The sequence below is a fragment of the Paracoccus mutanolyticus genome, from assembly GCF_003285265.1.
GTDB lineage: Bacteria > Pseudomonadota > Alphaproteobacteria > Rhodobacterales > Rhodobacteraceae > Paracoccus > Paracoccus yeei.
Window position 1 is genome coordinate 1295431 of record NZ_CP030239.1, and the last position, 55888, is coordinate 1351318.

Annotated in this window: 46 protein-coding genes and 15 pseudogenes (2 of these 61 running past the window's edge); 29 read left to right on the plus strand and 32 right to left on the minus strand. The window is 69.3% G+C overall.

Going from position 1 to position 55888, the window contains the following annotated elements; translation table 11 throughout:
• From DPM13_RS06950 to DPM13_RS06995, 9 genes and pseudogenes are all read right to left on the minus strand, one after another.
• A protein-coding gene (locus DPM13_RS06950) for an SDR family oxidoreductase (protein WP_080621170.1) crosses the window boundary here: on the minus strand, positions 1-128 show its 5' end (the start). It extends 655 nt beyond the left edge of the window; only the first 128 of its 783 coding nucleotides appear in the window; its start codon is at positions 126-128; its stop codon lies beyond the left edge, outside the window.
• Positions 129-213: 85 nt separating this feature from the next.
• A complete protein-coding gene (locus tag DPM13_RS25870) occupies positions 214-2784 on the minus strand; it encodes an FIST N-terminal domain-containing protein (protein WP_317616401.1) in 2571 nt (856 codons plus the stop codon).
• On the minus strand, positions 2720-3430 hold the full coding sequence (locus tag DPM13_RS06965) for a response regulator transcription factor (RefSeq protein WP_112888721.1): 711 nt from the start codon (positions 3428-3430) through the stop codon (positions 2720-2722). The genes DPM13_RS25870 and DPM13_RS06965 overlap by 65 nt, the downstream gene beginning before the upstream one ends.
• Before the next feature lie 122 nt (positions 3431-3552).
• Positions 3553-4689 carry a pyrroloquinoline quinone biosynthesis protein PqqE gene (gene pqqE, locus DPM13_RS06970; RefSeq protein WP_051578305.1) on the minus strand — a complete coding sequence of 379 codons (1137 nt, stop codon included), beginning with the start codon at positions 4687-4689 and terminating at the stop codon, positions 3553-3555.
• Positions 4682-5011, minus strand: coding sequence for a pyrroloquinoline quinone biosynthesis peptide chaperone PqqD (gene pqqD, locus DPM13_RS06975; protein WP_112887700.1), 330 nt, complete (start codon positions 5009-5011; stop codon positions 4682-4684). Before pqqD ends, pqqE begins: the two co-directional genes overlap by 8 nt.
• A complete protein-coding gene (gene pqqC, locus DPM13_RS06980) occupies positions 5012-5791 on the minus strand; it encodes a pyrroloquinoline-quinone synthase PqqC (RefSeq protein WP_028720680.1) in 780 nt (259 codons plus the stop codon).
• A pseudogene (pqqB, locus tag DPM13_RS06985) lies at positions 5788-6677 on the minus strand (pyrroloquinoline quinone biosynthesis protein PqqB). The gene pqqC and the pseudogene pqqB overlap by 4 nt, the downstream one beginning before the upstream one ends.
• A gap of 67 nt (positions 6678-6744) precedes the next feature.
• On the minus strand, positions 6745-6837 hold the full coding sequence (gene pqqA, locus DPM13_RS06990; protein ID WP_028720682.1) for a pyrroloquinoline quinone precursor peptide PqqA: 93 nt from the start codon (positions 6835-6837) through the stop codon (positions 6745-6747).
• A gap of 183 nt (positions 6838-7020) precedes the next feature.
• Positions 7021-7785: pseudogene (locus tag DPM13_RS06995) on the minus strand (IS5 family transposase); the annotation flags it as partial.
• 177 nt (positions 7786-7962) lie between these two features.
• On the opposite strand from DPM13_RS06995, the pseudogene DPM13_RS27630 reads away from it, so the two are divergent.
• Positions 7963-13472: pseudogene (locus DPM13_RS27630) on the plus strand (alpha-2-macroglobulin family protein).
• 88 nt (positions 13473-13560) lie between these two features.
• A pseudogene (locus tag DPM13_RS26745) lies at positions 13561-14530 on the plus strand (GAF domain-containing protein).
• A gap of 234 nt (positions 14531-14764) precedes the next feature.
• Here DPM13_RS26745 and DPM13_RS27635 read toward each other — a convergent pair.
• Positions 14765-14914 (minus strand): annotated as a pseudogene (locus DPM13_RS27635) (IS21 family transposase); the annotation flags it as partial.
• On the opposite strand from DPM13_RS27635, the pseudogene adh reads away from it, so the two are divergent.
• The 5 genes and pseudogenes from adh to argC all read left to right on the plus strand — a co-directional run.
• Positions 14893-16151: pseudogene (adh, locus tag DPM13_RS07010) on the plus strand (aldehyde dehydrogenase); the annotation flags it as partial. The pseudogenes DPM13_RS27635 and adh overlap by 22 nt on opposite strands.
• Positions 16152-16229: 78 nt before the next feature.
• Complete coding sequence (locus DPM13_RS07015; RefSeq protein WP_223252419.1) at positions 16230-17075, plus strand: zinc-dependent alcohol dehydrogenase; 846 nt, start codon at positions 16230-16232, stop codon at positions 17073-17075.
• A 5-nt stretch (positions 17076-17080) separates the two neighbouring features.
• Positions 17081-17263 (plus strand): hypothetical protein, encoded by a 183-nt coding sequence (locus DPM13_RS22470; protein ID WP_223252420.1) that lies wholly within the window; start codon positions 17081-17083, stop codon positions 17261-17263.
• Positions 17264-17273: 10 nt separating this feature from the next.
• Positions 17274-17615 (plus strand): DUF779 domain-containing protein, encoded by a 342-nt coding sequence (locus DPM13_RS07020; RefSeq protein WP_112887701.1) that lies wholly within the window; start codon positions 17274-17276, stop codon positions 17613-17615.
• A gap of 78 nt (positions 17616-17693) precedes the next feature.
• Complete coding sequence (gene argC, locus DPM13_RS07025) at positions 17694-18602, plus strand: N-acetyl-gamma-glutamyl-phosphate reductase (protein ID WP_112887702.1); 909 nt, start codon at positions 17694-17696, stop codon at positions 18600-18602.
• 27 nt (positions 18603-18629) lie between these two features.
• Here argC and DPM13_RS07030 read toward each other — a convergent pair whose 3' ends face one another.
• The 5 genes and pseudogenes from DPM13_RS07030 to DPM13_RS07050 all read right to left on the minus strand — a co-directional run bounded on the left by DPM13_RS07030 (position 18630) and on the right by DPM13_RS07050 (position 22253).
• Positions 18630-18824, minus strand: a complete 195-nt coding sequence (locus DPM13_RS07030; RefSeq protein WP_028720689.1) for a Trm112 family protein — start codon at positions 18822-18824, stop codon at positions 18630-18632.
• Positions 18821-19462, minus strand: a complete 642-nt coding sequence (locus DPM13_RS07035; RefSeq protein ID WP_112887703.1) for an LON peptidase substrate-binding domain-containing protein — start codon at positions 19460-19462, stop codon at positions 18821-18823. Before DPM13_RS07035 ends, DPM13_RS07030 begins: the two co-directional genes overlap by 4 nt.
• 2 nt (positions 19463-19464) lie before the next feature.
• Positions 19465-20375, minus strand: a pseudogene (locus tag DPM13_RS07040) (tetratricopeptide repeat protein).
• 68 nt (positions 20376-20443) lie between these two features.
• Positions 20444-21229, minus strand: a complete 786-nt coding sequence (locus DPM13_RS07045) for an exodeoxyribonuclease III (protein ID WP_028720692.1) — start codon at positions 21227-21229, stop codon at positions 20444-20446.
• A 336-nt stretch (positions 21230-21565) separates the two neighbouring features.
• Positions 21566-22253 (minus strand): annotated as a pseudogene (locus DPM13_RS07050) (response regulator transcription factor).
• 132 nt (positions 22254-22385) lie between these two features.
• Between DPM13_RS07050 and ribA the strand changes: the two are divergent.
• Positions 22386-23459, plus strand: a pseudogene (gene ribA, locus DPM13_RS07055) (GTP cyclohydrolase II RibA).
• Positions 23460-23473: 14 nt separating this feature from the next.
• Positions 23474-23989, plus strand: a complete 516-nt coding sequence (locus tag DPM13_RS07060) for a L,D-transpeptidase family protein (RefSeq protein ID WP_174714418.1) — start codon at positions 23474-23476, stop codon at positions 23987-23989.
• Positions 23990-24166: 177 nt separating this feature from the next.
• On the opposite strand, the pseudogene DPM13_RS07065 reads toward DPM13_RS07060, so the two are convergent.
• Positions 24167-24790 (minus strand): annotated as a pseudogene (locus tag DPM13_RS07065) (LamB/YcsF family protein); the annotation flags it as partial.
• A gap of 176 nt (positions 24791-24966) precedes the next feature.
• Between DPM13_RS07065 and DPM13_RS07070 the strand changes: the two are divergent.
• Positions 24967-25173, plus strand: a complete 207-nt coding sequence (locus DPM13_RS07070) for a hypothetical protein (RefSeq protein ID WP_028720696.1) — start codon at positions 24967-24969, stop codon at positions 25171-25173.
• Positions 25174-25204: 31 nt separating this feature from the next.
• On the opposite strand, the gene DPM13_RS07075 is transcribed toward DPM13_RS07070, so the two are convergent.
• The 12 genes and pseudogenes from DPM13_RS07075 to DPM13_RS07130 all read right to left on the minus strand — a co-directional run bounded on the left by DPM13_RS07075 (position 25205) and on the right by DPM13_RS07130 (position 33660).
• Positions 25205-25498: an I78 family peptidase inhibitor gene (locus DPM13_RS07075; protein WP_189654863.1), complete on the minus strand. Its 294-nt coding sequence runs from the start codon at positions 25496-25498 to the stop codon at positions 25205-25207.
• Positions 25499-25502: 4 nt separating this feature from the next.
• The gene (locus DPM13_RS07080; RefSeq protein WP_112887705.1) at positions 25503-25841 is read right to left on the minus strand and encodes a hypothetical protein; all 339 of its coding nucleotides are present in this window, start codon (positions 25839-25841) and stop codon (positions 25503-25505) included.
• A 116-nt stretch (positions 25842-25957) separates the two neighbouring features.
• Positions 25958-26601 (minus strand): annotated as a pseudogene (locus DPM13_RS07085) (TetR/AcrR family transcriptional regulator).
• A gap of 240 nt (positions 26602-26841) precedes the next feature.
• Positions 26842-27228 carry a hypothetical protein gene (locus DPM13_RS07090; protein ID WP_080621182.1) on the minus strand — a complete coding sequence of 129 codons (387 nt, stop codon included), beginning with the start codon at positions 27226-27228 and terminating at the stop codon, positions 26842-26844.
• Positions 27225-28328 (minus strand): flagellar type III secretion system protein FlhB, encoded by a 1104-nt coding sequence (gene flhB, locus DPM13_RS07095; protein ID WP_112887706.1) that lies wholly within the window; start codon positions 28326-28328, stop codon positions 27225-27227. The genes DPM13_RS07090 and flhB overlap by 4 nt, the downstream gene beginning before the upstream one ends.
• Positions 28325-29083: a flagellar biosynthetic protein FliR gene (locus DPM13_RS07100; RefSeq protein WP_112887707.1), complete on the minus strand. Its 759-nt coding sequence runs from the start codon at positions 29081-29083 to the stop codon at positions 28325-28327. Before DPM13_RS07100 ends, flhB begins: the two co-directional genes overlap by 4 nt.
• Positions 29080-31214, minus strand: a pseudogene (locus DPM13_RS26750) (FHIPEP family type III secretion protein). Before DPM13_RS26750 ends, DPM13_RS07100 begins: the two are co-directional and overlap by 4 nt.
• Complete coding sequence (locus DPM13_RS07110) at positions 31163-31420, minus strand: hypothetical protein (protein WP_112887708.1); 258 nt, start codon at positions 31418-31420, stop codon at positions 31163-31165. Before DPM13_RS07110 ends, DPM13_RS26750 begins: the two are co-directional and overlap by 52 nt.
• Complete coding sequence (gene motA, locus DPM13_RS07115; RefSeq protein WP_028720705.1) at positions 31417-32283, minus strand: flagellar motor stator protein MotA; 867 nt, start codon at positions 32281-32283, stop codon at positions 31417-31419. Before motA ends, DPM13_RS07110 begins: the two co-directional genes overlap by 4 nt.
• 9 nt (positions 32284-32292) lie before the next feature.
• Positions 32293-32835: a MotE family protein gene (locus DPM13_RS07120; RefSeq protein ID WP_028720706.1), complete on the minus strand. Its 543-nt coding sequence runs from the start codon at positions 32833-32835 to the stop codon at positions 32293-32295.
• Entirely contained in the window at positions 32828-33178 is a 351-nt protein-coding gene (locus DPM13_RS07125) for a hypothetical protein (protein ID WP_028720707.1), read from the minus strand. The genes DPM13_RS07120 and DPM13_RS07125 overlap by 8 nt, the downstream gene beginning before the upstream one ends.
• The gene (locus tag DPM13_RS07130) at positions 33175-33660 is read right to left on the minus strand and encodes a flagellar basal body-associated FliL family protein (protein WP_112887709.1); all 486 of its coding nucleotides are present in this window, start codon (positions 33658-33660) and stop codon (positions 33175-33177) included. The genes DPM13_RS07125 and DPM13_RS07130 overlap by 4 nt, the downstream gene beginning before the upstream one ends.
• Before the next feature lie 116 nt (positions 33661-33776).
• Here DPM13_RS07130 and fliF point away from each other — a divergent pair, with 116 nt between their 5' ends.
• The 8 genes from fliF (at position 33777) to DPM13_RS07170 (ending at position 42270) form a co-directional block, all read left to right on the plus strand.
• Positions 33777-35342, plus strand: coding sequence for a flagellar basal-body MS-ring/collar protein FliF (gene fliF, locus DPM13_RS07135; RefSeq protein WP_112887710.1), 1566 nt, complete (start codon positions 33777-33779; stop codon positions 35340-35342).
• The gene (locus DPM13_RS07140) at positions 35339-35893 is read left to right on the plus strand and encodes a FliH/SctL family protein (RefSeq protein WP_112887711.1); all 555 of its coding nucleotides are present in this window, start codon (positions 35339-35341) and stop codon (positions 35891-35893) included. The genes fliF and DPM13_RS07140 overlap by 4 nt, the downstream gene beginning before the upstream one ends.
• Positions 35894-35896: 3 nt before the next feature.
• The gene (locus DPM13_RS07145; RefSeq protein WP_223252421.1) at positions 35897-36088 is read left to right on the plus strand and encodes a FliM/FliN family flagellar motor C-terminal domain-containing protein; all 192 of its coding nucleotides are present in this window, start codon (positions 35897-35899) and stop codon (positions 36086-36088) included.
• 64 nt (positions 36089-36152) lie between these two features.
• Positions 36153-36872, plus strand: a complete 720-nt coding sequence (gene fliP / locus DPM13_RS07150) for a flagellar type III secretion system pore protein FliP (protein WP_080622821.1) — start codon at positions 36153-36155, stop codon at positions 36870-36872.
• 190 nt (positions 36873-37062) lie between these two features.
• Positions 37063-38133, plus strand: coding sequence for an efflux RND transporter periplasmic adaptor subunit (locus DPM13_RS07155; protein ID WP_397245955.1), 1071 nt, complete (start codon positions 37063-37065; stop codon positions 38131-38133).
• Positions 38130-38864: an efflux RND transporter periplasmic adaptor subunit gene (locus DPM13_RS07160; protein ID WP_112887713.1), complete on the plus strand. Its 735-nt coding sequence runs from the start codon at positions 38130-38132 to the stop codon at positions 38862-38864. Before DPM13_RS07155 ends, DPM13_RS07160 begins: the two co-directional genes overlap by 4 nt.
• Positions 38831-39196 (plus strand): efflux RND transporter periplasmic adaptor subunit, encoded by a 366-nt coding sequence (locus DPM13_RS07165; protein ID WP_112887714.1) that lies wholly within the window; start codon positions 38831-38833, stop codon positions 39194-39196. Before DPM13_RS07160 ends, DPM13_RS07165 begins: the two co-directional genes overlap by 34 nt.
• Positions 39193-42270, plus strand: a complete 3078-nt coding sequence (locus DPM13_RS07170) for an efflux RND transporter permease subunit (RefSeq protein WP_223252423.1) — start codon at positions 39193-39195, stop codon at positions 42268-42270. The genes DPM13_RS07165 and DPM13_RS07170 overlap by 4 nt, the downstream gene beginning before the upstream one ends.
• A 267-nt stretch (positions 42271-42537) precedes the next feature.
• Here DPM13_RS07170 and recQ read toward each other — a convergent pair.
• Positions 42538-44561, minus strand: a pseudogene (recQ, locus tag DPM13_RS07175) (DNA helicase RecQ).
• Positions 44561-44854 (minus strand): YggT family protein, encoded by a 294-nt coding sequence (locus DPM13_RS07180; protein WP_028720716.1) that lies wholly within the window; start codon positions 44852-44854, stop codon positions 44561-44563. The pseudogene recQ and the gene DPM13_RS07180 overlap by 1 nt, the downstream one beginning before the upstream one ends.
• A gap of 132 nt (positions 44855-44986) precedes the next feature.
• Here DPM13_RS07180 and DPM13_RS07185 point away from each other — a divergent pair, with 132 nt between their 5' ends.
• The 3 genes and pseudogenes from DPM13_RS07185 (at position 44987) to mepA (ending at position 47857) form a co-directional block, all read left to right on the plus strand.
• Entirely contained in the window at positions 44987-45559 is a 573-nt protein-coding gene (locus DPM13_RS07185) for an acyl-CoA thioesterase (protein ID WP_112887715.1), read from the plus strand.
• Between the two features lie 80 nt (positions 45560-45639).
• Positions 45640-46997 (plus strand): annotated as a pseudogene (locus DPM13_RS07190) (MFS transporter).
• The gene (gene mepA, locus DPM13_RS07195) at positions 46994-47857 is read left to right on the plus strand and encodes a penicillin-insensitive murein endopeptidase (protein ID WP_080621197.1); all 864 of its coding nucleotides are present in this window, start codon (positions 46994-46996) and stop codon (positions 47855-47857) included. The pseudogene DPM13_RS07190 and the gene mepA overlap by 4 nt, the downstream one beginning before the upstream one ends.
• Here the strand turns inward: mepA and DPM13_RS22475 are convergent.
• Positions 47854-48009 (minus strand): hypothetical protein, encoded by a 156-nt coding sequence (locus tag DPM13_RS22475; RefSeq protein ID WP_223252673.1) that lies wholly within the window; start codon positions 48007-48009, stop codon positions 47854-47856. The two genes, mepA and DPM13_RS22475, sit on opposite strands and share 4 nt — an antisense overlap.
• A 90-nt stretch (positions 48010-48099) precedes the next feature.
• On the opposite strand from DPM13_RS22475, the pseudogene DPM13_RS07200 reads away from it, so the two are divergent.
• The 3 genes and pseudogenes from DPM13_RS07200 to DPM13_RS07210 all read left to right on the plus strand — a co-directional run bounded on the left by DPM13_RS07200 (position 48100) and on the right by DPM13_RS07210 (position 50666).
• Positions 48100-48811, plus strand: a pseudogene (locus DPM13_RS07200) (esterase-like activity of phytase family protein).
• Positions 48812-48825: 14 nt separating this feature from the next.
• On the plus strand, positions 48826-49956 hold the full coding sequence (locus DPM13_RS07205) for a serine hydrolase domain-containing protein (protein WP_112887716.1): 1131 nt from the start codon (positions 48826-48828) through the stop codon (positions 49954-49956).
• A gap of 89 nt (positions 49957-50045) precedes the next feature.
• Positions 50046-50666, plus strand: coding sequence for a VUT family protein (locus tag DPM13_RS07210; protein WP_112887717.1), 621 nt, complete (start codon positions 50046-50048; stop codon positions 50664-50666).
• A 353-nt stretch (positions 50667-51019) separates the two neighbouring features.
• On the opposite strand, the gene DPM13_RS07215 is transcribed toward DPM13_RS07210, so the two are convergent.
• Positions 51020-51202: a DUF3606 domain-containing protein gene (locus DPM13_RS07215; RefSeq protein WP_112887718.1), complete on the minus strand. Its 183-nt coding sequence runs from the start codon at positions 51200-51202 to the stop codon at positions 51020-51022.
• A gap of 142 nt (positions 51203-51344) precedes the next feature.
• Here DPM13_RS07215 and DPM13_RS19650 point away from each other — a divergent pair, with 142 nt between their 5' ends.
• From DPM13_RS19650 to DPM13_RS07240, 5 genes are all read left to right on the plus strand, one after another.
• The gene (locus DPM13_RS19650; RefSeq protein WP_145963320.1) at positions 51345-51899 is read left to right on the plus strand and encodes an SRPBCC family protein; all 555 of its coding nucleotides are present in this window, start codon (positions 51345-51347) and stop codon (positions 51897-51899) included.
• A gap of 64 nt (positions 51900-51963) precedes the next feature.
• Positions 51964-53169 carry a zinc-dependent alcohol dehydrogenase gene (locus DPM13_RS07225; RefSeq protein ID WP_112887720.1) on the plus strand — a complete coding sequence of 402 codons (1206 nt, stop codon included), beginning with the start codon at positions 51964-51966 and terminating at the stop codon, positions 53167-53169.
• A complete protein-coding gene (nadE, locus tag DPM13_RS07230) occupies positions 53162-54691 on the plus strand; it encodes an NAD(+) synthase (RefSeq protein ID WP_112887721.1) in 1530 nt (509 codons plus the stop codon). Before DPM13_RS07225 ends, nadE begins: the two co-directional genes overlap by 8 nt.
• 66 nt (positions 54692-54757) lie before the next feature.
• Positions 54758-55165 (plus strand): CopG family transcriptional regulator, encoded by a 408-nt coding sequence (locus tag DPM13_RS07235; protein ID WP_088239160.1) that lies wholly within the window; start codon positions 54758-54760, stop codon positions 55163-55165.
• A 23-nt stretch (positions 55166-55188) separates the two neighbouring features.
• On the plus strand, positions 55189-55888 hold the 5' portion of the coding sequence (locus DPM13_RS07240; protein WP_112888722.1) for an extracellular catalytic domain type 1 short-chain-length polyhydroxyalkanoate depolymerase. It continues 317 nt past the right edge of the window; 700 of the gene's 1017 nt are visible here — the first part of the coding sequence; its start codon is at positions 55189-55191; its stop codon lies off the right edge, out of view.

Below are 55888 nucleotides of genomic sequence, written 5' to 3' on the forward strand. Positions count from 1 at the left end.
GCCTCGGCGCCGCGGGCGTTGATGACCAGATCCACCCCGGCCTCGGCCAGGGCCTCGGCGCAGCCGCGCCCCAGCCCCTTCGACGCGGCGCAGACCAGCCCGCGCTTGCCCCTGATGCCCAGATCCATGTGCTTCCCCCTTGGTTTCGGTCCGGGCCCAAGGGAACCCCGCCCCGGCCGGATTGTCCAGCCGCGTCGCCCCGCGCGCCTTGCCTCAGGCCACAGGCTCCATCGCCAGCGTGTGCCGGATCGCCGCCTGAAGGTCCTCGGCCCGCAGCGGCTTTTCCAGCACCGGCACGCCCATGTCCAGGCTGGCGCGGCTGATGTCCGGGTCGCGCCGGGCCGAGACGATGATCGCCGGCACCGGCTGGCCCGCGCGGGCGCGCAATTCCCCGATCGCCTGCAGGCCGGTATCGCCATTGTCCAGGTTGTAGTCGGCGATGATGACATCGGGCGGGTCGTCGCCCATCTGGGCCAGCGCCTCGGCGGTGCCGCCGGTGACGCGCGCCACCATGCCCAGCCGGTCGCGCAGGATCAGCTCATAGGCGCGGCGCATGGCGTGGTCGTTTTCCACCACCAGCGCGACCCGGCCCCGCAGCGAGGGATCGCTCCAGGCGGGCAGGACACCCCGCGCCTCGGTCTCGGGCTGGACCAGGGGCAGGCTGATGCGGAACACCGTGCCGCGGCCCGGCTCGCTGTCCATGGCGATGGGATGGCCCAGCTTGGCGCAGGCCCGGCGCACGATCGACAGGCCCAGGCCCATGCCGGGCGCCCCCCCCTCGCGGCCGATGCGCTGGAACTCGTCGAAGATTCGCGAGCGGTCGGTCGCGGCGATGCCGATGCCGGTGTCCATGATCTCCAGCCAGGCGCGACCGCCCCGCTTGCGGACGCCGACCAGCACGCCGCCGCGGTCGGTGTACTTGATCGCGTTCGACACCAGGTTCTGGGCGATGCGCCGCAGGAAGGTCGGGTCGCTTTCCACCACGGCCGAGGTCGGCGCAAAGGCCAGCTTCAGCCCCTTGGCCTCGGCCATGGGGGCATATTCGACGGCCAGGCGGCGGAACAGGTCGTTCAGCACCACCGGCTTGCGCTGGAACTCGATCCGCTGGCTGTCGAGGCGCGAGATGTCCAGGACCGCGTGCATCAGCTCCTCGACCGATTCGAAGGCGCCGGACAGGCGGTTCGCCAGTTCCGCCTGCAAGTCGTCCAGCGGGATTCCTTCAGCGCTGTCAGGAACAGCTTGGCAGCCGAGCGGTTGAGCAGGTCGTGGCTGGCCGCGCGCAGGAAGCGTGTCTTTGGAACGGTCGCCTCCTCGGCCAGGGCGCGGGCGACGGCCAGTTCGCGGTTCCGTTCCGACAGATCGGCCAGCGCCTGTTCCAGCTCGCGGGTGCGGACCTGGACCTCCTGCTCCAGCGCGACGGCGGCCTGGAACATCGACCACGCCGACCCGCGCGAGGCTTCCAGCCGGTCGATCCGCTCGGCCAGCACGGTCGAGATGCGGGTCAGCTTCTCGACCTGGCGGGCCTCGGTGTCGTCGTCGCGCAGGAACATGGCCTAGCCCCCTCGGCGGCATCAGGGCCATGCCGACGAAGGTCTGGTTCACATGCATCCCGCTGAGCTGTTCGCCATAGGTGTTGAAGCCCGCCACCCGATAGCGCGCCAGCAGGTCCGACATCTGCTCGGTCATGCCCGCGCGTTCCAGGGCCAGCCGGCGCAGGATGCAGTCGAAGCCCAGGACCATCAGCGGCGGGCGCGGCAGCGCGTCCATCGCCTCGGCAAAGCCGCGTGTCATGTCGACGGCCCGGCCGACGGTCAGGATGTTGCCGGGCTCGACCCCCGACAGCAGTTGCAGCCCGCCGTCCGGCGTCACGGCGCGGATGGCGCGGACATGATGGCGCCGTCCGGTGCGCAGCAGCAGCGGATGACGGGCGAATTCGGTCGCGGTCAGCGCGCCGCCGGGAATGCGCGCCAGACGGGCGTATTCCTGGGCGGCGGGCTCGGCGTTCAACTCCCAGATGATGCGGTCATGGGGGTCGGCCGCCGTCACCACCGCGCGGCTTTCCGTCGGACGGAAATGCGCGAACGAGACCTCGGCCACGGCCAGGTCGGTCTCGACCAGCAGAAAGACGGCGGCGCCGGGCTGCTCCTCTCCGTCGACCATCTGGCAGGTGGGCAGGAACCGCAGCCCCCCCGCGGCCGAGCCGCCGATCACCGGCAGGTCGGGCATCGCGGCATCCAGCGTCGCGACCAGCACGTCCTCTTGCCGGGCATGGGCGTCGGCCAGCAGGATGCCAAAGCGCGAACGCGCCGGGCTGCGCGGGAAATCCGCCTGGAACCGGCGCAGGCTTGCCATCCATTCCGATACCGGGATCTGGGCCTGGTGGCGCAGCAGGCAGACCCCCACCCGGAAGCTGACCGAAGGAAACCCCAGCGCCACGACGCTGTTCTTGCAATAGCCCCCCGGCCCGATTTCCCCGGCCGAGGAACAGCCCACCACCCGGCAGCCCAGCGAGTCGTGCAGCGCGGCGCCGGCGGCGGCCAGCCCGCCCGCCGGGTCGCCGAACATCAGGACCAGCGCCGGCCGCAGCGGCGCCAGGGCGTCGTGCAGTTGCCGCGTCAGGTCCGGCGCGTCGGCAGGGACCGCGATGCAGGACGGGGCGGGCGGCGCGCCGGGCGGCCCGGGCAGATCGCCCGGCCGGGCGCGGCGGGCAGGGCCGGGCTCATGCGGGTTCGAAAAGCCTGACGCTGTTGGCCAGCAGGACCGCCTGGGTCCGGCGGCGGGCATTGATCTTGGACATGATGGCGGTGATGTGGGTCTTGACCGTGGCCTCGGCGATCGACAGTTCGTAGCTGATTTCCTTGTTCGCCTTGCCCTGGCAGATCAGCCGCAGGATCTTCAGCTGCTGGGGCGTCAGGCTGGCGAAGCGGCGCGCCAGGTCCGCGCGCGCGGCATCGCCCTCGCCGGCGTTCTCGGGCTCATAGCCCTCGGGGGTGACGTGCTCGCCCTCCCACATGCGGCGCAGGCTGTCGACCAGCGCCTCGCGGCCCAGCGACTTGCTGATATAGCCCTGCGCCCCCGCCGCCATCGCGGCCGAGATCATCGCATTGTCCAGATCGGCCGAGATCATGGTGATCGGCACCCCGGGGATCTGGCGGCGCAGCGTCACCAGCCCCTCGGCGCCCCGGGCGTCGGGCAGGTTCAGGTCCAGGATGACGGCATCGGGCACGCCCTGGGCGCGGATCTGTTCCTGGGCCGCGGCCAGGCTGCGGGCGGTGCGCACGTTCTTCAGCCCGAAGCTGATCTTCAGCGTCAGCGCCAGCGCGTCGCACATCAGGGGGTGGTCGTCGACGATCAGGATCTCGCGTACACGGTCCGCCGACTGTCGGGACGGGCCGGGTTGTTCCTTTAGCTGCGGAATGGCTGAAGCCATCGTCATCTCCTCCCAAAGACACGAAGGTTCGCCGGTTCGTGGCCGGCCTTTGCAGGCCTCCATCTTAGACCCAAGCCCGCGCCGCGCAAGCCCGTTGGCCGGGACCGAAGGGGCGGCGCCCGTCAGACCCGCCGTTCGCGCGCCATGCGGCGATAGACCAGAGCCGTGTCGTCGCTGGCGGCGTCCGCCTCGGCCTCGGCGCGCAGGCGGGCGTTCAGCGGAGAGCGCGAGCAGACCGGGTCGGTCGCCGTGGGATCGGCCGCCATCGCCATCGCCTGGCAGCGGCAGCCGCCGAAATCCACGTCGCGCCGCGCGCAGGACTGGCAGGGCTCGGGCAGCCAGGCGGTGCCGCGGAAGGCGTTGAAGGACTGGCTGTCGCGCCAGATCCATTCCAGCGGCCTGTCACGGATGTTGTCGAAGCGCAGCGACGGGATGGTCTGGGCGGCGTGGCAGGGCAGCACCACCCCGTCGGGCGCGATGTTCAGCCCGGTCGAGCCCCAGCCCCCCATGCAGCTTTTGGGATAGGCGGCATGATGGTCGGCAGGCACATAGTCGATGACCATGCGGCCGCGCAGCCGCTCGCGCGCGGCATTGACCACCTCGCGCGCGCGCTGAGCCTGGGGCTGCGTCGGCATCAGCGGCCGGCGGTTCAGGTCGGCCCAGCCGTGGAACTGCACGGTCGCGACCTCGATCCGGCGGCACCCCAGGCGCTCGGCCAGGTCGATCATCTCGGGCAGGCGGTCCAGGTTCTGGCGATGGACCACCGCGTTCAGCGTCAGCGGAAAGCCGATCTGGCCGATCCATTCCGCGACCTGCATCTTGCGCGCAAAACTGCCGCCATAGCCGCTGATCCAGTCGGCCATCTCGGCGTCGATACCCTGCAGCGACAGCTGGACGTGATCGACCACGCCGTCCAGTTCGCGCAGCCGCTGTTCCGTCAGCCCGATCCCCGAGGTGATCAGGTTGACATAAAGCCCCGCGTCCCGGGCCGAGCGCGCGATCTCGGCCAGATCCCGGCGCGATGCGGGCTCGCCCCCCGACAGGTGCACCTGCAGGACCCCCAGCGCCGCCGCCTGGCGAAAGGCGTCGGCCCATTCGGCCGCCGTCAGCTCGCTGGTGGCGCGCGCCAGCTCTACCGGGTTCGAGCAATAGGGGCAGGCCAGCGGACAGCGGTGCGTCAGTTCGGCCAGCATCGCCATCGGCAGGCCGACCGTCACGGGATTGCCCCGGATGTCGCGGGGAAGGATACCGTCATCCATGCGCGGCCTCCTGTTCGTGCTGTTTCCTGCCGCAGGCCAGAAAGACCATGCGGCGATCAACGAGGCCGGCGATGAAATCCTGCACGTCGCCCTCGATCTGTTCGGCGGGCGCGGCATAGCGCGTGCACAGCGCCAGGATCACCTCGGCCAGGCTGCGCGTGCCGTCCAGTTCCGACAGGATGGCATCGCCCACCGGATCAAGCTGCATCGCCCGTTCCGGCGCCAGCAGCACCCGGATGCCGCGCACCCGGTCGTCGTGCAGCCGCACGCCCCGGGGCAGATAGGGCACACAGGCGTTGCTGATCCGGTGCCGGGCCTGCATCTAACCCGCCCCGGCCAGTTCGCGCGAGGGCGCCAGCAGCCCCTCGCCCGGGCGCCACGCGCCGGGAGGGATGTTGCCTTCGACATAGCCGTGCCACAGCGCGTCGAGCTGCGCCCACAGCACATCGGTCTTGAAGACCAGCGCCGCCGCCGCCGCGTCCTGCTTTTCCAGCGTGTCGGCGTGGTCCAGCACATAGGTCAGGCCGAATTCCACGTCCTTGCGCGCCTCGGTCAGGCGCTGGCGGAAATAGGACAGGCTCGTCTCGTCAGCGAAGTCATAGTGCTTCAGCAGCCCCTCGATGCGCTCGGCGTGGATCTTGGGCGCGAACATCTCGGTCAGGCTGGCGGCGACGGCATCCAGCAGCGGCATATCACGCACGAAGCGGACATAGGCATCTACCGCAAAGCGCGTGGCGGGCATCACGCCCACGCCGCTGGCGACATAGTCGGGGTCCAACCCCACCGCGCGGGCCAGGGCCAGCCAGCGGCGGATGCCGCCCCCCTCATCCACGCCGCCGTCGTGATCCTCGATCCGGGACCGCCAGACGCGGCGCAGCTGCGGGTCCTCGATCCGGGACATGAAGGCTGCGTCCTTCATCGGGATGCGGGACTGGTACTGCCAGCGGTTGACGACCCAGGCGCGCACCTCGTCCGGCGAACACTCGCCGCCGTGCAGCCGGGCGTGGAACGGGTGGCGGTCGTGATAGCGTTCGGCGCCGATGCGCCTGAGCCGTTCGTGGAACTCGGCGCGGGACAGCGGTCGGTTGTCGGCAAGCTTCATGGCACGATCTCCATGCCGTCATGGCCGATCTGCCAGCCCGCCGCCTCGGCGCGGGCGCGCTCGGGGCTGGCGGGATCGACCAGCGGGTTCGAATTGTTCAGGTGGACATAGATGCGGCGCGACAGGGGCACGGCGTCGAACGCCCCCAGGCTGCCGCCTTCGCCGGACACGGGCACATGCCCCATGCGCCGGCCGGTCTTGGCCCCAAGCCCGGCGCGGACCATTTCGTCGTCCGTCCAGAGCGTGCCGTCAAACAGCAGCGCATCGGCGCCGGACGCCCGCTGCCGCAGCCAATCCGGCACCGTGGCGCAGCCGGGAACGAAAGCACGCGCCGGCCATTGGCAGTCAGTTCGACCCCCACGGTCTGCTCGCCCATCACCTCGGTCTCGACCGCCTCGCCCTCCAGGTAAAGCGGCACCTTGCCCGGCACGGCGAACAGTTCCGCCGACAGTCCCGGCGCCAGGTCGAAGGGCTGGTCCAGCGCCACGTCGCGGCGCGCGACCAGCCGGGGATCCAGCGCACCCAGCATCGGATTGTCGGCCAGCACGCCATGAATGGCAGGGGTCGCGAACAGGTCGAACCGCTGCCCCTCGCGCAGAGTCAGAAGTCCGGCGACATGGTCGATGTCGCCATTCGTGACCAGCACCGAGCGGATCGGCGATCCGCGCAATTCAGCCGGAGCCAAGGCCGGCACCGCCTGCATCTGCACGCGCAGATCGGGCGAGGCGTTCACCAGCGCCCAGTCGGCCCCGTTGGCCGACACGGCGATGCTGCTTTGGGTCATGGACGGAATGCGGCCCGCCCGTGCGGCTTTGCAGTTCGGGCAACCACAGTTCCATTGCGGCAGCCCTCCACCGGCGCCGGTGCCGAGAATCACGATACGCATGGTCAAAGCTTCCCGGCGCGGCCGGCCCCCTTTCGCAGGGGCCGACCGGATTTACGCCCAGGTCAGATCAGAACAGAACCGGCTCGTCTTCGGCCGGGGCATACATGTTGATTTCCATGCCGCAGGAAATTTCCTTCAGCGCTGGTTTGGTCCATGCCATGAATAGTCCTCCTCCTCAGGATGTCGCGGGGTGCGAACACCATAAAGGTAGGACAAGCGCGATCCCAGTCAACCCGCCAAAGGTCTTACAAGACTCTTATATCAAAGGCCCGCTGGCCGATCCCTGTCCGTGCACGGTTGCGCGACCGGGCAGGGCGGCGCATGATCCCGCCTGGCGGGGCGGGGATTTCTCCCAATCCTTGCCGAGGCGACGGCAGCGACCGAGCCAGGCAAAGGTGCGCTCGACGACCCATCTGCGGGGCAGGACCTCAAAGCCATTCGCGGTGTCGGACCGTTTGACGATCTGCAACGTCCAGGTGCCCATTCTGTCGAGCGCGCCGCGCAACTTCGGCCCGGCATATCCTCCGTCTGCGAAGACATGCCGAAGCCAGGGGCAGAGATGACGGATGGATTTCAGAACCGCCGGCGCGCCATCGCGATCCTGAATGTCGGCGGCATGAACCACCAGCCCGAACAGCAGGCCGATGGTGTCAACGACGATGTGGCGCTTGCGTCCCTTGACCTTCTTGCCCGCGTCGAAGCCGCAAACGCCGCCGCTTTCGGTGGTTTTCACGCTCTGGCTGTCGATCACCCCCGCGCTCGGGCTGGCCTCGCGGCCTTCCAGCACTCGCGTCTCCATCGCAAGCTCGAAGCGCATCGACGCGAGCAGGCCGCTGTCGCGCCAGTCGTAGAAATACCTCTGCACGGTGGAACAGGGTGGGAAGTCCTTCGGCAGTTGCCTCCATTGGCAGCCGGTCGTCGCGATGTAGAGGATCGCGTTCATCACCTCCCGCAAATCGGTCCGGCGTGGGCGTCCAAGCCGGCGTGGCGACGGCATGAAGGGCATGACCAACGCCCATTCCCGATCAGTCAGATCGCTTGCATATCGCGGCAGTTCCCGCCGAATAGTCCTCCCCGCGCAGGACTCGTCGCGGGGTGCGAACACCATAAAGGTAGGACAAGCGCGATCACATCCCAGTCAACCCGCCAAAGGTCTTACAAGACTCTTATATCAAAGGCCCGCTGGCCGAACCTGCCCGTCACGGTTGCGCGACCGGGCAGGGCGGCGCATGATCCCGCCTGCGGGGCCTGCCCGCGCGGGCAGGCTGGCCCGAAAGGGGGAATGATGACGAAAGCTCGGCTTCTTCTGGCGCTTGCCCTTGCCACGGCGGTCCTGTCGCCGCCGCCCGCCGCCGCGCAGGACGGGCAGAACGGGCCCCTGCCCCCCGCCCGCATCCAACTGGCGCCCGACACCGACCTGCCGGGCGGCGATCTGGGCCGGATCTTCGACACCACGCTGCAGGCCTGCATCCAGGCCTGCCTGGGCGATGCCCAGTGCCAGGCGCTGACCTACAACCAGAACGCCCGCTCGTGCTTTCCCAAGGGCGAGGCGGCGGGCGATCCGCAGACCTTCGCGGGGGCGCTGTCGGGCCGGGTCGTCGCCCCAGCCCCGGACGCGCTTGCCCGCGCCCGCGCCCGGGCCGAGGCCGCGCCCTCCTGACCGACGCGGACCGCGCCGGGGCGCTGACCCAGGCGCAGGGGCTGGCCGCGATGACCCGCCCGCGCCGGGGCAGGATCCGCGCGAGGCCGCCCGCTGGGCCGAGGTCCAGGGCGACATGGCCGGCGCCGCCCGGCTGATGGCCCAGGCCGTGGCCCAGGACGACCGCGGCGCGGACTGGACCGACCTGGCCCGGCTGACGCTTACACCAGCCAGGCCGAGGACCGCGACGCCGCCAATGCCATCGCCCAGATGGCCACGAACGGCTATCTCCGCGCGGCCGACGACGGGATGGCCGCGCGGGCGCTGTCCTGGCTGGCCATGGCGCTGGAACGGCAGGACCGCGGCCCCGACGCGCTGTCGGCGCTGCGGCTGGCGGCGCGCCTTGCGCCGCAGGACCGCGACATCGCGACGGCCCTGGAGCAGTCGCAGGCCCGCAACGGGCTGCGCGTGACCGACACCCAGGCGGAACCCGAGGGCGCCCTGCCCCGGTTCTGCGCCGTGCTGTCGCGCGATCTGGCGCGCGGCACCGACTATGCCCCCTTCCTGCGCCTGCCCCAGGGCGACCTGACCGTCGAGGCCGAGGGCAACCGGCTCTGCGTCGCGGGCCTGACCCATGGGCAAGAGGTGCAGATGACCCTGCGCGCGGGCCTGCCCGCCGCCGACGGCGAAACCCTGATGCGCGACGTGACGCTGAAAGGCTATGTCCGCGACCGCGCGCCCGTCGTCCGCTTTCCGGGCCGGGCCTATGTGCTGCCGGCCTCGGGCGATCAGCGTCTGTCGCTGGCACGGATCAAGCGACGGTTGCCTGACCTTGCTGCGCATTTCCGACAGCAACCTGATCCGCGCCATGGCCGAGGACATGTTGGCGACACCCTGGACAGCTGGCGCAGCGGCTATTTCGACGCCGGCATGGCGCGCGAGGTCTGGAAGGGCTCGGCCCAGGTCTCCAAGCCCGTGGGCCGCGACGTGCTGAACCAGGAACTGACCACCAGCCTGGCGATCCCGGCCGAGGCCGGGCCGCTGGAACCCGGCATCTATATCCTCGAGGCCGGAATTTCGGGGCAGAATGCCTCGGACGCGGGACTGGCGGTGCAATGGTTCGTGATCTCGGATTTCGGCATCTCGACCTTCTCGGGCAGCGACGGGCTGACCGTCGCGGTGCGCAGCCTGCGCGACACCTCGGCCAAGCCGGGGGCCGAGGTGGCGCTGGTCAGCCGCTCGAACGAGGTGCTGGCGCGGACCGTGACCGACGACCAGGGCGTGGCGCGCTTTGCGCCGGGGCTGGCGCTGGGGCAGGACGGCGCGGCACCCGCGCTGGTCACCGTGACCCGCTGGCAGGGCGAGGGGGCCGAGCGCGCCCCGCAGGACATGGCCTTCCTGTCGCTTGGCGATCCCGAATTCGACCTGTCGGACCGGGGGGTCGAGGGGCGCTCGCCCGCGCCGCCCATCGACGTCTTCCTGACCACCGACCGCGGCGCCTATCGCGCGGGCGAGACGGTGAACGCGACGGCGCTGATCCGCGATCCCCGCGCCAGGGCGTTGGACAACCTGCCCCTGACCGCCGTGATCCTGCGCCCCGACGGGGTCGAGGCTGCACGCCTGCCGGCGGCCGATGCGGGCGCGGGCGGCGCGACGGTTTCGTGGCCGATCCCGGGCAATGCGCCGCGCGGCACCTGGCGGCTGGACCTGCGGGCCGAGGCGGACGGGCCGGCCCTGGCCTCGGCCCGGCTGCTGGTCGAGGATTTCCTGCCCGAGCGCATCGACTTCACCCCCGCCCTGCCCGAGGGCGCGGCACGGGCCGGCGGTCAGCTGGACCTGAGCCTGGCCGCGCATTGGCTGTTCGGCGCGCCGGCCGCGAACCTGCCGGTCGAAGGCACGCTGCGGCTGTCGCCCGAACGCGCCCTGGACGGGTTCGAGAATTACCAGTTCGGCCTGGCCGACGACGATACCGCGCCGGTCAGCCAAAGCCTGCCGGCCGGCATGACCGACGCCGAGGGCCGCTTTCAGGCGCAGGTGACGCTGCCCCCCGCCAGCGCGCTTGGCCCCCGCCCCTTCCGGGCCGAGGTCTTCGTGGACATCCGCGAAGGCGCCGGACGCCCGGTCGAGCGCAGCATTGACCGCGTGGTGATGCCCGACCAGCCCATCATCGGCATCCGCCCGCTGTTTCAGGGCGACACCGTGGCCGAGAACGCCGAGGCCCGCTTTTCGCTGGTCGCCGTGGGCCCCGACCTTGCGCCGGTGGCCGAGCCGGTCCGCTGGGTGCTGAACCGGATCGACACCGATTACCAATGGTATTCCTTGGGCGGCCAGTGGAACTGGGAGGCCGTGACCCGCCGCAGCCGCGTGACCGAAGGCACAGCCGAGCCCGGCCAGACCCCCGACACGATCGCCGCCGAAATCGCCGTGCCGGTCGAATGGGGCGAATATGAACTGCTGGCAGAGCCCGCCTCGGGCGCGGGCGGCGCGGCCTCGGTCCGGTTCAACGCGGGCTGGGGGGCGCCGGCCAATGCCTCGACGCCCACGCCGGACCGGCTGCAGGTGGTGCTGGACAAGCCCGCCTATCGCAGCGGCGACACGGCCCATGTCCGGGTCGAGGCCGCGGCCCAGGGCCTGGCCATCGTCTCGGTGCTGTCGGACCGCGTGGTCTCGATGCAGACGGTCGCGCTGGCGCAGGGCGAAAACAGCCTGGACCTACCGGTCACCGACGATTGGGGCGCGGGGGTCTATGTCACCGTCGCCGCGATCCGGCCCTTGGGCGACGCCGCGCCGGGCAACCGTCTGCCGGTCCGCGCGCTGGGGCTGGCCCATGCCGCGGTCGATCCCGGCGCCATGCGCCTGAACGCGCGGATCGAGGCCCCGGCCGAGGCGCGGCCGCGCGGGACGCTTCCGGTGACGCTGGCGGTCGAGGGCGCGGCGGGACAGACGGTTCATGCAACCATCGCCGCCGTGGACCAGGGCATCCTGAACCTGACCGGCTTCGACCCCCCGGACCCGGCCGACCATTACTTTGGCCAGCGCCGGCTGGGGGTGGGCCTGCGCGATCTTTACGGCCGGCTGATCCTGCCCAGCGGCGCGCCCGACGGCGCGCTGCGCGAAGGCGGCGACGCCATGCAGGTCGGGACCGAGGCGCCGCCGCCCACCGAAAAGCTGATGAGCTGGTTTTCCGGGCCCGTGACGCTGGGCCCGGACGGCCGCGCCAGCCTCGAGGTTCCCGTGGGCGACTTCAACGGCGAGATCCGGTTGATGGCCGTGGTCTGGTCCGATGCGGCCCTGGGCCAGGCGGACGCCAGCGTGCTGGTGCGCGACCCGGTGGTGATGACCGTGACCGCCCCCGCCTTCCTGGCGCCCGGCGACAGCGCGCAGGTCGGACTGCGCCTGACCCATGCCTCGGGCCCCGCCGGAGAGATGCGGCTGGCCGTCGCCCAGACCGGCGGCGACGCGGCGCTGAGCGTCAGCCTGCCGCGGACCGCGTGACCCTGGCCGAGCGGGCCGAGGCGCAGGTCCAGATGCCGGTGACGGCGGGCGACGCGCAGGGCCGGGCCGACCTGCGCCTGACCCTGACCACGCCCGACGGACAGGCGCTGACCAAGGACATCGCCATTCCCGTGGCGCTGAACCAGCCCGACATCCAGGCCCGCGACCGGCTGACGGTCCAGCCCGGCGAAAGCGTCACCCTGCCCGCCGCGCTGACGCAAGGCATGATGCCGGGGGCGCTGCTGACCGTCTCGGCCGGCGCCTGGGCGCGGCTCGACGTGGCGGGCGCCATCGCGCGGCTGGCCCGGTATCCCTATGGCTGCACGGAACAGCTCGCCTCGGGCGCGCTGCCGCTGATCTATGTGCCGGGCCTTGCCGCCGAGGCGGGGGTGGCGGCGGGCGACACCGACCCGGCCGTCGAGACGGCCATCGCCCAGATCCTGACCCGGCAGGGGGCGAACGGCGGCTTTGGCCTGTGGTCGGCGGATTCAGGCGACCTGTGGCTGGAAGCCTATGTCACCGATTTCCTGTCGCGGGCCCGCGCCGCCGGCCATGCGGTGCCCGACGTGGCCTTCCGCCAGGCCATCGACAACCTGCGCAATCGCGCCAATTACGCCACCGACCCCGCCGCCGCCTCGGCCGAGGACAACGCGGCGCTGGCCTATGCGCTGGCGGTGCTGGCGCGGGAACGCGCCGCGACCGTGGGCGATCTGCGCTATTACGCCGACACGGCCGCGGCGGCCTTCTCGACGCCGATGGCGGCGGGGAACCTGGGGGCGGCGCTGGCCTCCTACGGCGACCAGGCGCGCGCCGACCGGATGTTCGCCCAGGGGCGCGACCTGCTGAACCCCGCCGGACCGGAGCCGCAGGTGTTCCGCGCCGACTACGGCACCCGGCTGCGCGACGCGGCGGCCCTGCTGGCCCTGTCGGCCGAGGCGGGCAGCCAGGTCGTCGACCGGAGCGACCTTGCCACCCGCCTGGCCCAGCGGATCGCCGAGGCCGAGCAGGCCGGCCAGAGCCTATCGACCCAGGAATCGGTCTGGACGGTGATGGCGGCGCAAGCCCTGTCCGGGGACGTGCCGCCCGCGACGATGAACGGCGTGGCGCTGACCCGGCCGGTCGCGACCCTGCCCGACGACGCGGCCGTGATCGCCAACCCTGGCGATACGCCCCTGGACATCACCCTGACCGCGACCGGCAAGCCCCTGGGCGATGCCCCGGCGGGCGGGCGCGGCTACGCCATCGCCCGCAGCTATTTCAGCATCGAGGGCGAGCCGCTGGACCCCGCCACCCTGCCGCAGGGCACGCGCATGGTGGTGCAGGTCAAGGTTTCGCCCCAGGCCGAAGGCGGCGGCCGGCTGATCGTCACCGACCCGCTGCCGGCAGGGTGGGAAATCGACAATCCCAACCTGCTGCGCGCGGGCGACATCGGCGCGCTCGACTGGCTGGACGGCCAGACCGGCGCCGAGATGACCGAGTTCCGGGCCGACCGCTTTGCCGCGGCGCTGACCTGGACCGGGGCCGAACCCTTCAGCCTGGCCTATATCGTGCGCGCGGTGACGCCGGGACGGTTCCGCCACCCCGCCGCCAGCGTCGAGGACATGTATCGCCCCGAGTTCCGCGCCTGGAGCGACGGCGGCACGGTCGAGGTGACGCCCTGACCAAGCGCCGCGCACGAAAGCTTTGCTTGCCGCAGGCCGCGCAGGCGCGCCATACTCCCCGGTGTCGATAAGGGAGAGGGAGGTGACCTTGCCCGAACGTCACGAGGACCGCGTCGCGCAGGCTTCGCAATCGCCCGCCGCCGTCAGCCGTCTGGCCGCCAGCTGGCGCCGCTCGATGGTCAAGCACGGGCTGGACCCCGCGCGGCCGCCGCAACTGCGCCGGCTGAGCGCGCGCGAACTGGCCGAGCGGCGCGAGCGGCTGGACGGGTTCATCGCCGTCGCGCGGCCGCAGCTGGACCACCTGTTCCAGCTTGTCTGCCCGACCGGCTGCAACGTGCTTCTGACCGACGCCTCCGGGATCGTTCTGGAACAGCGCATGAACGAGAGCGACCTGGCGACCTTTCGCGACTGGGGCCTGTGCGCCGGCGCCGACTGGTCGGAACCGGCCGAAGGCACCAACGGCATCGGCACCTGCCTGGCCGAGGGGCGGCAGGTCACGATCCACCGCGACGAGCATTTTTATGCCCGCAACACCGGCCTGTCGTGCATGGACGCGCCGATCTGGGGACCGGACGGGCGGCTGATCGCGGCGCTGGACGTCAGCTCGGCCCGCGACGACCATACGGACCGCTGGACGCGCTGATCGCGGCCCAGGTCGCGCAAAGCGCCCGCCAGATCGAGCCGCCTATTTCCGCGCCAGCTTTCCTGGCGCCCGGATCGTCACCGCGCAGGGCGCGGGGCCGGAGGACGCGGCGCTGCTGATCGCGGTGGACCGCGACGACCTGGCCATCGGCGCAAACCGCGCCGCCCGCCGCGCCTTCGGCCTGGAAAAGGAAGGCAGGCTGCGCCCCCGCCCCGCATCCGACCTTCTGGGGCGCGAGGACGAGGCGACGGGCTTCGAAAAGGCCGAGCGCGCCGCCGTGATTCGGGCGCTGGCGCGGGCCGAAGGCAATGTCTCGGCCGCGGCCCGCGCGCTGGGGGTCGGGCGGGCGACGCTGTACCGGCGGATGCAGCGGCTGGGCATCGACGAAAATCCGGGCCGACTGTCTCGGCCCTGAAACACATTCCGCGCTGCGGGAAGGCGGCGCGTTGATTTGCGGCCCAGTGCGCCGCAACGTCTTGAAGGAACCGGCAGGAGGAGCCGGATTGACAGGAGGATAAGATGCCGAACGACCAGACGCACGACTTCAAGGGTGTGGGCGTCATGCCCTTTGCCAAGCGTTACGACAACTTCATCGGCGGCGAATGGGTTGCGCCGAAATCGGGCAAGTATTTCACCAACACCACCCCGTCACGGCAGCCCGCAGATCGGCGAGATCGAAAGTCTCCAGAAGCCGCAGAACCTGGACATATTCGCGTCGGCCATGGCGGTTCATCCGCGCCTCCATCAGCCGGCGCAACGTGGCGAACTCCTCTGGTAGGTCCCGACCGGATGGAGGCGAACCTGGAACTGCTCGCCACCGCCGAGACCTGGGACAACGGCAAGCCCATCCGCGAGACGATGGCTGCCGACGTGCCCTTGGCCATCGACCATTTCCGCTATTTCGCGGGCGTGCTGCGCAGCCAGGAAGGCTCGATCTCGGAAATCGATTCGACCACCGTCGCCTATCACTTCCACGAACCGCTGGGCGTCGTAGGCCAGATCATCCCGTGGAACTTTCCGCTGCTGATGGCCTGCTGGAAGCTGGCGCCTGCGCTGGCTGCCGGCAACTGCGTGGTGCTGAAACCGGCCGAGCAGACCCCGGCCAGCATCATGGTCTGGATCAACGTCATCGGCGACCTGCTGCCGCCGGGCGTTCTGAACATCGTGAACGGCTTCGGCCTGGAGGCGGGCAAGCCGCTGGCCTCGAACCCGCGCATCTCGAAGATCGCCTTCACGGGCGAGACCTCGACCGGGCGGCTGATCATGCAATACGCGGCCGAAAACCTGATCCCGGTCACGCTGGAACTGGGCGGCAAGTCCCCGAACGTGTTCTTTGCCGATGTCGCGCGCGAAGACGACGACTTCTTCGACAAGGCGCTGGAAGGCTTTGCGATGTTCGCGCTGAACCAGGGCGAGGTCTGCACCTGCCCGTCGCGCGTGCTGATCCAGGAATCGATCTATGACCGCTTCATGGAACGCGCGGTGAAACGGGTCCAGGCGATCACCCAGGGCGACCCGCGCGACGCCGCCACCATGATCGGCGCGCAGGCATCGTCCGAGCAGAAGGAAAAGATCCTGTCCTATCTGGACATCGGCAAGAAGGAAGGCGCCGAGGTCCTGCCGGCGGCAAGGCGGCCGACCTGGGGGGTGAACGGTCGGGCGGCTTCATCGAGCCGACGATCTTCCGCGGCAACAACAAGATGCGCATCTTCCAGGAGGAAATCTTTGGCCCCGTGGTTTCGGTCACGACCTTCAAGGACGAGGCCGAGGCGCTGGAAATCGCCAACGACACCCTTTACGGCCTGGGCGCCGGGGTCTGGTCGCGCGACGCCAACACCTGCTTCCGCATGGGACGCGGCATCAAGGCGGGCCGGGTCTGGACCAACTGCTATCACGCCTATCCCGCGCATGCGGCCTTCGGCGGCTACAAGCAGTCCGGGATCGGGCGCGAAACCCACAAGATGATGCTGGACCACTATCAGCAGACCAAGAACATGCTGGTCAGCTATTCGCCCAAGAAACTGGGCTTCTTCTGATCGCATGATCCACTCCGGGCGTGGCGACGCGCCCGGAGAGCCTCCCCACCCACGTTCAAGACAAGCAAGGAGACCTTCATGGCCAAAACCATGAAAGCCGCCGTCGTGCGCGAGTTCGGCAAGCCCCTGACCATCGACGAGGTGCCGATCCCCGAACCCGGGCCCGGCATGATCCAGGTCAGGATCCAGGCCTCGGGCGTTTGCCACACCGACCTGCACGCGGCCGAGGGCGACTGGCCGGTCAAGCCGAACCCGCCGTTCATCCCCGGCCATGAAGGCGTGGGCTTCGTGTCCGCCGTGGGCCAGGGCGCCAAGCACGTCAAGGAAGGCGACCGCGTCGGCGTGCCATGGCTTTATACCGCCTGCGGTCATTGCCGGCATTGCCTTGGCGGCTGGGAAACGCTGTGCGAAAGCCAGCAGAACACCGGCTATTCGGTGAACGGCGGCTTTGCCGATTACGTCGTCGCCGATCCGAACTATGTCGGCCACCTGCCCAAGAACATCGACTTTCTGGACATCGCCCCGGTGCTGTGCGCGGGCGTGACGGTCTACAAGGGGCTGAAGGTGACGGACACCAAGCCCGGCGACTGGGTGGTGATCTCGGGCATCGGAGGCTTGGGCCATATGGCCGTGCAATACGCCAAGGCCATGGGCATGAACGTCGCCGCCGTCGACATCGACGACGCCAAGCTGGACCTGGCCCGCAAGCTGGGCGCCACGGTGACGGTGAATGCCGCGACCGAGCCCGACCCCGCCGCCGCGATCAAGCGGCAGACGGATGGCGGCGCGCAGGGCGTGCTGGTGACGGCGGTCGGGCGCAAGGCGTTCGAACAGGCCATCGGCATGGTCGCGCGCGGCGGCACCGTGGCGCTGAACGGCCTGCCGCCGGGCGACTTTCCGCTGGATATCTTCGGCATGGGCTGAACGGCGTGACCGTGCGCGGGTCCATCGTGGGCACCCGGCTCGACCTGCAGGAATCGCTTGATTTCGCGGCCCAGGGCAAGGTCAGGGCGACCGTTCACCAGGGCAAGCTGGAAGACATCAACGACATCTTCGCCAAGATGCACGAGGGCCAGATCGAGGGCCGCATCGTGCTGGACATGGCAAGCTGAGGGAAAGCCCATGGACAAGGAACTGGACCAGGTCGAGGCGACGCCCGCGGCGCTGGAATTGCTGGCCGAGATCGTGGCCGATCACGGCCCGGTCCTGTTCCACCAGTCGGGCGGCTGCTGCGACGGATCATCCCCCATGTGCTATCCCCAGGGCGAATTCCGCGTCGGCCAGCGCGACCTGCAGATGGGCCAGATCGGGGGCATGCCCTTTTATATCTCGGCCAGCCAGTACGAAACCTGGCGCCACACGCGGCTGACCATCGACGTGGTGCCTGGCCGCGGCGGCATGTTCAGCCTGGACAACGGGCGCGAGAAGCGCTTCCTCGTGCGCTCGGATCTTTGCGCGACCTGACGCCGTCGCGATGCGGCCGCCGGTTGCCGGCCGCAGCCCGGCACGCTACATCCGGGAACGCAGCAGAGGGAGTCCGACATGGCGCACAAGGTCTTTATCGACGGCGAGGCAGGCACGACCGGGTTGCAGATCCGCGACCGGCTGCTGGGGCGCGCCGACATCACGCTGATCCAGATCGACCCCGCCCGCCGCAAGGACGCCGAGGCCCGGCGCGAGGCCTTTGCCGAGGCCGACGTCGCGATCCTGTGCCTGCCGGACGGACCCGCGCGCGAGGCGGTGGCGCTGGCCCAGGGGCTGCCCACCCGCTTCATCGACGCCTCGACCGCGCATCGGGTCGATCCCGCCTGGACATTCGGCTTCGCCGAACTGGCCCCCGGCGCGCGCCAAGCCATCGCGAAGGCGCAATATGTCTCGAACCCCGGCTGCTATTCGACCGGCGCCATCGCGATCCTGGCGCCGCTGGTCGCGGCGGGCCTGGTCGCCCCCGACGAGGCTTTGTCGATCAACGCCGTCTCGGGCTATACCGGCGGGGGCAAGGAACTGATCGGCGAATACGAACGCGGCGAGGCGCCGCCGGCCTTCGTCTATGCCCTGGCGCAGGGCCACAAGCACCTGCCCGAGATCGTGAAATACTCCGGCCTGACCCGGCGGCCGATCTTTGCGCCTTCGGTCGGGAATTTCGCGCAGGGCATGGCGGTGCAGGTGCCGCTGCACCTGGGCCAGGGACGCACGCTGGACGGCTTGCGCCAGGCCATCGCCCAGCACTACACCGGCGAACGCTTTATCGCCCTGGTCGAGCCCGAGGCCCGCGTGGTGCCGACCCGGCTGAACGACACGAACCGGCTGGAAATTTCGGTCCACGGCAGCGACGACAACGGCTGCGCGGTCGTGGTCGCGGTGCTCGACAACCTGGGCAAGGGTGCCTCGGGAGCTGCGGTGCAGAACCTGAACCTGATGCTGGGAACAGACGAAGGCGCGGGGCTGTAGGGCCCCGCCACCGGTCCGGCGCGTCCGTCAGTCCGCCTTGATCTGGCGCGCCTCGTCGATCAGCATGATCGGGATGCCGTCATGGATCGGGAAAGCCAGACCCGCGGCATCCGAGACCAGTTCCTGCCGCTCCGCGTCATAGCGCAGCGTGGCATGGGTCACGGGGCAGACCAGCGCCTCGAGCATGTGGCGATCGAAACGGCGTTCGGGCGCATCGGTCATTGGATCGTCTCCTCGTCATCGCCGCCCCGCAGGGCGAATTCCAGCAAGCCGTCCAGCATCTCGCGCCGGTCGGACAGGGTCGGGCTTTCCAGCAGCGCCTGCTTTTCCTCGGGGGAAAAGGGCAGCATCATGGACAGCGAATTGACCAGCATCTCCTCGTCCGAGGCCTTGGCGGCCTCCCAGTCGGCGGACAGGCCGCGCCGCGCGGCATAGCGCGCGAGGCGCGCGATCAGGGCCTGGCGGTCATGCGCGCCCTTCAGCGTCTCGGGGCGCGAGGTCAGGTCGCCTTCGAACCCGGCCCAGTCCAGCCTGCCGCGCAGATAGGGGGCAAATCCCTGCTCGACCTCGACCAGGCGAAACCGCGACACCGCCCGCAGCGCGATCATCAGCCGGTTGTCGTCCAGTTCGGTGAAGGACACGATCCGACCCGCACAGCCGATCTGGGACAGGCGCTGGTGACCCGCGTCCACCGGCTGGATCATGGCGATCATCCGCTGCGGGGTCTTCAGCACGTCCTCGACCATCTGCAGATAGCGGGGTTCGAAGATGTGCAGCGGCAACCGCGTGCGGGGCAGCAGGATCGCGCCCGACAGCGGAAACAGCGGCACGCTGGCCGGCAGGTCGACGGCCCGCGGCATGGTCAGGAAAAGATCAGCGACGACAGCCGTCGGCGACCTTTCTGGGCCAGGGGATCGGTGGGCTTCAGCGCGTCGAAGATGGTCAGAAGCTGCGCCTTGGCCGCGCCGTCGTTCCAGTCGCGGTCGCGGCGGAAGGCCTCCAGCAACTGCTCGATCGCCTGCTCGCATCGCCCCCGGCATGCAGCGCGGTGGCATAGTCGAAGCGCGCCTGCTGGTCGGCCGCATCGGCCTCGACCCGGGCGCGCAGGTCGTCGAGCGGCCCGGCCGAAGCCGCCTGGCGCGCCAGCTGCAACTGCGCGCGCGCCGCCTCGACCGGGGCGGCCTTGGCGATGGCGGGGGCGGCGGCCTCAAGCGCCTGCTCGGCGCCCTCCAGGTCGCCCCCGGCGATCAGCGCGCGCACCAGGCCGCCGCGCGCCTGGGCATTCTCGGGCTCTTCCTCGGCGATGGCGGCAAAGGTCTCGGCCGCATCCTCGAAGGCGCCTTCGGCCAGCATCGCCTCGGCCGCCTCGAGCGCATCGGCCAGCCCGCCGTCGTCACCTCCCAGCGCCGCCAGCTTTTCCACGAACTGCTTGATCTGGCTTTGCGGAATCGCCCCCTGGAAGCCGTCGACCGGCTGGCCCTGGAAGAAGGCATAGACCGTCGGGATCGACTGCACCCGCAGCTGGCCCGCGATCATCTGATTTTCGTCCACGTTGACCTTGGCCATGCGGACGCGGCCCTTGTGGCGCATCACCTCGGCCTCGAGCTGCGGGCCCAGCGTCTTGCAGGGACCGCACCAGGGCGCCCAGAAATCCACGATCACCGGCACCGTCATCGAGGCGTCCACGACCTCGGCCATGAAGGTGGCCTCGGTCACGTCCCGGACCAGGTCGGCGGGGGCGGCTTCTGCGGTCTTGCTGCCAAGTTCGAGCATCGGATTCCTCATGGCGCTTCGGGTTGCTCCTTAGATGGAGCAGGCCGCGCCGGCTTGCAAGGTTTCGCCTAAAGGTCGAATTTCGCCAGCACCGGCACATGGTCGCTGGGCTGTTCCCAGCCGCGGACGGGACGCAGGATGCGGCTGTCGTGGCCGGCGCCGGCAATGTCGGGCGTGGCCCAGATGTGGTCCAGCCGCCGGCCCTTGTCGGCCGCGTCCCAGTCGCGCGCGCGATAGCTCCACCAGCTGTAAAGCAGGCCTTGGGGAATGTCCTGGCGGGTGATGTCGACCCATTTGCCGGCGTCCTGGGCGGCGCCGAAATGCTCGACCTCGACGGGCGTGTGGCTGACGATCTTCAGCAGGGCCTTGTGGTTCCACACGTCATCCTCGCGCGGGGCGATGTTCAGGTCGCCCACCAGGATCGAGCGCGCAGGCCGGTCGGCGTGAAAGGCGTCGCGCATCTCGGTCAGGAAATCCAGCTTCTGGCCGAACTTGATGTTCTGCTCGCGGTCGGGAATGTCGCCGCCGGCCGGGACATAGACATTGTGGATGGTGACGCCGTTCTCCAGCCGCGCCGCGACATGGCGGGCATGGCCAAGACCGGCATAGTCGCGGTCGCCCGCGTCCTCCAGCGGCAGCTTCGACAGGATCGCGACGCCGTTATAGCCCTTTTGCCCGCGCGCCACGATATGGCGATAGCCCAGGCCCCGGAACAGCTCCAGCGGGATCTTCTCGACCGGGCTCTTGGTTTCCTGCAGGCATAAGACGTCGGGCATTTCCTCGGACAGCAGGCGGCAGACCAGGGTCTCGCGCAGGCGGACCGAGTTGATGTTCCAGGTGGCGATGGTGAACATGGCGGCGTCTCCTTGGATCGGCAGCGGACCCTAGGGCGCAAGGCCCCGCTTGTCCACCGGCGCCGCCAGCCGGGGGCGCTTCGCCCCCCGGACCCCCGAGGATATTTGGGCAAGAAAGAACGAACCCGCCCAAGCTTCTTTCTTGCCCAAATATCCCGCAGGGGGAGGCCGTCGCGCAGCGGCGGACGGGGGACGCGAAGTCCCCCCTGCCCCGCCCGCCAAAAGGAAACCCGGCCGCCGGTGGGGACCAGGGGCCGGGTCGTCATGTGGCCGCATCCTCCGGCCACCGGACTTCGCAGGCCAAACCCACGCGGACCGCCGCCAGTTCCCGCGCGCTCAGGCGACCAGCCGGTAGCCTCCGGATTCCGTCACCAGCAGCCGCGCGTTTGACGGATCGGGCTCGATCTTCTGGCGCAGGCGATAGATATGGGTTTCCAGCGTATGGGTGGTGACGCCGGCGTTGTAGCCCCAGACCTCGTGCAGCAGGATGTCGCGCGGCACCACGCCGTCCTGGGCGCGGTACAGGAACTTCAGGATGTTGGTCTCCTTCTCGGTCAGGCGGATCTTGCGGTCCTTCTGATCGACCAGCATCTTCATCGCCGGCTTGAACGTATAGGGGCCAAGCTGGAAGATCGCGTCCTCGGATTGTTCATGCGTGCGCAACTGCGCCCGCAGGCGGGCCAGCAGCACGGGAAACTTGAAGGGCTTCGTGATGTAGTCGTTGGCGCCCGAATCCAGCCCCAGGATGGTGTCGGCATCCGTATCGTGGCCCGTCAGCATGACAATGGGGCATTTCACGCCCTGCTTGCGCAGCTTCTTGCACAGTTCGCGCCCGTCGGTATCGGGCAGGCCCACGTCCAGCACCACCAGGTCGAAGATCGCGCCCTTGGTGCGTTCCACGGCCTCGTGGCCCGAGCCCGGCCTCGAAGACCTCGAAATCCTCGGTGGCGGTCAGTTGCTCGGCCAGGGCCTCGCGCAGGTCTTCCTCGTCGTCGACCAGCAGGATCTTTTTCAGTCCGGCCATTCTTGCCTCCTTTGGCTTTATGGCGGAAAGGTGATGATGCGGGGGGCATGCGTCCAGCGCATTGCGGCGATCCTCACATGGAGTTGTCGGAAATCGCCCCTATGTTTCAGATTGTTTCAATGCGGGCTGCCGATGACCCTGACCCCCACCCTGATCCCGACCCTGGCGGAAAGCGTCTCGCGCGCCCGGACCGATCTGCGCATGGGCCTGCCGGTGGTGCTGGGCGCCCATCTGGCGGCCGCGGTCGAGACCTTGCCGCCCGACCGGATGGCGCAGATGCTGGCCCTGGGCCACGCCGTCCTGGCGGTGACCGAACGCCGCGCCGGCACGCTCAAGGCGATGGTCTATGACGGCGACCTGGCGCGGATCGAGCTGCCCCGGGACGCGGACCCGGCCTGGCTGCGGGCGGTGGCCGATCCCGCGGGCGATCTGATGACGCCGATGAAGGGGCCCTTTCGCCTGGCGCGCGGCGGCGACGTGACCGCCCACCGCGCCGCCATCGCGCTGGCGAAATCGGCGCGGCTTCTGCCGGCTGTGCTGCTGGTCGCCCTGGCCGAGCCGCCGCAGGGGCTGGTGCAGCTGGCACCTGGGCCCGTGCTTGATCAACTGGCGGCCGAATCCCGGCTGGCCCCGGTCGCCGCTGCCCGCCTGCCGCTGCTGGCGGCGGAAAATTCCAAGCTGCACATCTTTCGCCCCGACGACGGCGCCGCCGAACATTACGCGGTCGAGATCGGCGCCCCGTCCCGCGCCCGGCCGGTGCTGGCGCGGCTGCACTCGGCCTGTTTCACCGGCGACGTGCTGGGCAGCCTGAAATGCGACTGCGGCCCGCAACTGCACGCCGCGCTGGCGGCGATGGGCCAGGCCGGGGAAGGCGTGCTGCTGTACCTGAACCAGGAGGGGCGCGGATCTGCACTGGCCAACAAGATGCGCGACTAATCCCTGCAGAACCAGGGGTTCGACACGGTCGAGGCCAACCACCGCCTGGGCTTCGAGGATGACGAGCGCGACTTTCGCGTCGGCGCCGGCATCCTGCGCGAGATGGGGTTCGCCTCGGTCCGGCTGATGACGAACAACCCGCGCAAGGTCGCCATGCTGGAAAGCCACGGCATCGCCGTGACCGAGCGCGTTCCCCTGGTCACGCCGCGCAACCGACACAACACCGGCTATCTGGACGTGAAGGCCGCGAAGTCGGGCCATCTGCTGTGATCCGCCTGACGCCCATGGGCCTGCTGTTCCGCGGCCGGCTGATCCCTTGCGCGGTGGGCCGGGGCGGCATCCGCCCGGACAAGCGCGAAGGCGACGGCGCGACCCCGGTGGGGCGCCACCGGATCGTCGGCCTGCTGTACCGCCCCGACCGGCTGGCCCGGCCGGCCGCCTGGGCGCGGCCGATCCTGCCGGGCGATCTGTGGTGCGACGCCTCGGGCCATCCCGACTACAACCAGCCGGTGCGCGTCCCTTTCGGTCCCAGCCACGAGGCGATGCGTCGGCCCGACCCGCTTTATGACATCGTGCTGGTGACGGACTGGAACCACCCCCATGCGGTCGCGGGCGCGGGCTCGGCCATCTTCCTGCACCAGTGGCGGCGGCCGGGGTTTCCGACCGCGGGCTGCATCGCCATGGCGCGCCGGGACCTGATCTGGCTGGCGGGCGCGATCCGACCGGGCGAGGCGCTGGCGGTGCCAGCCCTGCCCCGCTGGCCCGCACGGCGCCGGCAGGCCCGGCCCGGCAAGGACTAGCCCGCCGCCGAGCCGCCCCCGGCATCCGGTTCGGCGCGGGCCCGGTGAAGGACGCCACGCCGATCCCCGCCGCGACCAGGGCCGCGCGCAGTTCGCGCGCCATCCGGACCGCGCCGGGGCTGTCGCCGGAACGCAGATGCTGTCCGCCGCCAGCCGCAGGGTCGAGCCGTCCACCGCCTGGACCAGGCCTTCGGTCGCCAGCCGCACCATGCGCGCCGCAATCGTCCCGGGGTCGCGCAGGACCGCCCCCGCCTGCCCCCGGGGCACAAGCGTGCCCTGCGCCGTATAGGCCCTGTCGGCAAAGGCCTCGGCCACCGTGGCCAGCCCCGCCTCGCGCGCGCGGGACAGGATCGGCGCGCCCGCCAGGCCCATCAGGATCAGGCTTGGGTCGACGGCGCGGATGGCGGCGATCACGGCATCGCCCTGGCGCAGGTCGCTGGCGATGGTGTTGTAAAGCGCGCCATGCGGCTTGACATAGCCGACGCGGGTGCCGGCGGCCCGCGCCATGCCCTGCAGGGCGCCGATCTGGTAGATCACGTCGGCCGCCAGATCGTCCGGGTCGATCTGCATCGCGCGGCGGCCAAAGCCCACCCGGTCGGGATAGGAGACATGCGCCCCCACGGCCACGCCCCGGCGTGCGGCCTGGCGCAGGGTCGCAAGGATGCCGGCGGGGTCGCCCGCATGAAAGCCGCAGGCGACATTGGCCGAGCTGACGATGTCCAGCATGGCGGCATCGTCGCCCATCGTCCAGGCGCCATACCCTTCGCCAAGGTCGCTGTTGAGGTCGATGGAATGAAGCATCCGGGCGGCTCCGCTTGCCAGTCATCCCGTCAGGCTGCGGCGTCTCGGCCGTAAAGGAAAGAGGCATGGCGTCCGGGCTGGCCAAGGCGCGGACAAATTCGACGCCCCGCCGTTCCGGGCAGGGAACGCGGGCGGCGGCTTGCGGGTTCACCTGAAGTCACGCGCCGGAGTCCCAGATGAACCGTCCCGATCCTCATAACGAAAAGCCGGGCCCGCGCCGGGCAAGCCGCGCCGCCATCTCGGTCGTGGTCATCATCCTGGTGATGGTGGTCGCGATCTTCGTCCTGCGCCAGTTCTTTCATGCCGAAACACAGCAGGAAGACCCGGCCAGCGTTGAGGCACCGGACAACACCGCAGGCGAGGGCAGCGCCCCCGCCCAGTGATCCCGCTCCGCAGACCGCGACCGCCGGCGTCTCAGTAGCAGCCGATGCGCCCGATCCGCCCGTCCTTGCCGATCTCGACGTTCAGGCGGTCGGGGCGGAAATCGGCGGTGATGGCCTGGCCCGGCCGGATCACCCGCGCCGACTGCGGCAGGGTCATCTGCCGGACGACCACTCGGGCTGGCCCATCCAGGCCCTGCAGCTTCTCCGCGCCGCAATCGCCCTGCGGCAGCGACGGGGCCGACGTGCCCTTATCCGACGGCGGCGCGGGCTGGTCGCAACCCGCCACCGCCAGGCCAAGGATCAGCATCCAGGGTGCGGGGCGCATCGGATCAGCCGCAGTCGATGTTGTAGATGTTGCCCGCGGCATCCAGACGGAAGACGATGCGCAGGGGGTTGTATTCCTGCGGCTCGATCCCGCGGTATTCGACGACGCGGTATTCGCGGGTAACGCCCAGACCGGGAATCACCGAGCCCGGTTGACCCAGGGCCGAGATATAGTTCTTGGCGTGGCAGGCGTCGGGTTCGCGCGATTCGAGGCCGGTCACGCCAGCGACCGGGGTCACGGGCACGGGTTGGACCGCGGACACCGGCTCGACCACGGGGGCGGGGGTGGGGGCGCAAGCCGTCAGCATGGCCAGGGCGGCAAGGGCAAGGAAGGGTCGGATCATTGCGAAGTCATCCAGGGTGCTTGAAATTCTGATCCGGCATCATAGGCATCCGCCCCGAAAATGAGAAGCGCCCCCGGAAACGCGCGTCCCGCCCCGTGTCCTGGCCGCCGCAGCCCCTATTCGGCGGCCATGGCATAGGCCGTCTTGGCCCCGCCGTAATAGGCCAGAAACATCTGGACCGCGGCCGAATTGACCTTGCGCAGGATGTCCTTGTCGACCGCCCCGCTGCCCAGGAACAGCGCGCGGTCGTGGATGCTGACGCTGGCAAGCTCGATCAGCGGTCGGCGGCCAGATCCAGGTCGGGAATGCGCAACTCGCCCCGCTCGACGCATTGGCGCAGATAGCGCACGAGTTGCTGGCGCAGCAGAAGCGGGCCCGCCTCGTAATATTCGCGCGCCAGCGCGGGGAACCGCTCGGCCTCGCTGGCGCTGATGCGGAACATGCGCAGCCCGAAGTCCGACACCATGTGCGCCGAGATGATCTGCACGATAAAGGGCAGGACCTGCGCCACCGGCAGGTCGACCTCGATCAGGGCGCTGGCATCGGCGGCCTCACGGGCCAGTTCGCTGCGAAAGACCTCGATGAACATCACGCGCTTGTCTGGAAAATAGCTGTAGAGCGTCGCCTTGGACACGCCCGCCTCACGCGCGATGTCGTCAACGCTGGCCCCTTCGAACCCGTCGCGCAGAAAGATCGCCCGAGCCCCTTCCAGAACCTGTTGGAACTTGCGCCCCCGCGCAATCGGAAGAGCCTTCGACATCAATGCCCACCCCCTCGTTAACCATCCGGCGGCATGGGCCGGAAAAAACCACTGATCCAAAACAAGCCGATATTCGCCGGCATACTCGTCATAGGCGAATTCGCGATTCTTGCAAAGACGGCCGCGCATCGGACCGCATGCCTGTGCCCGCGCGGTATCAGGCGGATGCCGGAAGTCTGCGGGTCCTTTCAACGGGCCTGGTCTTGCAAGGATCGGTCCGGATGGTCGGCGCGGTTTCCGTCAGGGCCGCAGCTTCCGCTCTGCGCGGTCCCGCGCGGCTTTGGCCGCGTCTTGCCCCAGGGTCTTCAGAACCTCGACCCGGCCGAATTCGCGCTTGGCCAGGGCGCGCGCCGCCTCGAACCCCGGCAGCATCTGGCGCAGGTCGGCTTCGGCGCGCAGCAGGGCACGCGTGCGCTCGCCCGCAAGGGCATTGGCCAACCGCGCCTCGGCGACGGAAAAGGCGGCTGGCGCGGCATGGATCGCCTGCAGATCGTCGCGGATCGCCGCGATCCGCTCCTCGGCCGCCGTGACATGGGCGCGATAGGCGGAAAACCGGCGCATCTCGAGGTCGGATTTCAGCCGGGCCAGGCGTTCAAGCTGGGCCAGCGCGGCGGCGCGGCCGGTCATCTCGGCCCTCCCGACACCGGCACGGCGCCCCAGCCTGCGCGCGCCTTCTTGCGCATGGTCTCGGCAAAGCGGATGGCGGCGGCGACGGGGGCGAAATGTTCGGTGCGAATCTCCTCTCCGATCTCGACGGTGGCGTGGATCGCGCGGGCGGCGGGCGGGTCGGACCAGATCGGCACCTTGTGTTCGCCCGCCCGTTCGCGGATGCGGCGGGCGACCTCGTCCACGCCCTTGGCCAGGCAGACCGGCGCCCGGCCGCTGCCGCGCTTCCACTCCAGCGCGACGGCATAGTGGGTCGGGTTGACGATGACCACGTCGGCCTTCTCGACATCGGCCAGCATGGCGTTCATCACGATATCGACGCCCTTCTGCCGGCGGGCGGCCTTGAAATGGGGGTCGCCCTCGCTTTCCTTGTGCTCGTCCTGCATCTCCTGGCGGGACATGCGCTGGCGGCGCAGATACTCCATCCGCTTCCACAGCATGTCGACGGCGGCAAAGACGCAGCCGATCCCCAGCGCCAGCAGGACGGCCTGGTCCAGAACCCGGCCGAGCCCCGCGACCCATTGGGCGTCGCCCATCCCCTCGGCCGACATGATCCGACCCAGAAGCGAGGCGTAAAGCATCCAGCCTCCGACCCCCAGGAAACCGACCTTCGTCAGCGACACGGCAAAGGTCACCAGGCCCGAGGCGCCGAATTTCTGCGCCGCGTTCTTGAAGGGATTGATGCGGTTCAGGTCGGGCAGCAGCTTTTCGGGCGTGAACAGGATCTGGCGCTGCACGACCAGTCCGGCCAGGATCGGCAGGGCGATGATCGCGACAAAGGCCAGCAGGCCCCCGGCCGCCCCGACCGCCATCTGCCGCGCCAGGTCCATGACCGACTGGCCGCGCGCCTCGGGCCAGGGTTCGGCCCCCATCGCGCGCGCGCCCATGCGGACCCAGGACGGCACCGCCCAGGCCGCGGCAAAGGCCAGCCCCAGCCACAGCCCGACATACATCAGCGCGGCCGGCAGTTCGGGCGAACGCGCGATGTCGCCTTTTTCCCGGGCCCGCCGCAGCTTCTGTTCCGAGGCGTCGTATTGCTTGTCGTCGGAGTCCTCGCTCATGGCAGGTCATTCCCCATCATCGCCAGCACCGCATCGGCCCACACCCACAGGATCGACGGCGTCAGCAAGACCAGCGCCAGCAGCGCCATCAGGATCGCGCCGGGCGCCGCGATGAACATGACCGGCAGCGCGGGCATGACCTTGCTGACCATGCCCGACAGGACCTGGAACAGGAACCCGCCCAGGATGAAGGGCGCGGCCAGAAGCATCGCCAGCATGAAGGCACGCTGGACCAGCGCGATGACGCGCGGCAGCAGGTCGGCGATGGCGGGCCATTGCCCCAGCGGGCCGAGCGCGAAGCTTTCGCGCAAAAGGTCGCAGAGCAGGATGGGAAACCCCAGCGCCATCAGCAGGGCAAGCCCCGCCAGGTGCATCAGGCTGCCGACCGGATGGGGCGAATATTCGCTTTCGGCGCCGATCAGCTGCGACAGCGAGGCGGTCGCCGCGATGGCCGAGGCCGCGATATCCAGCGCCAGCGCGAACAGCCGCACCATCCCGCCAAGGACCAGCCCCACGACCGTCTCGGCCGCGCAAAGCAGGGCAAGGCCGGGCAGGCTGTCAGGCGGAGCGGCCAGCCGGGCGTGCTCGGCCAGCAGGGGCGTCAGGCACATGGCCAGCGCCACCCGGACCCGCGCTGGCAGGGTGCGGGCCGAAAAGCCCGGCACCGAAAGCACGCAGGCCTGCACCCGGCAATAGGTCAGAAGCCAGGCCAGGCCCAGTTCCGCCAGATGCGGGTCCAGCAGCAGCGCGTTCATGGCGAGACGGTTCCGCACAGGCGGATGCGCGCAGCCGGGTCGATCTCGTCCAGGCCCAGCACCGGCAGGGCCACGCCGGCCGAGCCCAGCATCAGCCGCACCAGCCGCCGGCGGTGGTCGGGCACGCCCAGCACCGGCTCGGTCGCGGAGGGCAGCCCGGCCAGAACCTTGCGCAGGGCTTCGACCAGCCGCTGCAGAAGCTGCTTGACGATGTGCAGGCCGCCGTGCCCGGCCTCGGTTTCGGCGCGGGTGATCTCGGCCTCCCATTGCGGGTGCAGTTGGATCAGATCCAGATGCCCGTCACGCCGCCAGAAACTGTTCGGGTGATCTGGGCGCGCAGGCGGCGGCGCACCAGTTCAAGCGGCGTCGGGCGTGGCGGCGTTCCGCGCCTCGTGGACCGCATCGGTGATCAGCACCAGGTTGCGCACCGAAAGCCGTTCTTCAAGCATGCCGCGCAGGACCGCCAGCAGCAGGTCGGGCGAGACCTTGTCGGGCACCATCCCGTCAAAGAAGCGCTGGTTCATCTGCGCGCGATGCTCATCGGAAAGATTGCACAGTTCGCGGATCATGCGCTGCATCGCCGAAAGGGTCAGCAGCGCGGGCAGGTTGGACTTCACCACCTCCATCAGGTGGGTGGAAAGCACCTCCATGGGGATCACGACGGTCGCGCCGGCCACCGCCGCCTCTTCCTGCCGGTCGGGGTCGATCCACTTCGCGGCGCTGCCATAGACCGGCTCTCGCACCTCGTCGCCGGGCAGGTCCTGCAGAATGGCGTCGGGCCCAAGCGCCAGCACGCCCCGCGGCAGAAGCTGGCCGCGCCCGCGCACGACGCCCTGCAACCGGATCACATATTCTCCGTCGGCAAAGCCCGTGCCGTCGGTGATGCGCACGTCGGGCAGGATCAGCCCGTAGGCCCGCGCGATGTGCAGCCGCAGGTTGGTGATGCGCTGGCCAAGCCCCCTGCCCTGGTCCAGCGCGCTGACGATCAGGCCGGGGCCGATCTCTATGCTGATCTCCTCGGTGTCGAGCACGTCGCCGATCCGAGCCTGGGCGGGGGCTGCCGGCAGGGCCGGCTCCGCGTCGGTCAGGACCGGAGCCTGCGCCTCGCGCCGGCGGATGCGCCAGACCAGCGCGCCCAGGATCGCCGCCAGCGTCAGAAAGACCGGCACGGCATGCCCGGGATCATCCCGATCACCAGCATGCCGCCCGCAACCACTGCCGGAACCTGCCAGTTCGCCATCAGCTGTCGCGACAGCAGGTCCGCGGTCGTTTCGGTCGCGCCCCCCCGCGACAGCAGCAGCGCCGCCGCCATCGAGGTGATCAGCGCCGGGATCTGGGACACGAGGCTGTCGCCGATGGTCAGTCTGGAATAGGTCGAAAGCGCCTCGGCCACCGGCATCGAATGGACCAGGATGCCTGCCGCCAGACCGACGAACAGGTTGATCAGCGTGATGATCAGACCGGCGATCGCGTCGCCCTTGACGAATTTCGACGCCCCGTCCAGCGAGCCGTAGAAGCTGATCTCGCGCTGTTCCTGCATCCGGCGGCGCTTGGCCTCGTCATGGTCGATGGCGCCCGAGTTGAGGTCGCCGTCGATGGCAAGCTGCTTTCCGGGCAGCGAATCCAGGGCGAACCGGGCCGAGACCTCGGCCATGCGCCCCGAGCCCTTGGTGATGACCATGAAGTTGACGACCGTGATCACCGCAAAGACCGTCAGCCCGACCAGCAGCGAACCGCCGGCCACGAATTCGGAAAACCCGTTGATGACATGGCCCGCGGCGGTCGGCCCGTTCTGCCCGTGGGTCAGGATCAGCCGGGTGGTCGAGACGTTCAGCGACAGCCGTATCAGCAGCGAGACCAGCAGCAGCACCGGGAACGCCTGGAAATCGGTCGGCCGCTCGACCAGCGAGGCCATGACCAGGATCAGCGTCGCGGTGGCGATGGAAAAGGCGATGCCCACGTCCAGAACGGCCGCCGGCATCGGCAACACCATCGACAGCACGATGACGACCAGCCCGCCCGTGATGATCAGCGGGCGCGCCGGCCACCCCCCGCCCGGGGGCAGCGTATCCACCGCCGTCACGGCGCCTTCTCCTGGCCCGCCGGGGCAAGCACGCGGTCGATGGGCCATTCCGGCCCTGAAAACAGTCCCGAGCGCGCAGGAACACCAGAAGCGCAGGCGCGTCGGCCGATGGCGGTCATCATCCGCGCCTCCATGTCGGCGGGCATCGCCTCGCTCGCCAGCATCGCCTCGGTCGCCTGGGCGATCAGGGCATCGGCCGACGCCGGCGCAGGCGTCCCCGCCACCGCGGCAGTCAGAAGAAGCGGCCAGATCACGACGCCCTCTTGAGATCGCGGAGCGCGGTTTCAAGGCTGCCGAAGCTGGGCCGGACGTGGTCGGGCGCGGCCTGGCGGCCGACCTCGACGCACAGGTTCGTCGCATGCTGGTGCAGGCCCGCGACCAGGACCGACTTGATGACGTCGTAAAAGGCCTGGTCCTGCTTGACGACGGCCTGCAGCCGCTGCGCAAAGGGGGCGACCAGCGCATAGGCCAGAAACACCCCCAGGAAGGTTCCGACCAGGGCGCCGCCGATCATGCCGCCCAGAACCTCGGGGGGCTGGTCGATCGCGCTCATGGTCTTGATGACGCCCAGGACCGCCGCGACGATGCCCAAGGCGGGCAGGGCGTCCGCCATGTTCTGAAGCGCGTGGGGGGCGTGCATTTCCTCCTCGTTCATCAGGCCGATGCGCTGGGACAGCATTTCCTCGACCTGATAGGGGTCGTCGTAGTTCAGGCTGGAGGATCGCAGCGTGTCGGTAATCAGCGAAACCGCGTGTTCGTCCTTGAGGATCTTGGGATAAGCCTGGAAGATCGCCGAGTTCGCCGGGTCCTCGACATGGCTCTCCAGCTCGACCGGGTTGGCGCGGGCGATGCGCAGCAGCTGAAACAGCAGGCACAGCACGTCCTGAAGATCGGCTTCGTGCCATTTCGGGCCCTTCAGCGACCGGCCCAGACCGCCGAGCGCGTGCTTGATGACGGCGGTTTCGTTCGACAGCAGGAACGAGCCGACCGCGGCACCCCCGATCATCATCATCTCATAGGGCAAGGAATGCAGGATGACGCCCATCTTGCCGCCGGCCATCACATAGCCGCCAAAGACCATGGCGAAGGTCACCGCGATACCGATCATTCCGAACATGACTGTCTCCTAGTTGGTTCTGGCCCGGACCGAGCCCATGTAGGACGTCAGCACGGCGGCCTGACCCGGCTCGACTGCGGCCATGATGCGCGCCCCGGTTTCGGGCTGGACACGCACCAGGATCTGCGCGGCGAAATCGGGCGGCAGGTTCGACAGCACCACCGCCGCCTGTTCGGGCTTCATCTGGTCATAGACGGCGATCAGCCGGCTGATGTCGTCGGTTTGGGCCTGGCGCACGCCGCTGTCATGATCGCTGATCTGCTTGCGCAGCTTGCGCAACTCGATCAGGCGGTCGGTCAGCTGCTTCTGCGCGACGGCCAGCTCCGCCTTTTGCCGGTCGATGTCCTGCATGTAGCGTTCGATCCGCAGGCCGCGCTGGCGCAGGGTGTCGGCCAGGGCCACGGCCTCGGGGACGTCGGTGCAGCCGGCCATCAGCTCGGCCGGCTCGGCATTGGCCCGCAGCCGGGCGGGCCCGTCGACCAGCATCACCGCCTGGGCCGCGGCGCCCAGGGTCAGCACCGCCCCCAGCACCGGCAGAACACGCCTACGCATCGGCCTCGGTCCTTTCGCTGCGCTGGCGGCGGCGCTGCAGGCGGACGGACCGTGCAGGCGTGTTGTCGGCGAACTTCTTCTGCAGGATCCAGAAGGCGCGCTCTTCCTTGGCGCGCTCGATCTCTCCGGCGAGCCCCTGGGTGGCCAGCGTCGCCTCGGCCTTGGCAGCATGGATCGCGCGCTCCAGCCGGCCGATCTCGCTGGTCATGACGGCGATGGCGCCGCCCAAGCCCGTTTCCAGGTCGTTGAGCCGGCGCAGCCGCCGTGCCAGCACGAAGCAGAAGACGGAGAGCCCCATCGAGAACGCCAGCAGCGCCAGCTGGAGGATCTGGGAAATCGTCATTGGATGCGGAACTCCGTGATCAGGATGTCGCTGAAGGCCTTGTCGCCCAGCACGAAAACGGCCCGCGTCGCCAGCTCGTCCCGCACGATGTCCAGGATGCCGCGCTTTTCGAAAGCGGCGGGGGCGATGTCGGCCAGGAAACTGTTGAAGGCATCCGACAGGCGCGGGGTCAGATGCTCGACCTCGGGACGGTGGACCTGGTCGGTCTCGATCTGGACCGTCATCACCAGGGTGCGCAACTGCGGGCCCGGCAGGGTCAGGACGATCTGCGGCAGGCTGACGAACTGGGCCGTGGATGCGGCAGCCTCCTCGGGCACCGGTTCGTGGGGGGCGGGTTTCAGCAGGGCCATCGGCGACCAGAAGCCCAGAAAGGTCGAGCCAAAGCCCGCGCCCAGCATCGCCACCGCCAGAACCAGCGGCATGAGCTTCTTGATTCCCCCCTTTGGCGAGGCAGGCACGGCATCGGCAGCGGCATCGGACATGGGTGATTCTCCATCGGCGTGCCGTCTGGATAGCAGCCCGGGGCTAACCAATTCTTAATCGCCCCCGTGCCATGACGGTCCGGTGATGTGATCCAGCCGATTCGAAGGGGGCGGTTTTGCTGAAGCTGCAAGACTACTGGCGCGAACGAAGCGCGAAGCAACGGGCGATCCTGGTCGCCGCCTTCCTGGCGACGTTCGGGACGATCGCGGGCCTGTCGTGGTTCGCCAGCCGGCCGCAGATGGCGATGCTTTACGCCGGGCTCGACCCCCAGCAATCGGGCGCGGTGATGGCGGCGGTGGAGAAATCCGGCGCCGCCTACCAGATCCGCGGCGATTCGATCTGGGTCGAGGAAAGCCGCCGAGACGCCCTGCGCATGTCCCTGGCCGGAGAGGGCATCCCCTCGGCCGGGGGCACCGGCTATGAGATCCTCGACGGCATGTCGGGGTTCGGCACCACCTCGCAGATGTTCGACGCCGCCTACTGGCGCGCCAAGGAAGGCGAGCTTGCCCGCACCATCCTGGCGCTTCCGAATGTCAGGACGGCGCGGGTCCACCTAGCCGTGCCCAGCGGCCGGGGATATCGGCGCGAGGCCCAGGCCAGCGCCTCGGTCACGCTGACCACGAACGGCACCGAAATCAGCCGCAGCCAGGCCAAGGCCCTGCGTTTCCTGATTTCCTCGGGCGTTCCGGGCATGGTGCCCGAGCGGGTCAGCGTGATCGACAGCGAACGCGGCGTGGTCGCCTCGGACGACGACGGCATGGCCGGTCAGGATCGTCAGGCCGAGATGAAGCGCAACGTCGAACGGATTCTCGAGGCCCATGTCGGCGGCGGGAACGCCATCGTCGAGGTGAACCTGGACCTGGTGACCGAAACCGAACTGCTGACCGAACAGCGCTTCGACCCCGAACAGCGCGCGCTGATCTCGCAGGAAAGCGAGGAATCGGCCGACCAGAGCACCAACAACCAGGCGGGGGCCGTCACCGCCGCCTCGAACCTGCCGGAAGGCCAGGATGACCAGGGCAAGGAAAGCAAATCCTCTCGGTCCGAGACCCGGCAGCGCTCGAACTTCGAGGTCAGCAAGGTCACGCGCGAGATAAACCGCCAGCCCGGCGCGACACGGCGGTTGACGGTCGCGGTGCTGGTCAACGGCGTCGCCCGCCCCGATGCGAATGGCGAGCCGCAGCTTGTCCCCCGCGACGAGGCCGAGTTGCAGTCCCTGCGCGAACTGGTCGCCTCGGCCGTGGGTTTCGACGAAGCGCGGGGCGATGCAATCACCATCAAGTCCCTGCCCTTTGCCGAGTTGTCCCAGGCCGGCACGGCGGCCAGCCAAGGCGGGCTCCTGGCCCGGCTGGACCTGAACGGGCTGATCAAGATCGTTCTGGTCGGGCTGTTTGCGCTGGCGCTGCTGTTCTTCCTGCTGCGCCCTGCGATGCGCGCGCGCGGCCCCCAGCTGGCCGAGCGGTTGCTGGACCAAAGCCTGCCCGCGGGCGTGCCGCCCGATCTGGGATCGCCCGACTCCATGCCGCCCCTGTCGGCCGCCGTCCCCGAGATCGACTACACACCCAGCGCGGGTCTGACGAACGACCCGGTCGCGCGCCTGCGCGAACTGATGAAGTCGCGCAAGGAAGAAAGCCTGCAGGTGCTGTCGGGCTGGATCGAGAAACGTGAGGATGCCCTATGAGATCGGCCGCGCTGCGTCTTGAATCCTTTGCCGAAGCCGCACGGCATCGCCCCCCGCCGACCCAGGCCGATCTGGAACATGCCTATCAGACGGGTCTTGAACGCGGGCTGGCCGAGGGTCGCGAGGCCAGCCTGGACCGGCTGAGCGCCCAGCTTGCCGATTTCGCCCGTAGCCTCGAGGCAAGCGACGCCGCGACCGCGGCCAGCCGGCGCGAGACGATCCATGCCGTGGTGCCCGTTCTTGCCGCGCTGGTCGACCTGCTCGCCCCCCTGTCCCGCCGCGACTGGCTTCTGGGTGCGGTCGGGGGCGAGCTGTTGCGCGTCGCCGAGACTCAGGATGGCTCGACCCTGGTGATCCATTGCCCGCCCGACCTGGAGCCCGACATCCACGACTGCGCCGCGCGCGCGGGAATCGAGGCGTCCCGGCTGCGCACCCTGCCCTCGGATCGCGGCACGGTCGAGCTTTCCGTGGGCGCGGCCGGCATCGCCCTGGATCCCGACCGCACCCTGGCCGAGATCCGCGCCATCATCGACGAATTCAAGGAGGACTGAGCCATGGACGACATCGCCAGCCTGATCGCGACCGACCTGATCCAGGTCCAGGTGACCATCCGCCTGGGCGGCACGCAGCTTTCCGTCGCCGAGCTTTCGCGCCTGCGGCCAGGCGACGTGATCCGGCTGGACCAGGAAATGTCGGATGGCGTGGACATCTGCGTCGGCGACAAGGTCATCGCCCGGGGTGACTGACCACCGGCGGAGATGGCGACAACCGGCTGTGCGTGCGCATCCTCGGGGCGGCGGCGCAATCGTGATCCGGCTGGGCCTGCTGATCGGCCTGCTGCTGGCGCCCGGGCTGGCGCTGGCGCAGGACGCGCCGTCGGTCGGGGCCGCCGCCGAGGCGGTGGCGAGCGGCGTCGGCCGCAACGCGATCACGCTGCTGGCGGTGATGACGGCACTGTCGCTCGCACCGGGCGTCGCGATCATGGTGACCTGCTTTCCCTTCATCGTCACCGTCCTTTCGATCCTGCGCCAGTCCCTGGGCCTGCAGCAGTCGCCCCCCAACATGCTGATCGTCAGCCTGGCGATGTTTCTGACCTGGTTCGTGATGAGCCCGGTCCTGACCGAGGCCTGGACCGTTGCCGGCGCCCCGCTGCGCGACGGGCAGATCACCGTCGAGCAGGCGTTTTCGCGTGGCATTGTGCCCTTTCGCGGCTTCATGGAGGCACGCGTCGACCCCGAGATGATCGCGACCCTGGCCGATGTCTCGCCCGATCCGCAGGCGCCGCCCGACCGGCTGTCGGTGCTGGTCCCCGCCTTCATGCTGAGCGAGATCCAGCGCGCCTTCGAGATCGGCTTCCTGGTCTCGCTGCCCTTTCTGATCATCGACCTGGTGGTGTCGGCGGTGCTGATGTCGATGGGCATGATGATGGTGCCGCCGGCCGTCGTGGCGCTGCCCTTCAAGCTGGCCTTCTTTGTCGTGGTGGACGGCTGGGGGCTGATCGCAGCGGCCCTGGTGCGCAGCTATCAATAGGAAAAATCGTGCCCCGCAACTTGACAGAGAGTGCCTTGCCGGAAAGACAGTCCAATACAACCATTTGACGAACAATTTCCTCAGCTGACACTTTACGACAGGTCAAGGCCGCCGCTACGTCACCTTGCACGCCGGGTTCCGCCAAGGACAAAATCTGGGCATCAATTCTGAAATGCTGTTCGAGGCGCCTATGCCACGCTTGCCGGCGACCCTTTTTCTTCTGACCTGGCTGCTTGGCGGACCTGCGCTGGCGGACGACCGGCTGGTGGTGGAACTGGTCCCGGTCCAGGACATGCCGCTGACCTATGACGCGGCGCTGACCGGCACGATCCATGCCAAGGACGTGGTGGACCTGGGGTTTCGCCAGGGCGGGCGCATCACCGAGATCCTGGTGGACGAAGGCGACCGGGTCATGCCGGGTCAGGCGCTGGCGCGGATCGACCCGCTTCAACAGGAACAGGCGGTGCGCGTCGCCGACGCGGGCGTCGCCGGCGCTGCTGCCTTGCAGGAACAGGCCCGGCAGGCGCGCGACCGTGCCCAGGCCATGCTGGAGCGCGGGGTCGGCACCCGGGCCGCGCTCGACGCGGCGAACCAGCAGCTTTCCGCCGCCGAGCGCGCCCTGGCGCAGGCGGAATCGGGCCGCGACCAGGCCCGCCGCGCGCTTGAGGAGACCGTCCTGCGCGCCCCCGCCGAAGCGATCATCACCGCCCGCAACGCCGATCCGGGCCAGATCGTCGGGGCGGCGCAGGCCGTGATCTCGCTCGCCTCCTCGGTCGCGCGCGAGGCGGTGTTCCAGATCCCCGACTCTCCTGCCCTGGGCCGGTCGGTCGGGGCATCGGTTTCCCTGACCACCATCGATTTCGGCGCCATCGCCATGACCGCCACCGTGACCGAGATCGCGCCGCTGGTCGACCCGCAGACCGGCTCGGTCACGGTGCGGGCAACCATCGACAACCCGCCCCAGGACATCGACCTGCTGGGGGCGGCGGTGCGGGGGATGGTGCATTTCCCCGCCGGCCGCAGCATCGCCGTGCCCTGGACCGCCCTGGCCGAGGTCGCCGGCCGGCCGGCCGTGTGGATCGTGGGCGACGACCGGCGCGTGGCGCTGGCGCCCGTCACCATCGAACGGTTCAGCGACGGGCTGATCGTCCTGCGCGACGGGGTCCGGTCGGGCCAGACGGTGGTCGGCGCCGGATCGCACCTGCTTTACCCGGGGCGCACGGTGGTCGATGCCGCCGACCTGGCAGGGGACGGCGAATGAGGATCGTCCTTGCCCTTCTTCTCCTTGCGCTCGGCTTCGGGCGATCCTGGGCCCAGGAGGAATCGGCCGTCCCGCCCCGGCCCGTCGCCAGCATCGTCGTCTCGGCCTATCAGCCGGGCACCGGCTCGATCCCCGGCGTGATCCGCGCCGAGGTCGAGGTCGACCTGGCGTTCCAGACGCTGGGTCGGCTGATCGCGCGCAACGTGGACGTAGGGGACGTCGTGGACAAGGGCGACATTCTGGCGCTGCTGGATTCCAAGGACCTGCAGGACGAGGTCGCGGCGGCCGAAGCGGCGGCCGAGGCGGCCGCGGTCGAACTGGACACCGCCCGTGCCGCGGCCGAACGCACCGAGGCCCTGTTTCGGCGCAACGTCGCCTCGACCGCCGATCTCGAACAGGTCCGGCAGGCGCTGGCGGCGGCGGTCGCGGCCGACCAGCAGGCCAGGGCCGACCTGGTCCGTGCCCGCGACACCGCCGCCTTTGCCGAGATGCGGGCGCCCTTTTCAGGCGTCATCAGCGCGGTCATGGCCACGCCCGGTGCGGTCGTCAGCGCGGGCGAGCCGGTCTTGCAGCTCTCCGCGCAGAACCGGCTCGAGGCGGTGATCGACCTGGCGCCCCCCGTGATGGCGCGGCTGGACCTGGGCGGCACCTTCGAGGTCTGGTCGGAAACCACGCCGAAAGCCGCCAGAAAGCCACGGTGTCGCGGGTCGAGCCGGTCGCCGACGCGCTGACGCGGACCCGGCGCGTCCACCTGGCGCTGGAGGATTCGTCCGGGTTCCGCCTGGGCGCCCTGATCCGGGTCCGGCCCGCCGTGACCACGCCCCAGGGAACGGGCCTGCCGCCCTCGGCCATCCTGGATGTCGAGGGGCGACCCCATGTCTGGCTGGTCACGCGCCAGGGCGACCGGGGCACGGTGTCGCTGCGGCCGATCCAGATCCTCGGCTCGGCCACGGCGCAGCCCGTCACCGTGACGGCGGGCCTTGTCCCCGGCGACGAGGTGGTGATCCGCGGCATCCATTCCCTGCGCGAAGGCCAGGCCGTCGGCCGTTCGGTGAGCCCATGAACAGACCCTCCTTCAACCTGTCCGACTGGGCGCTGCACCATCGTTCCCTGGTGTGGTTCCTGCTGATCGTCTCGATGGTGGCGGGCACGCTCAGCTATCTGCGCCTGGGCCGCGAGGAGGACCCGAACTTCACCGTCAAGGTCATGGTGATCAGCGCCTCGCTGCCGGGCGCCACGATCACCGACACGCTGAACCAGGTGACGACCCGCATCGAAACCAAGCTCGAGGAACTGGACGAGCTGAAGTTCACCCGTTCGGTCACCATGCCGGGCCAGTCGGTCGTCTATCTGGAACTGGACCCGACGATCCGCGGCCCCCAGGTTCCCGAGGTCTGGAAACGCGTCCGCAACATGATGTCCGACCTGCGCCCCGAGTTTCCGCAGGAATTCGGCGGCTTCCAGTTCAACGACGATTTCGGGGACGTCTACGGCAATATCTATGCCTTCACCGCGGACGGGTTCACGCATCGCGAATTGCGCGACCGGGTCGAGGATATCCGCAAGCAGGTCCAGGCCCTGCCCATGGCGGGCAAGACCTCGCTGCTGGGGGTGCGCAAGGAAGAGATCTATATCGAATTCTCGCTGGCGCGGCTTTCGGCCCTGGGCCTGAACCACAACCAGGTCGTGCAAAGCCTGGCGACCCAGAACGCCATCGCGCCGTCGGGCATCGTGCAGGCCGGGCCCGAGCAGGTGCTGGTGCGCGTCAGCGGCCAGTTCGACGACGCGGCCAGCATCGCGGCGGTCAACCTGCGGGTCGGCGACCGCTTCTTCAACATCGGCGACGTGGCCGTCGTGCGCCGCGGCTACGAGGACCCGCCCAGCGCGTTGTTCCGCCATGACGGGCGGGACGCCATCGGCATGCAGATCGGCATGCGCGACGGCGGCAACATCCTGGAATTCGGCAAGCAGGTCGATGCCCTGATGGAGCAGGTGGGCCGCAACCTGCCCATCGGGATCGAGATGGCCAAGTTCGCCGACCAGCCGCATGTGGTCAAGGACGCGGTCGGCCATTTCGTGCGCGCCCTGATCGAGGCGGTGGGCATCGTGCTGCTGGTCAGCTTCATCAGCCTGGGGTTGCGGGCAGGCCTTGTCGTGACGCTGACCATCCCGCTGGTGCTGGCCATCACCTTCGTCATCCTGGACGTCTACGGCATCACCTTGCAGCGGATCTCGCTGGGGGCGCTGATCATCGCCCTGGGGCTGCTGGTCGATGACGCCATGATCGCCATCGAGACGATGATCTCGCGCCTCGAGGTCGGCGAAAGCCTGGAGCACGCGGCCAGCTACGCCTGGACCTCGATCGCCTTTCCGATGCTGACGGGCACGCTGGTCACGGTGGCGGGCTTCATCCCCATCGGCCTGAACAGCTCGGCAGCGGGCGAGTTCACCTTTTCGCTGTTCGTGGTGATCGCCGTCTCGCTGCTGGTCAGCTGGATCGTGGCGGTGCTGTTCGCGCCGCTTCTGGGCGCGACGCTGCTGTCGCCCAGCACCACGCACAAGGAACAACGGGCCGGCCTGCTGCGGCGCGTGTTCCATCGCCTGCTGCTTTGGGGCATGCGGTTTCGGTGGACGACCATCGCGGTGACGCTGGCGGCCTTTCTGCTGTCGGTCTGGGGCATGCGCTTCGTCGAACAGCAGTTCTTCCCGACCTCGGACCGGACCGAGCTGATCGTGGACGTGACCGAGCGGGCCAATGCCTCGATCGCCAAGACCGACGAGTCCATCGCCCGGCTGGAAGCGTTCCTGAAGACCCAGGAGGAGGCGCTGTTCTTCACGTCCTATATCGGGCGCGGGGCGCCGCGCTTCATCCTGTCGATGGACGTGCCGACGCCCGGGCCCTACATGGGCCAGATCCTGATCCAGACCCCCGACCTTGCGGCGCGCGACCGGCTGACGGCGGCCATCGTGGATTTTTCGACGCCGCAGGCTGCGGCACGGACATCTATGTCAAGAACCTGGAAATGGCCTCCAGGTCGGCAAGCCTGTGCAATACCGCGTGTCTTCGCCCGACCTGCAGGAGGCGCGCGATGCCGCCCGCGACCTGGCGGCGGTGCTGTCACACGAGCCGCGGCTGCGCGACATCGCCCTCGACTGGAGCGAACCGGCCGAGTCGTGCGGCTGCGCGTGAACCAGGACCTGGCGCGCAAGCTGGGCATCAGCAGCGAAGACATCTCGGCCGCACTGGCCGGCACCTTCACCGGGCGCGCCATCACCCAGCTGCGCGACGGGATCTTCCTGATCAACATCGTCGCCCGCGGCTCGGACGCCGATCGGACCTCTCTGGAATCGATCCAGAACCTGCAACTGGCCACGGCGACCGGAACACCCATCCCCATCGCCGCCCTGGCCAGGCTGGAATATGCGACGGAACAGCCCCTGATCATGCAGCGGGACGGGCTGCCCACGGTCACCGTCAAGGCCGACATCGCCAGCGGCGAACAGCCCGCCACGCTGGTCAACGACCTGGCGGGAAGGATCGCCGAGTTCCAGGCCAGCCTGCCCGATCAGGTCCGCATCACCGTGGGCGGCACGGTCGAGACCTCGGCCGAAAGCCAGCAGCCCATCGCCGCCGTGGTCCCGATCATGCTGCTGATCATGGCGCTGCTGGTGATGATCCAGATGCAAAGCTTTCGCCTGTCGCTGATCGTCTTTGCCGCGGCGCCGCTGGGCGTCATCGGGGTGGTGGCCGCGCTGCTGCCCTTCGGCGTGCCGATGGGCTTCGTCGCGATCCTGGGCATCCTGGCGCTGATCGGCATCCTGATCCGGAATTCGGTCATCCTGGTCCATGAGATCCAGGTCCTGATCGGCAAGGGTCACAGCCAATGGCAGGCCGTGTTCGAGGCCTCGGACAGCCGCGCCCGCCCGATCCTGCTGACCGCCGCCGCCGCCAGCCTGGCGCTGATCCCGATCTCGCGCCAGGTGTTCTGGGGGCCGATGGCCTTTGCGATGATGGGCGGAATCATCGCGGGCACGCTGGTCACCCTGGTCTTTGTGCCGGCGCTGTACTGCGCGGTCTTCGGGGTCGAGCCGCCCGAGGACCAGCCGGCGGGGCAGGAAAAGGCCAGCGCATCCTGACGGCGCCGGAAGGTCGCGCAGAGGAAGCCTCGTGTTTCGCCGATGGCGCTGCCGGACGGTCGCCCCATACCGCGCTACGGTCGAAGGCACGGGCGGCGGCCCGGCTTCCAAGCACGGCAGGCTCCCCCAATTGTGCAAACGCGAACGCAGGTGCAGCATCCCCTGCCCCGGGGGTCGCGCCGAACGGGGCCGTTCCGGCGCCTGGCCGCGCACTTCTGCGCAGCCGGATTGGTCGAAGCGGCACCCCGGGCGCCGCTCCTCGGGGGACTATTCCGCCTCGATCTCGGCCAGGAACGCCGGGCCGAAGCGCTCCAATCGCGCCGGATCCAGATAGCGCGACAGGTCCCGCGGCCTTGCCTCGGCAATGCGGCGCAGGGTCGAGTTGCTGACGGAAAGCGGCTTGCCGGTGCCGTCCTCGCCCCGGGCAAGGCGGGTCTGCACCTCGGCCAGCCGGTCGTAGAGCGCGCCCGAGGCGCGCCCGACCAGCGCCCGGCGCGCGGGATGAAGCGGCGCGACATCCCCCGCGATGACCTGCAGGAAGTCCATCCCGTAGCTTTCCAGCTTTTTCGCGCCGACCCCGTTCACGCGCGCCATCTCGTCCAGGGTGCGGGGGCGGCTTTGCGCCATCTCGATCAGCGTCCGGTCGGGAAAGATGACATAGGCCGGCACCCGGGCCGCCTCGGCCAGGGCGCGGCGCTTGGCCTTCAGCGCGGACAGCAGCGGCGCATCCTCGTCATCGACCTGGGTGCGCACCACGACCGAGGGCGCGGCGCGCTTGACCAGGTCCCGGCGCAGGATGACGCGGGTCTCGCCGCGCAGCACGGCATGGGCGGCGGCGGTGATGGCCAGCCCGCCGTGGCGTTCGGGATCGGGGCGGATCAGGTCGCGGCCCAGCATCTGGCGCACGATGGCCTGCCATTCGGCGCGGGGCAGGTCGCGGCCCACGCCAAGGTCGGCAGCCGGTCGTGGCCGCGGGCGCGGATGCGGTCGGTCGCATTGCCCAGCAGCACGTCGATGACATGGCCCGCGCCATAGCTCTCGCCGGTGCGCAGGACGGCCGACAGCACCTTCTGCGCGGCCTGGGTGCCGTCGAACGTCTCGGGCGGATCGTCACAGATGTCGCAGTTGCCGCAGGGCATCGAGCTTTCGCCAAAATAGCCGAGCAGCGCGACGCGGCGGCAACTGGGGCTTTCGGCAAGGCCCAGCAGGGCGTTCAGCCGCGCATGGTCGGCGGCCTTGCGTTCGGGGGGCGCAAGGCCTTCGTCGATCTGGCCGCGGCGCAGGCGGATGTCGTCGGGCCCGAACAGCGTCAGCGTCTCGGCCGGGGCGCCGTCGCGGCCGGCGCGGCCGATTTCCTGATAATAGGCCTCGATCGACTTCGGCAGGTCGGCATGGGCCACCCAGCGGATGTCGGGCTTGTCGATGCCCATGCCGAAGGCGACGGTGGCGACCACGATCAACCCGTCCTCGCGCTGGAAGCGGGTCTCGACCTCGCGGCGCTGGTCGGATTCCATGCCGCCGTGATAGGCGGCGGCCGCCAGGCCGACCTCGTTCAAAGCCTGGGCCAGGGTCTCGGTCTTGGCGCGGGTGCCGCAATAGACGATGCCCGACTGGCCGCGACGCGCCCCGGCGAAATCCAGGATCTGCCGGCGCGGGCCGTTCTTGGGCTGAAAGGCCAGGTGGATGTTCGGGCGGTCGAAGCCGCGCAGGAACACCTGCGGCGCGGCGCCGTCGAACAGGCGGCGGACGATCTCGTCCCGCGTCTCGGCATCGGCGGTGGCGGTAAAGGCGGCCAGCGGCACGCCGAGCGCGCGGCGCAATTCGCCCACGCGCAGGTAGTCGGGGCGGAAATCATGGCCCCATTGGCTGACGCAATGCGCCTCGTCGACCGCGATGGCCTGCACGCCCGCCCGCCGCAGCATCGGCACCGTCGCCCCCGAGGCCAGCCGTTCGGGCGCGATATACAGCAACCGCAGCGCGCGCGCGGACAGCGCCCGCAGCACCTCGGCGTTCTCGTCCTCGGAATTGCCGCTGGTCAGGGCGGCGGCGGGCACGCCCGCCTCGGTCAGCGCCCGCACCTGGTCCCGCATCAGCGCGATCAGCGGCGAGACGACCACCGTCAGCCCGTCGCGCATCAGCGCGGGCAGCTGATAGCACAGCGACTTGCCCCCGCCCGTCGGCATGATCGCCAGCACGTCGCGGCCTGCGGCCACGGCATCCACGATCTCTTCCTGGCCGGGGCGGAACCCGTCGAAGCCAAAGACCTGCCGCAGCAGGGGCGCGGCGGACATCAGAAGCCGTAGAACCACATCGCGTTGTTGGCCAGCGCACGCTGCGCGATGATGATGATGATGAACACCACCAGGGGCGCCAGATCCAGCCCGCCGGTGTTGGGCAGGATGGCGCGGACCGGGGCATAGACCGGCTCGAGCAGGCGGTTCAGCCCGTTCCAGATCTGCCAGACCAGCGGCTGGCGCAGGTTCAGCACCTGAAAGTTGATCAGCCAGGACATGATGATATGGGCGATCATCACGAACCACACCACGTCCAGTATCAGCATCAGTGCTTCGTAAAGCGTGCCCATCGCATCCTCGCCGGGGTTTCCGGGGGGAGAGGTAAGCCAGCCGCCCCCTTTTCGCAAGCCGTGACGCCGCAGCGTCCCGATTGACGCCCCTGGGCACCTTGGCTAGCCCCGCCCCGTCAAGGAGGGCCCGCCATGTATCCGATGCTGCGCTTTGCCAAGGAAATGCTGAAGTTCGGCCGCAAGCCCCGGATCGGGATGCTGGATGCCCATGTCTCGACCCACCGCTGCTGGCCCTGGGACCTCGACCCCTGGGTCGAGTTGAACAACGGCCGCACGCTGACGCTTTACGACCTGGGTCGGGTGCCGCTGGTGGTGCGGACCGGGATCATCGCCACGCTGCGCCGGCAGGGCTGGGGCATCACGGTCGCGGGCAATTCGGTGCGCTATCGCCGCCGCATCCGGGCGTTCCACCGCTTTACCATGGTGTCGCGCACGCTGGGCTGGGACGGGCGCTTCCTGTACATGGAACAAAGCATGTGGCGGCGGGGCGAATGCTGCAACCACATGCTGCTGCGCGGGGCGTTCACCGGCCCGGGCGGCATCGTCTCACCCATCGAGGTGATGCAGGCGGCCGGCGCCGACCCCGACAGCCCGCCCCTGCCCGACTGGGTCAAGGCCTGGATCGCAGCCGATGCGCAGCGGCCCTGGCCGCCCGTCCTGCCCAAGCTTGCCCCCGAAGACCGGGGCGGCGACCTGCCGGGCTGAGGGTTCTTTCCACCGTCACCCACCGCCGCTAGGGTTGCGCGAAAGCGCCCCGCAGGGCGCATCGCCGGACGGGACGGGACATGGACAAGCGCAGGATCTGGGGCTGGTGGTTCTTTGACTGGGCCAGCCAGCCCTATGCCACCTTGCTGACCACCTTCATCTTTCCGGTCTATTTCAGCGAGGTCGCGCGCCAGCATTTCGTCGGCCAGGGCCTGACCCCCGAGGCGGCGGCGGCCCAGACCCAGACGCTGTGGGGCTATGGGCTGGCGATCAGCGGGGCGGTGATCGCGCTGCTCGCGCCGCTTCTGGGGGCCATCGCCGACAGTTCGGGCCGGCGCATCGTGTGGATATACCTGTTCTCGGCGCTTTATGTCGCGGGCGCCTGGGGGCTGTGGTTCCTGACGCCGCAGGCCCCGCAGCTTTATCTGGCCGTGTTCTGTTTCGGCATCGGCCTGATCGGATCGGAATTCGCCACCATCTTCACCAACGCGCTGCTGCCCGGCCTTGCCCTGCGATCAGGAGACCGGCCGCGTCTCGGGCTCGGGCATGGCCTTCGGCTATCTGGGCGGCGTGATCGCGCTGTTCGTCATGCTGCTGTTTCTGGCCGAAAGCGCCCAGACCGGGCGCACGCTGATCGGGATCCCGCCGATCCTGGGCCTGGACCCGGCGGCGCGCGAAGGCACCCGCGCGGCCGGGCCCTTCACCGCGCTGTGGTATCTGGTCTTCATGATCCCCTTTTTCCTGTGGCTGCGCGAGACGCCCGTGCCCCGGCGCCGGCTGCGGCTGCGCGCGGCCCTGGGGGACCTGTGGCGGTTGATCCGGGGCCTGCGCCGGCGTCCGTCGCTGAGCGCCTTTCTGCTGTCGTCGATGTTCTCGCGCGATGCGCTGAACGGGCTTTACGCTTTCGGCGGACTTTACGCGGGCGCGGTGCTGCACTGGCCGGTGATCCTGTCGGGCATCTTCGGGATCGTCGCCGCCATCTCGGCCGCGGTCATCAGCTGGATCGGCGGCCGGGCGGACCGCCGCTGGGGCCCGAAAGCCGTGACGGCGGCCTGCACGCTGGTCCTGATCCTGGTCTGCACCGTCGTCGTCGGCATGGCCGCAGCCAGGTCCTGGGCATTCCGCTGACGCCCGGATCGCGGCTGCCCGACGCGCTGTTCTTCGTCTGCGGGGCGCTGATCGGCGGCGCGGGCGGCGTGCTGCATCGGCCGGCCGCACGCTGGTCGTCCTGCACACCAGCCCCGACCGCGCGACCGAGGTCTTTGGCCTTTACGCGCTTTCGGGCAAGGCCACCACCTTTCTGGCGCCCTTCCTGATCGCGCTGGTCACCGATTTCAGCGGCAATCTGCGCCTTGGCATCTCTCCGTTGATCGTGATGTTCCTTCTGTCGCTGGTTTTGCTAATCTGGGTCAAAGCAAAAGGAGAGGCCGAGCCGTGATCCGCACATTCCTGACCGCAGCGGCCCTGGCCGTCGCGGCCGCCCTGCCTGTTTCAGCCGATCCGCTGGCCAAGGACGTGTTCGGCACCACGCCGGGGCCGACCGGCGGCGCGCCGGCCGCCATCGGCTTTTATTCCAAGGGCTGCGTCTCGGGCGCGGTGGAGCTGCCGGAAACCGGCCCCACCTGGCAGGCCATGCGCCTGTCCAGGAACCGCAACTGGGGCCATCCCGAGTTGGTCGGCTTCCTGATCGGCCTGTCGCAGGCCGCCCGCCAGGCCGGCTGGCCGGGCCTCTACATCGGCGACATGAGCCAGCCGCGCGGCGGCCCGATGATGACGGGCCATGCCAGCCACCAGCTTGGGCTGGACGCCGACATCTGGATGCTGCCGCCGCAAAGCCTGTCGCTGACGCCCGCCCAGCGCGAAAAGATCAGTTCGCAATCGGTGGTGAACAAGGCCGGCACCGGCCCGTCGGCCCTGTGGAGCACGGCGCATATGCAGATCATCCGCGCCGCCGCCCGCGATCCGCGGGTCGAGCGCATCTTCGTCGATCCCGTCGCCAAGGTCGAGATGTGCCGGATGGAGCGCGGCAACCGGGCCTGGCTGAACAAGGTGCGTCCGATCAACGCCCATGACTATCATTTCCACGTCCGGCTGTCCTGCCCGCCCGGCTCGGCCTGCCGGGTGCAGGACCCGCCGCCGCCCGGCGACGGCTGCGAGGAAGCCGCAGAATGGATCCGCAACAGGATCGATCCCAGCCGCGTCAAGCCGGTGCCGCCCGACCCGAACTATCGCCACCCCCGCAGCTATCGACTCAGCGAGATGCCCCGCCAATGCCAGGCCGTCGCCACCGCCCGCTAGGGGCATCGGGCGCGGTCCTGCGGCAGCCGGTCCGGTCCCTGACGGGGATCGCGCTGGCGCTCGCGGTCGTGCTGGTGTCGCTGACCAATCCCGTCGCCGGCCAGGGGGCGACGGGGCATGACCCCGCCGCCCTGGCCCCGCGCGTCGACCATGTCGGCACCTATGTCTGGCACATCGACGCGCCCGACTTCGGCGGGTTCTCTGGCCTTGACCTGCGCGAGGACGGCAGCCGCTTTACCGCGCTGTCGGATCGGGCGACGCTGCGCTGGGGCCGCATCCTGCGCGACGCCCAGGGCCGGATCGAGGGGGTCGAGGCGACCGGCCACGCCCGGTTGAAGGACAGCGAGGGGCGCAAGCTCGCCCCCGGCTGGCGCGGCGACAGCGAGGGGCTGGCGGTGGGATCGGACGGCCGGCTCTGGATCAGCTTCGAGGGGCTGACCCGCGTCGTCCTGCACGACCGCGCCGAAAACCCCGCCCAGCCCCTGCCCCGCCCCGCCCCGTCAAGGCATGCAGCGCAATTCCTCGCTGGAATCGCTGGCCATCCTGCCGGACGGCACGCTGCTGGCGATCCCCGAACGGTCCGGCGCGCTGCATCGGCCGTTCCCGGTCTGGCGCTATCGCGACGGCGCCTGGGATCAGCCCTTTTCCATTCCGCGCAGCGGCAACTGGCTGGCGGTCGATGCCGATGTCGGCCCCGACGGCCGGCTTTACCTGCTGGAGCGCGACTTCATGGGCCTTTTAGGGTTCCGCATCCGCCTGCGCCGCTTTGACCTGTCCGACGCGGGCGTCTCGGGGGAACAGGTGCTGCTGACCTCCTATCCGCTGCAATACGACAATCTGGAGGGGCTCGCGGTCTGGCAGGACGGTCAAGGCATCCGCGTCACGATGATTTCGGACGACAATTTCAGCCGCTTGCAGCGCACCGAACTGGTCGAATACCGTATCACCGACTGATCCGCGGGGAACCCATGCCGATTGCCGCCATCACCCAAGCCCTTGATCGCGGAATCGACGCCGCCCTGGCCGACGAGCGTATCGTCGGCTGCGTGGTCCTGCTGGCGCAGGGCGGCCGCACCCTGTATTCCCGCGCCGCCGGGATGGCCGACCGAGAGGCCGGGCGCGCCATGACTCCGGACATCTGGCTGCGCTATGCCTCGGTCACCAAGCCATTCACCACCATGGCCGCCCTGCGGCTGATGGCGCAGGGCAGGCTGTCGCCCGACGACCCGGTGACGCGCCACCTGCCCGATTTTCGCCCGGCGCTGCCGGACGGCAGCCGGCCGACGATCACCGTGGCGCAACTGATGGCCCATATGGCGGGGCTCGACTACGGCTTTGCCCAGCCGCCGGGCGGACCCTATGCGCGGGTCGGGGTGTCGGACGGCATCGGCGACACCGGAATCACCCTGGCCGAGAACCTGCGCCGCATCGCCTCGGTCCCCCTGGACCGGGCGCCGGGGGAAGGCTGGCGTTATTCCGTGGCGACCGATGTGCTGGGCGCGGTGATCGAATCGGTCATGGACCAGCCCCTGCCCCAGGCCATGCGCGCGCTTGTGACCGAGCCGCTGGCGCTCGAGGCCGACTTCCTGGCCGACCCGGCCCGGCTGGCGGCGAACTATGCCGACGCCCGGCCCCGCCCCTTGCGGATGCAGGGCCTGACGCGGGTGCCGATCCCGGGCTCGGACGGCCTGATGTTTTCCTATCTGCCGGAGCGCGCGACGGACCCCGACGCCTATCCTTCGGGCGGCGGCGGCATGTCGGGGACGGCGCGGGCGGCGCTGGCGCTTCTCGAGGCGCTGCGGGCCGGACCCTTCCTGCCCGACGACCTGCGCCGCGCCGCGCTGCAAAACCGCATCGCCGGGCCGCACCCGATGCGCGGGCCCGGCTGGGGTCACGCCTGGGCGGGCGCGGTCCTGGCCGATCCGGCGGCGGCGGGACTGGACCTTGCCGCCGGCAGCCTCAGCTGGGGCGGGATCTATGGCCACAGCTGGATGATCGAGCCATCGCGCGACCTGACGCTGCTGGCCATGACCAACACCGCGACCGAAGGGATGAACGGCGCCTTTGCCGTGGAAATGGCCGCCGCCCTGATGCAATAGGCGTTGACAGCCGCCCCGCGCGGAGCTTATGCGGCCCTGCCCCGAAGACGGGGCCGAGTCTCCGCGACCTTGTCAAAACGGAATCCAACATGTCCCGCATCCTGCCCGGCGTCATCGCCATGGCCATCGTCGTGGTGGCCTCGAACATCCTGGTCCAGCATCTGCTGGGCGACTGGCTGACCTGGGGGGCGCTGACCTACCCCGTGGCCTTCCTGGTCACCGACATCATGAACCGGGTCTATGGCCCCCAGGCCGCGCGGCGCGTGGTCTTTGCGGGTTTCATCACGGGCGTCCTGTGTTCGGTCGTCGCCGCCGGCTTCGACAAGACCACGCTGCGCATCGCGGTGGCTTCGGGCGCCGCGTTCCTTTCGGCGCAGCTGATGGACATCACAATCTTCAACCAGTTGCGAAAATACAACTGGTGGCTACCACCCCTTGCGGGCAGCCTGGTCGGCTCGGTGCTGGATACCGCCGTCTTTTTCACCATCGCCTTTTCGTCGGGACTGACGCCGCTGTTTCCCGGCGACGACGTTTCCTGGGCAAATGAACTGGTTCCGATGCTGGGCCACGGCCCCGTTCAGCCGCTGTGGGTTTCCTTGGCAGTTGCCGATTGGTTGGTCAAAATGGCCCAGGCGATCGTCGCCCTGATCCCCTTCCGGATCATCGTCGGAAATTTGATCGAGAGACGGTCCAAATTCATTGACTGTTAAGACCGCTGTGGCAGGCTCAACCCATACGGCAACACATTGAAAGGAGGTGGTCCAGTGTCGAGAGTGATAGTGGAGAGAGGTGTCGGGACAGTCAGGGGGGCCGTGGCCTAAGGGCAGCCCCAAGGGTCGTTAACCCTGACTGGGACGGTGGGCACCAACCCTAACCGGACCATCTCCTTGGATCTCGCGGGCCGTTTCCAGGAAACGGCCCGTTCCCTTTTTCAGCCTTCCCGCGCGCCTTTGCGCTTTTCCGGGGCGCTGTGACGATCCGCCTGGCGCCGGACACGCGAAAAGACGACTCGCCCGGCGAGCCGCTCGTTTCCGGTGACGGAGCCCTTTTTCGGAAGCGTCGCCTAGTCGTCCTTCAGCTTCCGTTCGACCTTGCTGCGGCTGTTGCCCTCTGCCTTGACCGCCTCGCGGACCTCGTCCCTGGATACGTCCATCTTCTCGGCCTCATACCGGACCTCGTGGTCCTGGCCCCCGGCGACTCGGCTGCGGTCCTGGGCGCGGCCCCGGTCTGTCTTGTGCTGTGCCATGTGCAATCCTCCTGCCGCGTCAACGCCTGAAAGGATGTTCCGTTTCGACGGCCAAGAGCATCATTAACCTTTATTGGCATGCGGACGGGGAACGGCTTCCGGCCGGGGGTGTTTCGATTGGGCACCAGAATCAGGAGGTCCCATGTCCCGCCGAGAACCTGGCCTGTCCACCGCAGCCACCGTCTTCGCCCTGTCCGTCGGTGCCGGAATGCTTGCCGGCGCGCTTGGACGCCTGCCCCCGAAGGGTCCGCCCGACAGCGCACCCGGACGCACCGCCCGGCGTTCGCAATTCGGCCGCTATCAGGTCGCGGGCAGGACGGTCACCATCGCCGCGCCCCGCGCGCAGATCTATCGGATGTGGCGCGATCCCGCCAGCCTGGCCGGGTTCATGCAGAACCTGGCCGGCGTCGAAACCGGGCCGGACGACCGCGTGACCTGGCTGATCGATTCGCCCGCCGGTCGGTATCGCATCGAGACCCGCCTGACCGTCGAGCGCCAGAACGAGATCCTGGCCTGGCGCTCGGTCAGGGTTCCGAGATCGAGATCGAGGCCAAGGTCCAGCTGCGCGACGCCCCCGCCGGACGCGGCACCGAAGTCGAGGCCCATGTTGCCTGGCGCCCGCAGTTGGGCATCGTCGGGCACTGGGCCGCCATGCTGCGCGGGACCGACCCGACGATCCGCGGCAAGCATGAACTGAAGCGTCTGAAGATGCTTCTTGAAACCGGCGAAATCGCCACCTCGGAAAACCGGAAGGCAGTCTGATGCGCGCTTTGACCTGGCATGGAAAACACGATGTTCGCGTCGATACCGTCCCCGATCCACAGATCGTCAATCCTCGGGATGCGATCATCGAGGTGACGGCGACCGCGATCTGCGGCTCGGACCTGCATCTTTACGACGCGGTGATCCCCGGCCTGAAACCGGGCGACATCCTGGGCCACGAATTCATGGGCCGGGTGGTCGAGGCCGGCCCGAAATCCACCCTGAAGAAGGGTGACCGGGTGGTGGTGCCCTTTACCATTTCCTGCGGCGCCTGCTTTTTCTGCGCGCAGGGGCAGTTCTCGGCCTGCGACAACTCGAACCCGGTCGAAAAGCAGGAGGCGTCCGAACTGCTTTATGGCCATGCGATGAGCGGGCTTTTCGGCTATTCCCACATGACTGGCGGCTATCCGGGCGGACAGGCCGAATATGTCCGGGTGCCGTTTTCCGACGTCGGCCCCATCGTCATCCCCGACGGCGTGCCCGACGAACAGGTTCTGTTTCTGTCCGACATCCTGCCCACGGGCTGGATGGCGGCCGAGAATTGCGACATCCGGCCCGGCGACACGGTGGCCGTCTGGGGCTGCGGCCCGGTCGGCCTGTTCGCGGTCCAGTCGGCGCTGCTGATGGGCGCGGGCCAGGTCATCGCCATCGACCATTATCCCGGCCGGCTGGAGTTGGCGCGGGGCTTGGGTGCGCAGGTCATCGACTATCGCAAGACCCATGTGCTCGAGGCGCTGATGGAGATGACGGGCGGCATCGGCCCCGACGCCGTGATCGACGCCGTGGGCATGGAGAGCCACGGCTTTTCCCCCGACAACCTGCTGGATGCGCTGAAGCAGAAGGTGGGGATGGGCGCCGACCGGGCCCACGCGCTGCGCATGGCGCTGATGGCGGTCAGGAAGGGCGGCCGCGTCTCGATCCCCGGCGTCTATGGCGGCCTGGCCGACAAGTTCCCCTTGGGCGCGCTGATGGAGAAGGGCCTGCAGATCCGCACCGGCCAGACCCATGTGCAGAAATACACCCAGGAGCTTCTGCGCCGCATTCTTGAGGGAGAGATCGACACCACCTTCCTGATCTCGCACCGCCTTTCGCTTGAGGATGCGCCGACGGGCTATCGCAACTTCCACGGCCGGCAGGACGAATGGACCAAGGTGGTGATGACCCCCGGCGCCGCGCCTGCGCAAAAAGGTGGCGCCAATGGCTGAGGATGAGGGGCTTTATGCGGAAATCCTGACGCTGTCGCGTCAGTCGGGCAATGGCGGGCTTGCGCCGTGGTTCGACAGGCGCCTGCGCCAGCAGATCGGACAGGGGCTGTTTCTGGACGAGGCTCGCCTGGGTCAGCTTCGCGACCGGGTCATTGCCGAGCTTTCGGACTATCGCCGGCAGGCCGGCATCGGCACCGCGGTGCTGGGCATGTCGGGCGGCGTCGATTCCGCCCTAACGGCGGCGCTGTTCAAGAAGGCCGGCTGGCGCGTCATCGGCTTTACTCTGCCCATCCACCAGAACCCCGAAGAGACCGAGCGCGGCGTCGAGGCCTGCCAGGCCTTGGGGTTGGAGCATATCCATGTGGACCTCTCCCCCGAATACGAGGCGATGGTGGCGGGCTTGGGCAAGGTCGATGAGACCCTGTCCGAGGCCGATACCGTTCCGGCGCGGACGCGGCGGGGCAATCTGCGCGCCCGGCTGCGGATGATGACGCTTTATGACCAGGCGCACCGCTTTGGCGGGCTGGTCGCCAGTACGGACAATTTCTCGGAGCTTGGGGCCGGGTTCTGGACGCTGCACGGCGACGTGGGGGATCTGGCCCCGGTTCAAGGCCTGATCAAGTCATGGGAGATTCCCTGGCTGGCCCGCGCCGTCGGCGTCCCGGAAAAGACCTGGCGCGCCAAGCCCACCGATGGCCTGGGCATCGGCGCGGGGGACGAGGCACAGATCGGCGCCACCTATCTGGAATGGGACATCATGATCTTTGCCTTGGCACAGGCCCTGCAACAGGCACCCCGCGCCGCGCCCGAGGATCTGGCCGCGCTGCTGGAGATCGGCGACGACGCCCATGCCCGCAAGATCTTGGACACCGTGCTCGCCCGGCTGCGCATGACCTGGCACAAGCGGATCAACCCGATCCGGCTGGACCATCCGCTGGCGGACCGTTTTGCGCTGCTGGACCGCACCGACGAGGCGCTGTTCCGTCCCACCGTGCTGCAGCGCGACGAAGCCGCCCTGGACTTTCCCGCCTCTGTTCACGCCGTCGCCCTGGATCTGTGCCGCCGGCTTGAGGAATGCGGATTGCGGGTGGTGACGGCCGAATCCTGCACGGGCGGGCTTCTGGGGGCCAGCCTTGCCGCGGTGCCGGGCAGTTCGAAACAGCTTGAGGGCAGCTTCGTCACCTATTGCGAATCCCTCAAGGTTCAGGCGCTTGGCGTGTCGCAAGACGTGATCCGCGAACGCACCGTCTATGACCCCGAGGTGGCACGCCAGATGGCCGCCGGCGCCCTGGCGGCAGCGCCAGAGGCGGGGCTTGCTATGGCCACGACCGGGGTTGCGGGTCCCGATCCCGACCAGGGCAAGCCCGCCGGCTATGTCTGTATCGCCGCCGCCCTGCGCGGCCATGACCCGGTCGCACGCGAATTCACCTTTCAGGGCGGGCCCCAGGCGGTGATCGCCCAGGCCCTGTCGGCCGCGCTGGAGATGGGGCTGGCCGCTCTGCCGCGGGACGGGAAGGGCTAATTGGGTCCAACCCTTGAAACACGCGTTTTCTCCATCCATATACCATCCATGTGGATGGAGAAAACGATGTCGGCGCTCAAGGAAAAGACCTCGGACACGGAAAAGATCACCATCAACCTGGGCTTTGTGGACTTGGGCCGCATCGACCTGTTGGTGCAGGAAGGGTTCTATTCGAACCGCAGCGACTTCATCCGCACGGCCATCCGCAACCAGCTCGACAGCCACCGCGAGGTCGTCGCCCGAACGGTCGAACGCCACACGATGGACATGGGCCTGCGCGACTTTACCCGCGCCGAACTGCAGGCGCTGCGCGACGCGGGCGAGGTCCTGCATGTGCGCGTCCTGGGCCTTGCGCGCTTTGCCCGCGACATCGACCCGGACCTGGCGCGGGCCACGATCGGCTCGATCTCGGTCCTGGGCGCGCTGCAGGCCAGTCCCGAACTCCGCAAGGCCCTGGCCGACCGCACCCTTTAGCCCCCCTTACCAAGGAATATATGATGAACCCCTTCGATATCGGCACCCTGCGCCAGGCCATGGACACCCTGCGGTTCGAGGGGGCGAACGATCTGGTGCAGCGCACCCTGTCCCAGCACGGGCTTGCGATGCCCCTGCCCGCCTCGGGCTCGCCCGCCGAGGCGCCGACAAGCGACGCGCTTGCGTCCGGGGCAAGCTTCACGGCCGACCGCTTTACCTGCACGGCGGGCACGCGCGACTACCTGACCTATGTGCCCGCGTCGGCGGCGCAGGGGACGCAGGGGCTAGTCCTGATGCTGCACGGCTGCACCCAGACCCACGCCGATTTCGCGCGCGGCACCGGCATGAATGCCCTGGCCGAGGAACACCGGCTGATCGTCGTCTATCCGCAGCAGGCGCGGGGCGACAATGCCCAGTCCTGCTGGAACTGGTTCAGCCGGGGCGACCAGCGCCGTGGCCGGGGCGAGCCCGAGATCCTGGCCCAGCTTGCGGCCGAGGTGGCCCGCGCCCATGCCGTTCCAGGGGATCGCGTCTTTGTCGCGGGCCTGTCGGCCGGGGCGGCGATGGCGGTCATCCTGGGCCAGACCCATCCCGATGTCTTCGCCGCCGTGGGCGCCCACTCGGGCCTGCCCTTTGGTGCGGCCAAGGACGTGCCCTCGGCCTTTGCAGCGATGAACGGCACCGCGGCGCCCGAGGCGATGCCGGGCCATGATCCGGTCCCGA

What these genes read in the sequence shown, in the direction of transcription:
- DPM13_RS25870 (WP_317616401.1), bottom strand. Translation starts at nt 2,784, where the DNA reads ATGCCCGCCGCCGGACCCAGGCGGTCCTGCTGGCCAACAGCGTCAGGC.
- DPM13_RS06965 (WP_112888721.1), bottom strand. Translation starts at nt 3,430, where the DNA reads ATGGCTTCAGCCATTCCGCAGCTAAAGGAACAACCCGGCCCGTCCCGA.
- pqqE (WP_051578305.1), bottom strand. Translation starts at nt 4,689, where the DNA reads ATGGATGACGGTATCCTTCCCCGCGACATCCGGGGCAATCCCGTGACG.
- pqqD (WP_112887700.1), bottom strand. Translation starts at nt 5,011, where the DNA reads ATGCAGGCCCGGCACCGGATCAGCAACGCCTGTGTGCCCTATCTGCCC.
- pqqC (WP_028720680.1), bottom strand. Translation starts at nt 5,791, where the DNA reads ATGAAGCTTGCCGACAACCGACCGCTGTCCCGCGCCGAGTTCCACGAA.
- pqqA (WP_028720682.1), bottom strand. Translation starts at nt 6,837, where the DNA reads ATGGCATGGACCAAACCAGCGCTGAAGGAAATTTCCTGCGGCATGGAA.
- DPM13_RS07015 (WP_223252419.1), top strand. Translation starts at nt 16,230, where the DNA reads ATGGCCAAAACCATGAAAGCCGCCGTCGTGCGCGAGTTCGGCAAGCCC.
- DPM13_RS07020 (WP_112887701.1), top strand. Translation starts at nt 17,274, where the DNA reads ATGGACAAGGAACTGGACCAGGTCGAGGCGACGCCCGCGGCGCTGGAA.
- argC (WP_112887702.1), top strand. Translation starts at nt 17,694, where the DNA reads ATGGCGCACAAGGTCTTTATCGACGGCGAGGCAGGCACGACCGGGTTG.
- DPM13_RS07030 (WP_028720689.1), bottom strand. Translation starts at nt 18,824, where the DNA reads ATGACCGATGCGCCCGAACGCCGTTTCGATCGCCACATGCTCGAGGCG.
- DPM13_RS07035 (WP_112887703.1), bottom strand. Translation starts at nt 19,462, where the DNA reads ATGCCGCGGGCCGTCGACCTGCCGGCCAGCGTGCCGCTGTTTCCGCTG.
- DPM13_RS07045 (WP_028720692.1), bottom strand. Translation starts at nt 21,229, where the DNA reads ATGTTCACCATCGCCACCTGGAACATCAACTCGGTCCGCCTGCGCGAG.
- DPM13_RS07060 (WP_174714418.1), top strand. Translation starts at nt 23,474, where the DNA reads ATGGGCCTGCTGTTCCGCGGCCGGCTGATCCCTTGCGCGGTGGGCCGG.
- DPM13_RS07070 (WP_028720696.1), top strand. Translation starts at nt 24,967, where the DNA reads ATGAACCGTCCCGATCCTCATAACGAAAAGCCGGGCCCGCGCCGGGCA.
- DPM13_RS07075 (WP_189654863.1), bottom strand. Translation starts at nt 25,498, where the DNA reads ATGCGCCCCGCACCCTGGATGCTGATCCTTGGCCTGGCGGTGGCGGGT.
- DPM13_RS07080 (WP_112887705.1), bottom strand. Translation starts at nt 25,841, where the DNA reads ATGATCCGACCCTTCCTTGCCCTTGCCGCCCTGGCCATGCTGACGGCT.
- DPM13_RS07090 (WP_080621182.1), bottom strand. Translation starts at nt 27,228, where the DNA reads ATGACCGGCCGCGCCGCCGCGCTGGCCCAGCTTGAACGCCTGGCCCGG.
- flhB (WP_112887706.1), bottom strand. Translation starts at nt 28,328, where the DNA reads ATGAGCGAGGACTCCGACGACAAGCAATACGACGCCTCGGAACAGAAG.
- DPM13_RS07100 (WP_112887707.1), bottom strand. Translation starts at nt 29,083, where the DNA reads ATGAACGCGCTGCTGCTGGACCCGCATCTGGCGGAACTGGGCCTGGCC.
- motA (WP_028720705.1), bottom strand. Translation starts at nt 32,283, where the DNA reads ATGTTCGGAATGATCGGTATCGCGGTGACCTTCGCCATGGTCTTTGGC.
- DPM13_RS07120 (WP_028720706.1), bottom strand. Translation starts at nt 32,835, where the DNA reads ATGCGTAGGCGTGTTCTGCCGGTGCTGGGGGCGGTGCTGACCCTGGGC.
- DPM13_RS07125 (WP_028720707.1), bottom strand. Translation starts at nt 33,178, where the DNA reads ATGACGATTTCCCAGATCCTCCAGCTGGCGCTGCTGGCGTTCTCGATG.
- DPM13_RS07130 (WP_112887709.1), bottom strand. Translation starts at nt 33,660, where the DNA reads ATGTCCGATGCCGCTGCCGATGCCGTGCCTGCCTCGCCAAAGGGGGGA.
- DPM13_RS07140 (WP_112887711.1), top strand. Translation starts at nt 35,339, where the DNA reads ATGAGATCGGCCGCGCTGCGTCTTGAATCCTTTGCCGAAGCCGCACGG.
- DPM13_RS07145 (WP_223252421.1), top strand. Translation starts at nt 35,897, where the DNA reads ATGGACGACATCGCCAGCCTGATCGCGACCGACCTGATCCAGGTCCAG.
- DPM13_RS07155 (WP_397245955.1), top strand. Translation starts at nt 37,063, where the DNA reads ATGCCACGCTTGCCGGCGACCCTTTTTCTTCTGACCTGGCTGCTTGGC.
- DPM13_RS07160 (WP_112887713.1), top strand. Translation starts at nt 38,130, where the DNA reads ATGAGGATCGTCCTTGCCCTTCTTCTCCTTGCGCTCGGCTTCGGGCGA.
- DPM13_RS07170 (WP_223252423.1), top strand. Translation starts at nt 39,193, where the DNA reads ATGAACAGACCCTCCTTCAACCTGTCCGACTGGGCGCTGCACCATCGT.
- DPM13_RS07180 (WP_028720716.1), bottom strand. Translation starts at nt 44,854, where the DNA reads ATGGGCACGCTTTACGAAGCACTGATGCTGATACTGGACGTGGTGTGG.
- DPM13_RS07185 (WP_112887715.1), top strand. Translation starts at nt 44,987, where the DNA reads ATGTATCCGATGCTGCGCTTTGCCAAGGAAATGCTGAAGTTCGGCCGC.
- DPM13_RS22475 (WP_223252673.1), bottom strand. Translation starts at nt 48,009, where the DNA reads ATGGTCGACGCGCGGGGCCAGGGCGGCGGGGTCATGCCCCGTCGCCCC.
- DPM13_RS07205 (WP_112887716.1), top strand. Translation starts at nt 48,826, where the DNA reads ATGCCGATTGCCGCCATCACCCAAGCCCTTGATCGCGGAATCGACGCC.
- DPM13_RS07210 (WP_112887717.1), top strand. Translation starts at nt 50,046, where the DNA reads ATGTCCCGCATCCTGCCCGGCGTCATCGCCATGGCCATCGTCGTGGTG.
- DPM13_RS07215 (WP_112887718.1), bottom strand. Translation starts at nt 51,202, where the DNA reads ATGGCACAGCACAAGACAGACCGGGGCCGCGCCCAGGACCGCAGCCGA.
- DPM13_RS19650 (WP_145963320.1), top strand. Translation starts at nt 51,345, where the DNA reads ATGTCCCGCCGAGAACCTGGCCTGTCCACCGCAGCCACCGTCTTCGCC.
- DPM13_RS07225 (WP_112887720.1), top strand. Translation starts at nt 51,964, where the DNA reads ATGCGCGCTTTGACCTGGCATGGAAAACACGATGTTCGCGTCGATACC.
- nadE (WP_112887721.1), top strand. Translation starts at nt 53,162, where the DNA reads ATGGCTGAGGATGAGGGGCTTTATGCGGAAATCCTGACGCTGTCGCGT.
- DPM13_RS07235 (WP_088239160.1), top strand. Translation starts at nt 54,758, where the DNA reads ATGTCGGCGCTCAAGGAAAAGACCTCGGACACGGAAAAGATCACCATC.